This is a genomic window from Pauljensenia sp. 27098_8_83, from assembly GCF_041432695.1.
Classification (GTDB): Bacteria; Actinomycetota; Actinomycetes; order Actinomycetales; family Actinomycetaceae; genus Pauljensenia.
In genome coordinates, this window is record NZ_JAPWAD010000005.1 from 57,672 (window position 1) to 114,123 (window position 56,452).

General features: G+C 65.5%; 59 protein-coding genes (2 of these 59 only partly in view). 6 read left to right on the plus strand and 53 right to left on the minus strand.

Features of this window, described 5'->3' with window-relative positions:
• On the plus strand, positions 1-2,185 hold the 3' portion of the coding sequence (locus tag O3656_RS03335; RefSeq protein WP_500062631.1) for a bifunctional lysylphosphatidylglycerol flippase/synthetase MprF. 446 nt of this gene lie to the left of the window's left edge; the window shows 2,185 of its 2,631 coding nt (coding positions 447-2,631); its start codon lies off the left edge, out of view; it ends in the stop codon at positions 2,183-2,185.
• Positions 2,182-3,753 (plus strand): alpha/beta hydrolase, encoded by a 1,572-nt coding sequence (locus O3656_RS03340; RefSeq protein WP_500062632.1) that lies wholly within the window; start codon positions 2,182-2,184, stop codon positions 3,751-3,753. Before O3656_RS03335 ends, O3656_RS03340 begins: the two co-directional genes overlap by 4 nt.
• 13 nt (positions 3,754-3,766) lie before the next feature.
• On the opposite strand, the gene tsaD is transcribed toward O3656_RS03340, so the two are convergent.
• From tsaD to glmS, 12 genes are all read right to left on the minus strand, one after another.
• Positions 3,767-4,822, minus strand: a complete 1,056-nt coding sequence (gene tsaD / locus O3656_RS03345) for a tRNA (adenosine(37)-N6)-threonylcarbamoyltransferase complex transferase subunit TsaD (protein ID WP_500062633.1) — start codon at positions 4,820-4,822, stop codon at positions 3,767-3,769.
• Between the two features lie 63 nt (positions 4,823-4,885).
• Entirely contained in the window at positions 4,886-5,140 is a 255-nt protein-coding gene (locus O3656_RS03350) for a hypothetical protein (protein WP_500062634.1), read from the minus strand.
• Positions 5,141-5,328: 188 nt separating this feature from the next.
• Positions 5,329-6,072, minus strand: a complete 744-nt coding sequence (locus O3656_RS03355) for a succinate dehydrogenase/fumarate reductase iron-sulfur subunit (RefSeq protein WP_016460287.1) — start codon at positions 6,070-6,072, stop codon at positions 5,329-5,331.
• Positions 6,069-8,048 carry a fumarate reductase/succinate dehydrogenase flavoprotein subunit gene (locus O3656_RS03360; RefSeq protein ID WP_500062635.1) on the minus strand — a complete coding sequence of 660 codons (1,980 nt, stop codon included), beginning with the start codon at positions 8,046-8,048 and terminating at the stop codon, positions 6,069-6,071. The genes O3656_RS03355 and O3656_RS03360 overlap by 4 nt, the downstream gene beginning before the upstream one ends.
• Positions 8,049-8,064: 16 nt before the next feature.
• Positions 8,065-8,778, minus strand: a complete 714-nt coding sequence (locus O3656_RS03365; protein WP_034474786.1) for a succinate dehydrogenase cytochrome b subunit — start codon at positions 8,776-8,778, stop codon at positions 8,065-8,067.
• A 231-nt stretch (positions 8,779-9,009) separates the two neighbouring features.
• Positions 9,010-9,459, minus strand: a complete 450-nt coding sequence (gene rimI, locus O3656_RS03370; protein ID WP_500062636.1) for a ribosomal protein S18-alanine N-acetyltransferase — start codon at positions 9,457-9,459, stop codon at positions 9,010-9,012.
• Positions 9,456-10,151, minus strand: a complete 696-nt coding sequence (gene tsaB, locus O3656_RS03375; RefSeq protein ID WP_500062637.1) for a tRNA (adenosine(37)-N6)-threonylcarbamoyltransferase complex dimerization subunit type 1 TsaB — start codon at positions 10,149-10,151, stop codon at positions 9,456-9,458. Before tsaB ends, rimI begins: the two co-directional genes overlap by 4 nt.
• Positions 10,152-10,160: 9 nt before the next feature.
• Positions 10,161-10,736: a tRNA (adenosine(37)-N6)-threonylcarbamoyltransferase complex ATPase subunit type 1 TsaE gene (gene tsaE, locus O3656_RS03380; RefSeq protein WP_500062638.1), complete on the minus strand. Its 576-nt coding sequence runs from the start codon at positions 10,734-10,736 to the stop codon at positions 10,161-10,163.
• The gene (gene alr, locus O3656_RS03385) at positions 10,729-12,003 is read right to left on the minus strand and encodes an alanine racemase (RefSeq protein WP_500062639.1); all 1,275 of its coding nucleotides are present in this window, start codon (positions 12,001-12,003) and stop codon (positions 10,729-10,731) included. Before alr ends, tsaE begins: the two co-directional genes overlap by 8 nt.
• A 63-nt stretch (positions 12,004-12,066) precedes the next feature.
• Positions 12,067-13,839, minus strand: a complete 1,773-nt coding sequence (locus tag O3656_RS03390) for a bifunctional ADP-dependent NAD(P)H-hydrate dehydratase/NAD(P)H-hydrate epimerase (protein ID WP_500062640.1) — start codon at positions 13,837-13,839, stop codon at positions 12,067-12,069.
• Between the two features lie 121 nt (positions 13,840-13,960).
• Positions 13,961-14,860 carry a GRP family sugar transporter gene (locus O3656_RS03395; protein ID WP_500062641.1) on the minus strand — a complete coding sequence of 300 codons (900 nt, stop codon included), beginning with the start codon at positions 14,858-14,860 and terminating at the stop codon, positions 13,961-13,963.
• A gap of 316 nt (positions 14,861-15,176) precedes the next feature.
• Positions 15,177-17,090: a glutamine--fructose-6-phosphate transaminase (isomerizing) gene (gene glmS / locus O3656_RS03400; protein WP_500062642.1), complete on the minus strand. Its 1,914-nt coding sequence runs from the start codon at positions 17,088-17,090 to the stop codon at positions 15,177-15,179.
• A gap of 89 nt (positions 17,091-17,179) precedes the next feature.
• Between glmS and coaA the strand changes: the two genes are divergently transcribed.
• Complete coding sequence (gene coaA, locus O3656_RS03405) at positions 17,180-18,220, plus strand: type I pantothenate kinase (protein ID WP_500062643.1); 1,041 nt, start codon at positions 17,180-17,182, stop codon at positions 18,218-18,220.
• A gap of 82 nt (positions 18,221-18,302) precedes the next feature.
• Here coaA and O3656_RS03410 read toward each other — a convergent pair whose 3' ends face one another.
• The 5 genes from O3656_RS03410 to O3656_RS03430 form a co-directional block, all read right to left on the minus strand.
• Positions 18,303-22,019 carry a cadherin-like beta sandwich domain-containing protein gene (locus tag O3656_RS03410; RefSeq protein WP_500062644.1) on the minus strand — a complete coding sequence of 1,239 codons (3,717 nt, stop codon included), beginning with the start codon at positions 22,017-22,019 and terminating at the stop codon, positions 18,303-18,305.
• A gap of 159 nt (positions 22,020-22,178) precedes the next feature.
• A complete protein-coding gene (locus O3656_RS03415; protein ID WP_500062645.1) occupies positions 22,179-23,111 on the minus strand; it encodes a carbohydrate ABC transporter permease in 933 nt (310 codons plus the stop codon).
• A complete protein-coding gene (locus O3656_RS03420) occupies positions 23,108-24,019 on the minus strand; it encodes a carbohydrate ABC transporter permease (protein ID WP_285098260.1) in 912 nt (303 codons plus the stop codon). Before O3656_RS03420 ends, O3656_RS03415 begins: the two co-directional genes overlap by 4 nt.
• A 106-nt stretch (positions 24,020-24,125) precedes the next feature.
• On the minus strand, positions 24,126-25,538 hold the full coding sequence (locus O3656_RS03425; protein WP_500062646.1) for an extracellular solute-binding protein: 1,413 nt from the start codon (positions 25,536-25,538) through the stop codon (positions 24,126-24,128).
• 163 nt (positions 25,539-25,701) lie between these two features.
• Entirely contained in the window at positions 25,702-28,524 is a 2,823-nt protein-coding gene (locus tag O3656_RS03430; RefSeq protein WP_500062647.1) for a glycoside hydrolase family 2 TIM barrel-domain containing protein, read from the minus strand.
• Between the two features lie 111 nt (positions 28,525-28,635).
• On the opposite strand from O3656_RS03430, the gene O3656_RS03435 reads away from it, so the two are divergent.
• Complete coding sequence (locus tag O3656_RS03435; RefSeq protein ID WP_500062648.1) at positions 28,636-29,718, plus strand: LacI family DNA-binding transcriptional regulator; 1,083 nt, start codon at positions 28,636-28,638, stop codon at positions 29,716-29,718.
• Between the two features lie 74 nt (positions 29,719-29,792).
• Positions 29,793-30,821: a hypothetical protein gene (locus O3656_RS03440; RefSeq protein WP_500062649.1), complete on the plus strand. Its 1,029-nt coding sequence runs from the start codon at positions 29,793-29,795 to the stop codon at positions 30,819-30,821.
• Positions 30,822-30,936: 115 nt separating this feature from the next.
• Here the strand turns inward: O3656_RS03440 and O3656_RS03445 are convergent, their stop codons facing one another.
• Together O3656_RS03445 and O3656_RS03450 are read right to left on the minus strand one after the other, a co-directional pair.
• Positions 30,937-31,839 (minus strand): DUF4862 family protein, encoded by a 903-nt coding sequence (locus O3656_RS03445; RefSeq protein ID WP_500062650.1) that lies wholly within the window; start codon positions 31,837-31,839, stop codon positions 30,937-30,939.
• Between the two features lie 5 nt (positions 31,840-31,844).
• A complete protein-coding gene (locus O3656_RS03450) occupies positions 31,845-33,320 on the minus strand; it encodes an MFS transporter (RefSeq protein WP_500062651.1) in 1,476 nt (491 codons plus the stop codon).
• A 263-nt stretch (positions 33,321-33,583) separates the two neighbouring features.
• Between O3656_RS03450 and O3656_RS03455 the strand changes: the two genes are divergently transcribed.
• Entirely contained in the window at positions 33,584-35,821 is a 2,238-nt protein-coding gene (locus O3656_RS03455) for an exo-alpha-sialidase (RefSeq protein ID WP_500062652.1), read from the plus strand.
• A gap of 138 nt (positions 35,822-35,959) precedes the next feature.
• On the opposite strand, the gene glmM is transcribed toward O3656_RS03455, so the two are convergent.
• From glmM to rplC, 34 genes are all read right to left on the minus strand, one after another.
• Positions 35,960-37,312, minus strand: coding sequence for a phosphoglucosamine mutase (gene glmM, locus O3656_RS03460; protein ID WP_500062653.1), 1,353 nt, complete (start codon positions 37,310-37,312; stop codon positions 35,960-35,962).
• A 181-nt stretch (positions 37,313-37,493) separates the two neighbouring features.
• Complete coding sequence (gene rpsI, locus O3656_RS03465) at positions 37,494-37,985, minus strand: 30S ribosomal protein S9 (RefSeq protein WP_500062654.1); 492 nt, start codon at positions 37,983-37,985, stop codon at positions 37,494-37,496.
• A gap of 38 nt (positions 37,986-38,023) precedes the next feature.
• Positions 38,024-38,467, minus strand: coding sequence for a 50S ribosomal protein L13 (gene rplM / locus O3656_RS03470; protein ID WP_009057965.1), 444 nt, complete (start codon positions 38,465-38,467; stop codon positions 38,024-38,026).
• Between the two features lie 203 nt (positions 38,468-38,670).
• Complete coding sequence (locus O3656_RS03475; RefSeq protein WP_500062655.1) at positions 38,671-39,579, minus strand: tRNA pseudouridine synthase A; 909 nt, start codon at positions 39,577-39,579, stop codon at positions 38,671-38,673.
• A complete protein-coding gene (locus O3656_RS03480; RefSeq protein WP_500062656.1) occupies positions 39,576-40,325 on the minus strand; it encodes an ROK family protein in 750 nt (249 codons plus the stop codon). Before O3656_RS03480 ends, O3656_RS03475 begins: the two co-directional genes overlap by 4 nt.
• A gap of 83 nt (positions 40,326-40,408) precedes the next feature.
• The gene (gene rplQ, locus O3656_RS03485) at positions 40,409-40,993 is read right to left on the minus strand and encodes a 50S ribosomal protein L17 (protein WP_048676552.1); all 585 of its coding nucleotides are present in this window, start codon (positions 40,991-40,993) and stop codon (positions 40,409-40,411) included.
• A gap of 43 nt (positions 40,994-41,036) precedes the next feature.
• A complete protein-coding gene (locus O3656_RS03490; RefSeq protein ID WP_016460316.1) occupies positions 41,037-42,032 on the minus strand; it encodes a DNA-directed RNA polymerase subunit alpha in 996 nt (331 codons plus the stop codon).
• Positions 42,033-42,156: 124 nt separating this feature from the next.
• A complete protein-coding gene (gene rpsK, locus O3656_RS03495; protein WP_009057967.1) occupies positions 42,157-42,567 on the minus strand; it encodes a 30S ribosomal protein S11 in 411 nt (136 codons plus the stop codon).
• A gap of 61 nt (positions 42,568-42,628) precedes the next feature.
• A complete protein-coding gene (gene rpsM / locus O3656_RS03500) occupies positions 42,629-43,003 on the minus strand; it encodes a 30S ribosomal protein S13 (protein WP_016460317.1) in 375 nt (124 codons plus the stop codon).
• Positions 43,004-43,151: 148 nt separating this feature from the next.
• Complete coding sequence (gene rpmJ / locus O3656_RS03505; RefSeq protein ID WP_003790577.1) at positions 43,152-43,265, minus strand: 50S ribosomal protein L36; 114 nt, start codon at positions 43,263-43,265, stop codon at positions 43,152-43,154.
• A gap of 40 nt (positions 43,266-43,305) precedes the next feature.
• A complete protein-coding gene (gene infA / locus O3656_RS03510; RefSeq protein WP_003790580.1) occupies positions 43,306-43,527 on the minus strand; it encodes a translation initiation factor IF-1 in 222 nt (73 codons plus the stop codon).
• A 1,232-nt stretch (positions 43,528-44,759) separates the two neighbouring features.
• A complete protein-coding gene (locus O3656_RS03515; RefSeq protein WP_500062657.1) occupies positions 44,760-45,668 on the minus strand; it encodes a type I methionyl aminopeptidase in 909 nt (302 codons plus the stop codon).
• Between the two features lie 3 nt (positions 45,669-45,671).
• A complete protein-coding gene (locus tag O3656_RS03520; protein WP_048676548.1) occupies positions 45,672-46,250 on the minus strand; it encodes an adenylate kinase in 579 nt (192 codons plus the stop codon).
• Positions 46,247-47,539: a preprotein translocase subunit SecY gene (gene secY / locus O3656_RS03525; protein WP_500062658.1), complete on the minus strand. Its 1,293-nt coding sequence runs from the start codon at positions 47,537-47,539 to the stop codon at positions 46,247-46,249. Before secY ends, O3656_RS03520 begins: the two co-directional genes overlap by 4 nt.
• Positions 47,540-47,797: 258 nt before the next feature.
• Positions 47,798-48,262 carry a 50S ribosomal protein L15 gene (gene rplO, locus O3656_RS03530; protein ID WP_314735655.1) on the minus strand — a complete coding sequence of 155 codons (465 nt, stop codon included), beginning with the start codon at positions 48,260-48,262 and terminating at the stop codon, positions 47,798-47,800.
• A 2-nt stretch (positions 48,263-48,264) separates the two neighbouring features.
• Complete coding sequence (gene rpmD / locus O3656_RS03535) at positions 48,265-48,450, minus strand: 50S ribosomal protein L30 (protein ID WP_016460322.1); 186 nt, start codon at positions 48,448-48,450, stop codon at positions 48,265-48,267.
• Positions 48,450-49,139, minus strand: a complete 690-nt coding sequence (rpsE, locus tag O3656_RS03540; protein ID WP_009054680.1) for a 30S ribosomal protein S5 — start codon at positions 49,137-49,139, stop codon at positions 48,450-48,452. Before rpsE ends, rpmD begins: the two co-directional genes overlap by 1 nt.
• A gap of 28 nt (positions 49,140-49,167) precedes the next feature.
• Positions 49,168-49,539, minus strand: coding sequence for a 50S ribosomal protein L18 (gene rplR, locus O3656_RS03545; RefSeq protein ID WP_003790591.1), 372 nt, complete (start codon positions 49,537-49,539; stop codon positions 49,168-49,170).
• On the minus strand, positions 49,539-50,081 hold the full coding sequence (rplF, locus tag O3656_RS03550) for a 50S ribosomal protein L6 (protein ID WP_500062659.1): 543 nt from the start codon (positions 50,079-50,081) through the stop codon (positions 49,539-49,541). The genes rplR and rplF overlap by 1 nt, the downstream gene beginning before the upstream one ends.
• A gap of 15 nt (positions 50,082-50,096) precedes the next feature.
• The gene (rpsH, locus tag O3656_RS03555; protein WP_009054660.1) at positions 50,097-50,495 is read right to left on the minus strand and encodes a 30S ribosomal protein S8; all 399 of its coding nucleotides are present in this window, start codon (positions 50,493-50,495) and stop codon (positions 50,097-50,099) included.
• Between the two features lie 62 nt (positions 50,496-50,557).
• Positions 50,558-50,743: a type Z 30S ribosomal protein S14 gene (locus O3656_RS03560; RefSeq protein WP_003790603.1), complete on the minus strand. Its 186-nt coding sequence runs from the start codon at positions 50,741-50,743 to the stop codon at positions 50,558-50,560.
• 3 nt (positions 50,744-50,746) lie between these two features.
• Entirely contained in the window at positions 50,747-51,292 is a 546-nt protein-coding gene (gene rplE, locus O3656_RS03565) for a 50S ribosomal protein L5 (RefSeq protein ID WP_009058550.1), read from the minus strand.
• A gap of 2 nt (positions 51,293-51,294) precedes the next feature.
• A complete protein-coding gene (gene rplX, locus O3656_RS03570; RefSeq protein ID WP_009054686.1) occupies positions 51,295-51,726 on the minus strand; it encodes a 50S ribosomal protein L24 in 432 nt (143 codons plus the stop codon).
• A 3-nt stretch (positions 51,727-51,729) separates the two neighbouring features.
• Positions 51,730-52,098, minus strand: a complete 369-nt coding sequence (gene rplN, locus O3656_RS03575) for a 50S ribosomal protein L14 (protein WP_003790609.1) — start codon at positions 52,096-52,098, stop codon at positions 51,730-51,732.
• An 88-nt stretch (positions 52,099-52,186) separates the two neighbouring features.
• Complete coding sequence (gene rpsQ / locus O3656_RS03580; RefSeq protein WP_500062660.1) at positions 52,187-52,453, minus strand: 30S ribosomal protein S17; 267 nt, start codon at positions 52,451-52,453, stop codon at positions 52,187-52,189.
• 5 nt (positions 52,454-52,458) lie between these two features.
• Positions 52,459-52,692 carry a 50S ribosomal protein L29 gene (rpmC, locus tag O3656_RS03585; RefSeq protein WP_003790613.1) on the minus strand — a complete coding sequence of 78 codons (234 nt, stop codon included), beginning with the start codon at positions 52,690-52,692 and terminating at the stop codon, positions 52,459-52,461.
• A complete protein-coding gene (gene rplP / locus O3656_RS03590; RefSeq protein ID WP_016460326.1) occupies positions 52,692-53,111 on the minus strand; it encodes a 50S ribosomal protein L16 in 420 nt (139 codons plus the stop codon). Before rplP ends, rpmC begins: the two co-directional genes overlap by 1 nt.
• Before the next feature lie 5 nt (positions 53,112-53,116).
• Positions 53,117-53,926 (minus strand): 30S ribosomal protein S3, encoded by an 810-nt coding sequence (gene rpsC / locus O3656_RS03595; protein WP_500062661.1) that lies wholly within the window; start codon positions 53,924-53,926, stop codon positions 53,117-53,119.
• 1 nt (position 53,927) lies between these two features.
• Positions 53,928-54,299, minus strand: coding sequence for a 50S ribosomal protein L22 (gene rplV / locus O3656_RS03600; RefSeq protein ID WP_003790620.1), 372 nt, complete (start codon positions 54,297-54,299; stop codon positions 53,928-53,930).
• Positions 54,300-54,328: 29 nt separating this feature from the next.
• Complete coding sequence (gene rpsS, locus O3656_RS03605; protein ID WP_003790621.1) at positions 54,329-54,610, minus strand: 30S ribosomal protein S19; 282 nt, start codon at positions 54,608-54,610, stop codon at positions 54,329-54,331.
• A 16-nt stretch (positions 54,611-54,626) separates the two neighbouring features.
• The gene (gene rplB, locus O3656_RS03610) at positions 54,627-55,463 is read right to left on the minus strand and encodes a 50S ribosomal protein L2 (RefSeq protein ID WP_009054709.1); all 837 of its coding nucleotides are present in this window, start codon (positions 55,461-55,463) and stop codon (positions 54,627-54,629) included.
• A gap of 22 nt (positions 55,464-55,485) precedes the next feature.
• A complete protein-coding gene (gene rplW / locus O3656_RS03615) occupies positions 55,486-55,791 on the minus strand; it encodes a 50S ribosomal protein L23 (protein WP_003790626.1) in 306 nt (101 codons plus the stop codon).
• A complete protein-coding gene (rplD, locus tag O3656_RS03620; RefSeq protein WP_009054699.1) occupies positions 55,788-56,432 on the minus strand; it encodes a 50S ribosomal protein L4 in 645 nt (214 codons plus the stop codon). Before rplD ends, rplW begins: the two co-directional genes overlap by 4 nt.
• Positions 56,433-56,434: 2 nt before the next feature.
• Positions 56,435-56,452: the final stretch of a 50S ribosomal protein L3 gene (gene rplC, locus O3656_RS03625; protein WP_500062662.1), read on the minus strand. It continues 648 nt past the right edge of the window; 18 of the gene's 666 nt are visible here — the last part of the coding sequence; the start codon falls outside the window, past its right edge; its stop codon occupies positions 56,435-56,437.

A 56,452-nucleotide genomic window follows, 5' to 3' on the forward strand; every position in this document is an offset into this window, starting at 1 on the left:
CACCCGTTTCTTCTCCACCTGGGGACACACCATCGACGCGGGAAGCCTGTGGGGCACCAGCCTCGTCCTCGTCGCGCTCGTGGGTGCGGCCGCGCAATCGCTGGCCTCCCACTGGCGCTGGCGCGCCCGTTTCCTTCTCATCGGCATCCTCGTCCTGTCTGCCGCAATCCTCGGGTCCGCGATCTCCTACGCGCGCGTGTGGGCTCTCCTCGCGGGCATGGTGGCCGCACGGCTTGCTGGCGTGCGCGGAGAGCGCACCGACTCCCTCGACGACATCACGATCGGCCGCCAGCTGGCTTCCGTCGCCGCCCTGTGCTGGGCGTGCGCGGCTACCCTGACGGTCGTGGCCTCCTCCCCCGAGGGCCCTCTCGGGCAGATGCGTTGGTCGCTGGGACCCGCGTGGTGGCTCGAAGGACGCACAGGCATCATCGCCACCCTCCTGAGCCTGGCACCCATCACACTTCAGCTCATCTTCGCCTACGGCTTGCGTAAGGGTCGGCGCGCCGCCTACTACGGCACCCTCATCCTTCAGCTCGTTCTCGGTCTGTCGACCGTCGCGTCGACGGCTACTGCCCTCGCCCAGGGTACAGACGAGAACGGCATGGCCAGGCCCGAGCTCGTGACAACAGCGTCGCTCCTCCTCGTCCCCGTCATCCTCAACATCGCACTGTGCGCCATCACGTGGTCGGTGCGCCGCTCCTTCACCATCCACGCGGTACCCTCCACGACCTCGACCCTGCTGCGCCGCTGGCTGATCCTCATGGCGGCCTGCGCGGGCGCTGTCCTCGTCCTCGGTTTCCTCACGAGCGACTCGTTCGTCCCCCTCGATGCTCTGAACTCTGGCGATGATCTGACGGTCACCGACTACGCCTCACCGTTGCAGATCTTCCACGACTACCTGCTCGCACTTCTCCCCACGGCAACCGCCTCGATCTTCGAGCCGTCCCTCGTTCCGATGACCCGCTTCGCCGAGGCACCGGTCCAGTGGGTGCCCCTCGTCGCCTGGGTGGGCACGCTCGTGATCATCCTGAGCGCGCTGCTGGCCAGGCCTCGTATCCCGCAGTCCTCGCCGCTCGAGAGCCTCACGCCGCTCCTGCGCGCCCACGGCGCCGGCACGCTCGGATGGATGCAAACGTGGGCGGGCAACCAGGTGTGGGTGTCTGAGTCGGGCGAGGCGGGGGCCGCCTACCGCGGGTCGGGCGGCGTTGCGCTCACTGTCACCGACCTCGCGTACGAACCGGGCAAGGCCACCGCAGCCATCGCACAGTTCGCGTCCTTCGCGTCCTCCGCGGGCCTGACCCCCGCGCTCTACTCAGTCCACGAGGAACTCGCGCAGGCCGCGCGCGAGGAGGGCTGGACGATCATGCAGGTCGCCGAAGAATCCCTGCTCGACCTGCCCGATCTCGCCTTTAAGGGCAAGGCCTACCAGGACGTGCGCACCGCCATGAACCACGCGACCCGCGAGGGCGTGTCGGCTGTGTGGACCACCTGGGACGAGTGCCCGGCGGGGTGGCGCGACCAGATCACCGCCATTTCCGACACGTGGAGCGCCGATAAGGCCCTGCCCGAGATGAGCTTTACGCTCGGCAGCGTGCGCGAGCTCGCGGTCCCCGAGACGCGCATCCTGGTCGCCATCGACGAGGAGTCGACGATCCACGCGGTCACCTCGTGGCTGCCGATCTACCGCGACGGAGCGATCATCGGCCTGACCCTGGACGTCATGCGTCGCCGTGCGAGCGGGTGGCGCCCCGCAATCGAGTTCCTCATCGGCAAAGCGGCCCTGTCCGCGCAGGAGGAGGGCCTCGAGATCCTCTCCCTGTCGGGCGCTCCCCTGTCGCGCTCGGCCGACGACACCTCGGCGTTCGGGCCTCTCACCGACGCGCTCGCGGCCATCATGGAGCCGCTCTACGGCTTCACATCGCTGCACGCGTTCAAGCGCAAGTTTAAGCCCCGCACACAGTCCCTCTATCTAGCGGTGCCGGATCCAGCCTCACTCGCAACCGTCGGCCTGGCCATCTCGCACGCATACGTGCCCCACGTATCCCCCGCGCAGACCCTCACGCTTCTCGCTTCTGTCAGCGGCGGCCTCGCCAAACTCGCCGCGAAGGGCGTCGGCGATCTGCGGTCCACGCGCGCGGCCTCACGCGAGGGCGCGCAGGCCCAGGCCGGAAAGGACAAGCAATGAGCGTTATTGGAAACATCCCGCTGACCTCACTGACAACCCTCGTCATTGTCGGGGCGCTCGCCCTCGCCGCCCTGCTGGGAGGGTCAGCCCTGCTGGCGCGCTCTGAGCCCTCGCGCTGCCCGGGACGCGCGAGGCGATGGCTGGGTCGCACCGCTATCCTCCTCGTCCCCACGATCCTCCTCGCGTCGGCGGGTGGGCTGGTCTTCAATCGTTCGCTCGTCCTCGTGAAGACCAGCGGCGACCTGGGAAACCTCATCATGTCGACCGTCGTCGGCTCGACCACCCAGACCGGGGGCGAGGCCGACGTCGAGGCGCAGTCAGCTCCCGCATCCGAACTCGACGCAACCTTCACGACCGCCGACGACGGAATGCTGGAAACCACCTGGACCGGCCCATCGAGCGGGATCACCCAACCGGTCGACGTCATCACGCCGACCGGATATTCGACGACTGACGGCAAGACCTACGGCGTCATCGAGCTCCTGCACGGTTACCCGGGCGGCCCCGACGGAATCCTGCAAGGCCTCGGCATCCAACAGGAACTGGACAAGGCCATTGCCGCAGGCATCATCCCGCCGGCGATCGTCGTCGCCCCCGGTCTCAACGTCGATGAGGAAGCGCACGACTGCGCTGACATCGAAGGGCGCCCAGCCGTGTATACGTGGGTCTCCCACGATGTCCCCGAGATGATTCGGCACAACTTCCCCAACACGACGTCCAACCGCGATGGCTGGATGATCGGCGGCTTCTCCGCAGGCGCCTACTGCGCGATCTGGACCGCTCTGCGCACCCCGCAGACCTACGGGGCCGCCGCGTCGCTGTCCGGCTACGACACGCAGATCGAGGGACAGATGACCAACCAGGGGGACCAGTACCTCGCCGACAACACGCTGTCGACCATGCTGGCGAATCGTACGCCGGACGGGCTGCGCATCTACGCGATGGCCGCCGGGGACGACGCGGTCGGCGGTGCCTACACCGCTCTCAAGATGGCCTCGGCCGTCAAAGCTCCCGACTCGGTCACCACGGATGTCCCGCCGACCGGCGGACATACGGGCCCCCTCTGGAGCGAACACATCCCCAACCTGCTGGCCTGGTGGGGTTCTTCTGATCGCGTCGCCCGCGCCGTAGGTTCCACGCCGACGGCGGCTACCGCTCAGTCATCCGAGGCCTACGAATCCGTCGTTCCGGTCACCACCGTGACCCACGAAGTCCGGCCAACCGCTCCGAACGGCTACGTGACGCTCGGCATCCTCATCGTCGGGGTTCTGATCTCCCTCGTACTCGCCTGGCACTTCGCGCCGCGCTGGCAGCCGCAGCGCCACGACGAGGGGACCGACGAGGAGCACGGCGAGCACCACGCGCGTCACCGCGCGCAGCGCTCGGGTCGGTTCAACACGCTCCCACGCCCGGCGCTCAGCGCTCTCGCATACCTGGGACGGCTCACCGCACTGAGCGCCGCAGTCGGGAGCGCCGCGGCACTCATCGGCATTGCCTCCAACATGGTGGGTGGCTTCTACACCTCGTGGAGCTCGATCGCCGAAAGCTTCGTGGCCGGCCTGCGCTAACAGCGCGCCAGCTTCAGGCGCGGGGCGCCATGTAGGTCGTCGTCAGTTCCATGCCCGAGTCCGGAGAGAAATCCCAGTCCGAGGGCGGCAGGCCTGCCGCGACCAGCTCCGAGCCAATCGCAGCGATCTGAGCGCCATTGTCCGTGCAGAAGCGCAGCGGAGGCATACGCACGGCGACACCCGCGGCCTCCGCCCGCTCCGTCAGGAGGGCGCGCAGGCGCGAATTCGCGGAGAAACCACCGCCCACGACGATCGTCTTGCACCCGGTGTCCAAGGCCGCTCGCACGGCCTTCGCCGTCAGAGAGTCGTTAACTGCCTCGGAGAACGCCGCGCAGACGTTTTCCTTGCTGACGCTCTCCCCTCGTGTGGTCGCACCCTCGATGTAGCGGGCGACAGCCGTCTTCAGGCCGGAGAACGAGAAGTCGTACTTGTGGCGTTCCTTGTCCTTGCCTGCGGCCAGGCCGCGCGGGAAACGGATCGCCTCACGGTCCCCCTGCTGGGAGAGGCGGTCCACGTGCGGGCCGCCCGGGTAGGGCAGGTCGAGGAGACGCCCGACCTTGTCGAAGGCCTCACCGGCGGCATCGTCCAGGGTTCCGCCGAGCTCGACGACGTCCGTCGCGATGTTCCGGATCTCGAGGATGTTCGAGTGCCCACCCGAGACCACGAGGCCGATAAAGTGATCGGGCAGCGGCCCCTCGGCGAGCTTATCGACCGCGAGGTGACCGATCACGTGGTTGACGCCGTACAGGGGCTTGCCCAGGGACGAGGCCAGGGCCTTCGCCGCGCAAATGCCAACGGTCAGAGAGCCGACGAGGCCCGGTCCAGCGGCCACCGCGATCGCGTCGACGTCCGCAAGGGTGACGCCTGCCTCGTCGAGCGCGGCGTGCAGCGTCGGCAGGAAGGACTCAAGGTGCGCGCGCGACGCAATCTCGGGGATGATACCGCCGTAACGCGCGTACTCATCCATCGACGTCGCCGTACGGTCGACGAGCAGCTGCGTACCGCGTACGAGGCCGACGCCGGTCTCATCGCAGGTTGACTCAATACCAAGGACCAGGGGTTCACTCACGCCCCTAGTTTATGCCTCGCGTGCGACCGCCGCCGCACACGCGCTCCGCCTTGGTGCCGCGAGTCAGGAGTCGGCGTCGACCTGATCCCCAGAACGTGCGTTCGCAACGAACATCGCGACGCCCGCAACGGCAAAGACCAGCAGGCTCCACGGGAACAGCGAATCCGCGATCGGCTTGATCTGAGGCGACCCGAAGAGAACGCCCAGGAGCAGGAGGATCGACAGGATCGCAAAGACAATCATCGCCGTGATGCCGATGGTCGCGCTGACCCAGTAGCGCCGCGTGTGCGTGTTCGGGCCGTTTTCATCGAAGTGCATGGCAGGACTCCTCTCTGAGCCGATGATCCTTTCTTCATCATACGCCCCGCTCCGCCGCATGATTGCCACTTTGGATCAGGCTGCGCCAAGGCCCCACCGAGGAGGAGACTGCGGCAAGTTACGGGGGCATAACGCGGGAGGGCCCGGCGCATACGCGCCGGGCCCTCCGTGAGGCCACTCCAGATCGATCAGACGCCCTTGAAGGCAGCCTTGCCGAGCTGGCGGTTGAGGTTTGCGATCACGTCGAGCGGGATCTGCTTGGGGCACACCGCCGCGCACTCACCGATGTTCGAGCAGGAGCCGAAGCCCTCCTCGTCCATCTGGTTGAGCATGTTGACCACGCGCTTGTAGTTCTCGGGCTTGCCCTGCGGGAGCAGACCGAGGTGCGTGACCTTCGCGGAGGTGAACAGCATCGCGGACGCATTCGGGCAGGCAGCCACGCACGCACCACAGCCGATGCAGGCGGCAGCCTCGAACGCGCGATCCGCGTCCTGCTTCGGGACCGGGGTCGCGTGCGCGTCGGGGGCTGCACCCGTGTTCACGGAAATGTAGCCGCCGGCCTGGATGATGCGATCCAGCGCGGAGCGGTTGACCACGAGGTCCTTGATGATCGGGAAGCCCTCTGCACGCCACGGCTCAATCGTGATGACGTCACCGTCGTTGAAGGAACGCATGTGCAGCTGGCAGGTCGTGGTGACCTCCGGGCCGTGCGCGATACCGTTGATGACGATGCCACACTGACCGCAGATACCCTCGCGGCAGTCGGAGTCGAAGGCGATGGGTTCCTCGCCGCGCGCGAAGAGCTCTTCGTTCAGGACGTCGAGCATCTCCAGGAACGAGGACTCTTCCGAGATTCCCTTCACCTGGTATTCATGAATTGCGCCCTTGTCTTCGGGACCGTTTTGGCGCCAGATCCTCAGTGTCAGGTTCACTTGTAGCTCCGCTGCTTCAGCTCGATGTCGTTGTAAATCAGGTCTTCCTTGTGGAGGATCGGGGGCTCGCCGTCGCCGGCAAACTCCCAGGCCGCCACGTACAGGAACTTGTCGTCGTGACGCAGCGCCTCGCCCTCGGGAGTCTGGGACTCCGCGCGGAAGTGGCCGCCGCACGACTCTTCGCGGTGCAGGGCGTCGATGCACATGAGCTCGCCCAGCTCCATGAAGTCAGCCACGCGGCCGGCCTTCTCGAGGGACTGGTTGAGTTCGCCGATCGACTTGCCGGGAACGCGAACGTTCTTCCAGTAGTCGGCACGCAGCTCACGGATCAGACCGATGGCCTTCTTCAGGCCCGCCTCGGTGCGCTCCATGCCGCAGTACTCCCACATGATCTTGCCCAGCTCCTTGTGGAATGAATCCACGGAGCGAGTGCCATTGATCGACATGAGGGTGTCGATGCGTCCCTGAGCGGACTCGAGAGCTTCCTTGACGGAAGGCGAGTTCTCGTCCAGCTTGGGCAGGTGGAAGCAGTGCGCCAGGTAGTCGTTGATCGTGTTGGGCAGGACGAAGTAGCCGTCCGACAGGCCCTGCATGAGCGCCGAGGCACCCAGGCGGTTAGCGCCGTGGTCGGAGAAGTTCGCCTCGCCGGCCACGTACAGACCGGGCAGGTTCGACTCGAGGTCGTAGTCCACCCACAGGCCACCCATGGTGTAGTGGACGGCCGGGTAGATGCGCATGGGCACCTCGTAGGGGTTGTCGCCCGTGATGCGCTCGTACATGTCGAAGAGGTTGCCGTACTTCGCGGAGACGGCCGCCTTGCCCATGCGGGAGATGGCCTCGGAGAAGTCGAGGTAGACGCCGCGGGCGACACCGTCGATCTTCGGGCCGACGCCACGGCCCTCGTCGCACATGTTCTTGGCCTGACGCGACGCGATGTCGCGGGGCACGAGGTTACCGAAGGAGGGGTAGATGCGCTCCAGGTAGTAGTCGCGGTCCTCTTCGGGAATGTCGCGCGGGTCCTTCTCGCAGTCCTCGGCGCGCTTCGGCACCCAGATGCGGCCGTCGTTACGCAGCGACTCCGACATGAGGGTCAGCTTCGACTGCTGGTCGCCGTGCTGGGGGATGCACGTGGGGTGGATCTGCGTGAAGCAAGGGTTGCCGAAGTAGGCACCCTTGCGGTACGCACGCCAGATGGCGGTCCCGTTGCAGCCCATCGCGTTGGTGGACAGGAAGAACACGTTGCCGTAGCCGCCGGTGGCGAGGACAACCGCGTCGGCAATGAAGGTTTCGAGCTTGCCGGTGGACATGTCGCGGGCGATGATGCCGCGCGCCTTGCCCTCGTCGACAATGAGCTCAACCATCTCGTGACGCGAGTGCTCGGTGACGGTGCCCGCGGCGACCTGACGCTCGAGCGCCTGGTAGGCGCCGATCAGGAGCTGCTGGCCGGTCTGGCCACGCGCGTAGAATGTACGGGACACCTGCACGCCACCGAAGGAGCGGTTGTCGAGGAGGCCGCCGTACTCGCGGGCGAAGGGAACGCCCTGCGCGACGCACTGGTCGATGATGTTGGCGCTGACCTCGGCGAGGCGGTAGACGTTGTCCTCACGGGCGCGGTAGTCGCCGCCCTTGACCGTGTCGTAGAAGAGACGGTAGACGGAGTCGTTGTCGTTGCGGTAGTTCTTCGCGGCGTTGATACCACCCTGCGCGGCGATGGAGTGCGCGCGGCGGGCGGAGTCCTGGTAGAAGAACACGTCGACGTTGTAGCCCATTTCGCCGAGAGAGGCGGCGGCAGCGCCGCCCGCGAGGCCGGAGCCGACGATGATAACGCGCAGCTTGCGGCGGTTGGCGGGGTTGACCAGCGCGGCGGTGAACTTACGCTGCTCCCAGCGCTGCGCGATCGGGACGTCGTGGGGGGCCTTCGCGTCGGCGATCTTCTCGCCTTCACGGTAGAGGCCGTGGATGAGTGTATCGGTCATGATTGCGTGCCCTTCCTCAGTGGATCAAGCCGGTGACGATGGCGACGGGCGGGGCCATGAACATCACGAAGATGACCAGACCGACCAGGCCCGAGAGGACAACCAGAGGCTTGCGGGTGGCGGGACGCACCCAGCCGAGCGACTGGAACATGGACCAGAAGCCGTGGGAGACGTGGATGCACGCGCAGCCGACGAACACGGCGTAGAGGATCACAAGGACCGGCGACTGGAAGGACGCGATCATGCGGTCGTAGGGGGTGGTGACGTCAGCACCGAAGTTTGCGACCTTCGCGGGCAGGCTCACGGTGGTGAAGTGAGCGATATGGAAGATCAGGATCAGCAGGATGAGGACACCGCTCATGCGCATGGTGCGGGCCGCGTAAGAGTCCGTGACGGACTTCTTGACGACGTAGCGGGTGGAGCGAGCGCGGCGCGAGCGCTTCCACGTGTAGGCGGCGGCCCACAGGTGGATCACGAGCATGAGCACCATGGCGGCGCGGAAGACCCAGATGAATCCGCCGTGCGGGAAGATCGGCACGAAAGCCTCTTCATGCAGCCAGTGCGCGTAGTCGTTGTAGACCTGCGCGCCCAGGAACATCTTGAGGTTGCCGTAGGAGTGGAACAGCAAGAAGAAAACGAAAACGAAGCCCGAGACGGCCATCAGCTGCTTAATAAAGACGCTGGTGGTCCACGCGCGGCGCTTCTTCGTTGCGACATTTTGAGTGGCCATGGAATGAGCATATCGACGCTTTTCGTCCGCCTCGTAGGACCATGGCACGAGGACCCGCGCACCCCTTGTCGACACGCTGTCATTTTCCGCTATTTTCCGCGGTTATCTGGCGCTCGTTGCCCCGCGATTGCAAGGAAAACACCTAGGACCATCGGCCCCATAAACAGGGGTCGAAAGGCACGAATTTTGATACACCGACCGCACCTATTTGGTGGTGGTGATCGCATCTCCTCAGGTCAGGGGTGCCCTCATCTCGATGGCCTCTTCGACCGGATTGCGGAAGTAGCGGGGACGGCGCCCAATTTCGGCGAATCCACGCGATTCGTACAGGCCGATTGCCCCCTCGTTTGAGGGACGAACGTCGAGGAAGATCTCGCGCGCCCCCGCCTCGCGCGACCACGCCAGAAGGGTGTCCAGGATGGCCCCGCCGTAGCCTTGCCCGCGCGCGTGGGAACGCACGCCAATCGTCATGACATCGGCCTGGTCTCCCCCGACTTTGACACCGCCGTATCCGACGACGTCTCCGGAGGCATCCGTGGCAATCCAGTATCGTGAGGCCGGGGAGGAGAGCTCCTCGGCGATCATGTAGGGGGTCCAGGGGTCTTCGGCGAAGACCTCGGCCTCGAGAGCTGCGAACAGTTCGAGGTCGTCTGGCCCCGCGACGCGCAGCGCGGCGTTCACAGGCGCGCGGTGGGCTGGCCCTGAATGTCCGGGCGACGCAGGTAGAGGGGATCGGTGCGCAGGCGGTCCTCCTCGCCGCGCGACAGGCGCGTGGCGACGATACGGCTCATGACCGCGGGATCGAGGCTCACCTGGGGGCCGATGTCGGCGCGAGCGAGCGCGTCGGCGCTGTGCGCGGGGATCGGCGCTCCGGCGACGACGAGGCCGGGGGCGGAGCGCATGGCGCTCAGCAGCGTGGAAACGTCGCCCACCTCGAGGCGTCCCTTGAGGGTGACGTCGTCGGGTCCGGCGGCGACAAAGGCCCCCCAGTAGAGTTCGCGGCGGCGCGCGTCGGCGATCGCGTAGACGCGGGCGTCGGGGGCGAGCAGGTCGAGGCCCTGGCGGGCGATGACGTCGAGGGCGGACACGCCGTACGCGGGCACGCCCGCCACGGCGGCGAGGACGCGGGCGGAGACGAGGCCCGCGCGCAGGCCGGTGAAGGGAGCGGGGCCGGTGCCCACGAGGATGCGATCAATGCCGGCCTGCGTGAGCTGGGCGGGCAGTCCGGCGGCCTCAAGGGCCTCGCGCACGAGCGGGGTGATCGATTCGGCGTGGTGACGCCCGGAATCGTTGTGGGCGCGGGCGATGACGCTGCCATCGTCAACGATGGCGACGGTGGTGGCGGCTTGGGTGTCCAGGGCTATCTCTCGCACGATGTGATCCTACTCGTCGGTGTCGGGCTCGTCGATGCGACGACCGCCGTGGGCAGCGACAATGCCGTCGAGCACGCCGTCCCAGCGGTGGCCGTGGGCACGCAGGACGATGACGCGTGTGCCGTCGTCCATGTGCTCCAAGTCGATGATGTCGCCGTCGGTCTCAGCCTGCCCGCCGGACGCGCGGCCCACCTCGATGGAGAGGCGTTCGTCGCTCATGGCCTCGGTTTTGCCCTCGCCCCACTCGACGACGGTGACGGCCTCGTCGAGGGAGGAGTCGAGGTCGAGGGTCTCAAGGTCGCTGAGGTCCTTGATGCGGTAGGCGTCGGCGTGGATCAGGTCGGGGCCGCCACTCAGGGAGGGATGCACGCGCGCGACGATGAAGGTCGGCGAGGCGACGCGTCCGCGCACGCCCATACCGACGCCGATGCCCTGGGTCAGGGTGGTCTTGCCCGCGCCGAGGCCTCCCGAGAGCATGACGAGGTCTCCGGCAGCGAGAATGCGCCCGAGGTCTTCGCCAAGCGAGCGCGTCTGGTCGGCGTCGCTCGTTGACACCTGGAACGTGGCGGTGATTGTGTCACTCATGCGTGTTCTTCTCCTGCGTGTGCGCTGTGTCGTCCCGGTAGGCACGCGGAATGTGGGTGCCGAGGTTGGTGACGATCTCGTAGTTGATGGTAGAGGCAGCATCCGCCCATTCATCGGCCAGGGGTTCGCCGAGCGCGCCCGTGCCAAACAAGACGGCGATGTCCCCCACGGCCGCAGGGGCATCCCCGCTGCGCGCGGTCGGGGTCCCGGGATCCCCCTGCGCAGGACCGAGATCGACCATGAATTGGTCCATGCACACGCGTCCGACAAGCGGCGCATTGAGGAGGCCGGCCTCGGTGCGAACGACGACGCGGGCCCTATTGGAGGCCGCGCGGAAGATGCCGTCGCCGTAGCCGAGGGGCACGAGGCCGATCCAGCGGCGCGTGGGCGCGACCCAGGTTCCCCCGTACGAGGCGGGGGTGCCCTCTTCGATGACCTTGACGGAGGTCAGCGGGGCGCGCAGCTCGAGGGCGGGGATAAGACCGAGTTCGTCGGCCGTCGCGACCGCGGGGTCGGGGCTCAGGCCGTACAGGCCGATGCCGACGCGGACCATGTCGTAGTGGGCCTCGGGATGCCACAGGATGCCCGACGTCGCGGAGAGGTGGCGGATGCGCGGGGTAATGCCGGCGTCGGCGAGGATCGCCAGGCCCTCCTCGAAGATGCGCACGTGGCTCGCGGTCGAGGCGTTGCCCGCCTCGCTGGGATCGTCGGCGCGCGACATGTGGCTCCACGCGCCCACAATGTCGACGAGGCCGTCGTCTGCGGCCATACGCAGGGCCGAGGCCAGGGCGGGCAGGTCGGCCAGGGTGGAGCCGGCGCGGGACATGCCGGTGTCGATCTTGACGTGGACGCGGGCGGGGCGGCCGACCGCTCGGGCGGCGGCGCAGATGTCGGCGAGGACCCATGTCCACGACACGGACAGGTCGATGTCGGCCTCGATCGCGGCGGCGAAGTCGGAGGAGGAGGTGGAAATCCACGCGAGAACGGGCGCATCCGCGCGGGCGACGCCGGCCTCGTCGAGGCCTCGGCGCAGCGCGAAAGCCTCGGCCAGCTGAGCGACGCCCAGCCAGTCGGCGCCTCCCTCGAGGGCCGCGAGCGCGACGGTGACAAGCCCGTGCCCGTAGGCGTTCGCCTTGACGGTGGCGAGCTGGAGGGCGTCCGGGGCTGCAGCCCGCAGGACACTCAGGTTGTGCTTGATGGCGGCCAGGTCGACGACCGCGCTCGACGGGTATCCCCGTCCGTCGCTTTGAATGTCTGTGACAGTCACTCCCCTAGTATCTCACGCGAGAGCGACCGCGCAGCGCCACCGAAGCCAGCGGCGTCTGACGTGTTAAGGCCTGCGGTCGGCCAGGACGGAGGGAATCGCGGCCACAATATCGCTGGCCTGAATGGGGGCACCGCCGTCGTGTCGATTCGCGGCGCTGTCGGCCGCGCGGGCGTGCAGACACACGGCTGCCGATAGGCGCGCCGAGGTCACGCACTGCGAGCGAGAGCCAGCGCCTCCTCGCGCACTGGCGCGCGCCAGGATTCCCGCGATGAAACCTGCCAGGACGTCACCGTTGCCTGCGATGCCCGCCCAGGACGTGCTTGTCGCGCTGACCGTGGGTTCGTAGACGCGCGTGAGCTCGGGGCGCGCGTCCGCGCCGCTGTTGGTCCCCTCAACGCTGGTAGCGGAGTTTTCCTCCGCGTCGACATCAACGTATTCGAACGAATAGACGATCGTCACGGAGCCCTTGAGGACAATATGGCAGCCCGTGGCCTCGTGGAGGGCGCGAGCGTAGCGCAGGGGGGAGGCCGCGACCTCGCGCTTCGTGATCGGTGTTCCGAGCGCGCTCAGCAGGCGCGCTGCCTCGCCGTAGTGCGGGGTGAGCACAGTGGCATCGGGGGTGAGCGAGCCGAGAAGCTCGGGGACGAGGTCGAGCGCCCACGCGTCGATGACGAGGGGAAGGCCCGACGTCCCGCAGAACTGCGCGAGTTCGAGCGCATCCTCGCGGCGCTCCTCGTCCAGGCCTGGCCCGATAAGTGCCGCCTGAATGCGTCCGCCGACCATGACGACGCCCGGCTGGTCGGCCAGCACGAGATCCTGGACGCGCCGGGTCGAGTTGAGGCGCGCCATACCCACGCCCGCAGCGAGGGCCCCGCGCGTAGCGAGAATACCCGCGCCCGGATAGGTGTCGGAGCCGGCGACGAGGCCGACAACGCCGCGTGCGTACTTGTCGTCCGAGAATGCGGGAACCGGCACGGCGGAGTGGGCGCGATATTCATCGTCGTAGTAGTAGATGTCGCCCGCGCCGATCGTTCCGTCAGCGTCGGGACGCGTGCTCGTGGCCACCTCGCTCCAATACATTCGCATCAGCATCACCTCGCCGGAGTATTCGACGGCGGGCGGCAGGATCTGTGCGCGCTTGTAGGTGCCAACCGCGAGGGTGTGCGTGGCTCGCAGAATCGGACCGCGGACCGCGCCGTCGTCATCGGTGAGGCCCGACGGTACATCGATGGCAATCACTTTCTTCGGGTGCGCGCGCATCGCGTCGTTCAGGCACGTCACCGTATCCGCGAGCTCACCGGTGAGGGGCCCACGTGAACCGATGCCCACGATTCCGTCGATCCACAGGCGTGCCCCGCAGATAGTGCCCCACTCGGGTGTCCCTACGATGGAGCGCAGGGAGCGCCCGCCCAGTTCCACGATGCCGACGCCCGCCTCTCGGGCGGCAGCCAGGCCGCGCGCATGACAGGTGGGCTTGAGCAGAAATGCTGTGACAACCATCCCCTGCTCCGCCAGCAGCGCGCACGCGTACAGGGCATCACCCCCGTTGTCGCCTCCGCCAACGAAGGCGGCTACGCAGGTATCCAAGTCTTCGATGCGGGCCGCCGCCTCGTCAAGGCCGAGGTCGTCTCGCAGCCTGGAGATGGCGGCCGCCTCCGGTATGTCCCAGAGCCACGCAAGCGGATCGGACAGGTAGCGGACGCGATCGGCGACCTTCTCGGCGACCTGGCGCATGTAGCGGTCGGGGTCCCCTTCCGCCGCGGCGGCTTCCACGTGCTGACGTTCAATGTCTCGTGCCTGCGCGAAAGTCAGGGCGCGACCGTCCAGAATCAACATGGGGCAATTCTCCCACACGTGCCGGTCCACGCAGGGCAGCGGGTGAGGGGGAAGAGGCTAACAAACACGGCGGCGAGGCACACGCCCCGCCGCCGTGTTTGTCAGGTAGTCGCCGCGCCGCTCAGGCGACGTCGAGGGTCTTGGCGACCCCCGCGAGGACCGCGCCCACGATGACGAGGGCGACGCCGATGATGGTCCAGCGCAGTTCCTTGCGCGTGCGGGTCTCGTGGAGCCACAGGATGCCCAGCGGCGTGGAGATGAGGATTCCCAGCTGGGAGAGGGTGAAGCCGGTGCCCGCGCCCAGGTTGTTGGAGTTGAGCTGGAGGAGCAGGATGGCGGTGCCCCACAGGACGCCATTGAAAATCGAGGGAACCATGCGGCGGTGACGCAGCGAGTCCTCGGGGGCGACGCCGCCGCGGCCCTGGATCGCGAAGAAGATCGCGCAGTACACGGTGTAGCCGATCGCCTGGGGCAGGAGGAATTCAGCGGGTGCGATCCCGAACCACTTGATGATGAGCGGGAAGGCCACGAGGCCCAGCGTCGAGGTGGTCAGCAGGAAGGCGCCGCGCTTCCAGTCGAGGGAGGCCGCGTCGGAGCCGGACTCGGAGCGCGACAGGAACCAAATGCCGACGATGAGGACCACGATGGCGGCGATTCCGTAGGGCAACGCGCCGCCGTGGAGCCACTCGCCGAAGATCGCGATGCCCGCGAGCGACATGAGGACCAGCTGGCCGCCGGTGGACAGCGGCATCGTGCGGCTCATGCCCAGGACCGAGTAGGAGCGCAGCTGATCGCACACGCCGACGCCGAGGAGCAGGCCGGTCAGGAAGGAGACGCCCAGGTTCAGGGGCGTCCAGGCGGGGTGCAGGAAGGGGGTGGCGACGGCGGCCATGAGCAGGCCGCCGAGGACGGCGCCCATGACTCGCTGGCGGTCTGAGCCGCCGGTCTTTCCCATCAGCGTCGTAGCGACACCGAAGAAGACAGAGGGCAGGATCCCGATAAGGATCGTGGACAGGGTCATGTGCGCACCTCCCGGGGTGGTTGCGGCCGTCGCGACACGAGGCCGGGGTTGATTTGCGTTGTTGGGTGCGGCGCGGATGTCGCCGTGGTTTCCACGCTAGTCGCCCCCTCCCCCACCCTCGCAATCACATGAGCCGTTTTGGCTACTGTTTCACAGGGCTATCGTGAATGCCTTCACGCTTTGCGAGACATTCGATGACGCAGCGCACCCGGGTGGGAGTGTCTGCGGAGATAGGCCGCGAACGCGCCGCGGGCCTCGTCCCGGATGAGGAACGAGGCCCGCCGCGCTCACGAGGTGCTAGCCCCGCGCCGGTAGTTCACTCCACCGTCACGGACTTGGCCAGGTTGCGCGGCTGGTCGACGTCCAACCCCTTAACGGAGGCGAGCTCACAGGCGAAGATCTGCAGCGGCACGACGGTCAGGAGCGGGGCGTACAGGGTCGGCACGGGGGGCACGCGGAAAACGACCTCGGCGAACTCGTCGACGGAGGAGTCCCCCTCCTCGGCGACAACGATCGTGCGGGCACCGCGGGCGCGGACCTCGGCGATGTTGGCCAGGACTTTTCCGTGCAGCTCGGGGCGGCGCGGGGTCGGCACGATGACGATGACCGGCTGGCCCTCGTCCACGAGCGCAATCGGGCCGTGCTTGAGCTCGCCGGCGGCGAAGCCCTCGGCGTGGATGTAGCAGATTTCCTTGAGCTTCAGCGCCCCCTCGAGCGCGACGGGGAAGCCGACGTGGCGCCCCAGGTAGATGACCGAGGTCGCGTCCTGCATCGTGCGGGCAAACTGGCGGACCGTCTCTCCGTTTTCCAGGACCTTCGCGATGGCCTCGGGGACGCGCGCGAGCTTGTCCATGTAGTCGGCGATCTCGTCGGCGTACTTGTTGCCGCGCACCTGCGCCAGGTACAGGCCCAGGATGTAGCAGGCGGTGACCTGCGCGGTGAACGCCTTCGTGGAGGCGACCGCGATCTCGGGGCCGGCGTGGGTGAGGATCACGGCGTCGGATTCGCGGGAGATCGTCGATCCGGGCGTGTTCACGATGGCGACGACCTTCGCGCCCTGCTCGCGGGCGTGGCGGATCGCCTGGATGGTGTCCATGGTTTCGCCGCTCTGGGAGATGGCGACGACCAGCGTCTTTTCGCCCACCACCGGGTCGCGGTAGCGGAACTCGCTGGAGAGCTCGACCTCGCAGGGGATGCGGCACCAGTGCTCGATCGCGTAGCGGGCGACCTGTCCGGCGTAGGAGGCGGTGCCGCAGCCGATCATGATGACCTTGTCGACGGAGCGCAGGACGTGCTCGGGGATGCGTACCTCGTCCAGGGCCAGGTGGCCGTGAGAGTCGATGCGATCGGCCAGGGTCGCGCCCACGGCCTCGGGCTGCTCGTGGATTTCCTTCTCCATGAAGGTCGGCCAGCCGTTCTTGGTGGCGCGATCGGAGGAGAAGTCGACCTCGTATGGCTCGCGCTCGACGGGGTTTCCGCTGGGGTCGATGACGGTCACGCCGGTCGCGGAGACGACCGCGACCTCGTCCTGGCCGACCTCGAGCGCGCGGTTCGTGTGCTCGACGAAGGCCAGGACGTCGGAGCCGAGGAAGTTCTCACCCTCGCCCAGGCCGATGACCAGCGGGGAGGAGCGGCGGGCCGCGACGATGACGTTCGGAGACTCGGTACTCACCACCAGCAGCGTGAAGGTGCCGTGCAGCTGCGCCGTCACCGCGCGCATCGCGACGACGAGGCGACGCGCCACCTCCTCGTCCGCACCCGTCAGCCCGGCGACTCCGCCGGTGTACGAGGCCGCCTCGGCCTCGTCGTAGGCGCGCGCCAGCAGGTGGACGACCACCTCGGTGTCGGTCTCGGAAGCGAAGGTCTCGCCGTCGGCGACGAGGGCGGCGCGCAGGACGTCCGCGTTCTCAATGATGCCGTTGTGGACGAGGGCGAAGCGCCCGTCCGGGCTGGTATGGGGATGGGCGTTCGCGACCGTCGGGCGCCCGTGGGTGGCCCAACGGGTATGCCCGATGCCTGCCATGGCGTCGGCGGGGGCGTCCGCGTCAACTTCTTCGACGAGGTTGACGAGCTTGCCGACGGCGCGGCGCACGTAGAGGCCGTTGTTCGAGGTCAGGGCGATGCCCGCCGAGTCGTATCCGCGATATTCGAGGCGCGCCAGGCCACCGAGGACAACCTCGCGGCTACGCTGGGACGCCTTGCATGCAATATGTCCAACAATTCCGCACATACCACCCATTCCAACACACCCACCCCCTCCCCTGACAGGTAACGTGTGTCGCTTCACGCCGCGAACTGAGTGCGCGCCAGCATCAGCTTGTGGGGCACAATGGGGTCGTGAGCACCACCGAGAGCCCCTCGACCGTCCCATCTCCGGCCTCGCCGAACGCCTCGTCCAACGAGCACACGCAGGCCTCTAGGCGCGGCGCACCCAACCCCTACGCGCGTTTTGATCGCAGCGAGTGGGACAGCCTCGCTGATCGCACTCCCCTGCCGCTCACCCAGGAGGACATCGACCGCATCGCGTCGCTGGGCGATCCCATCGACATGACCGAGGTCGACACGATTTACCGTCCCCTGAGCGCGCTGCTGCAGCTCTACATCGACGGTCGCCGCCGCACCGCCGCCGAGCGCCACGCGTTCCTCGGCGAATCCGAGGCCCACTCGACCCCCTTCGTCATCGGCATCGCCGGCTCGGTCGCCGTCGGCAAGTCGACGGTCGCGCGCCTGCTCCAGCTGCTGCTCTCGCGCTGGGATTCCACCCCGCGCGTGGACCTCGTGACGACCGACGGGTTCCTCTACCCGAACCGGATCCTGCAGGAACGCTCCCTCATCGCCCGCAAGGGCTTCCCCGAGTCCTACGACCGCACGGCCCTCATCTCGTTCCTGGCATCGGTCAAGGCGGGCAACCCGCACGCCCAGGCACCCGTGTACTCCCACGTCACCTACGACATCGTGCCCGACGCCTTCATCGACGTGGATCGACCCGACATCCTCATCGTCGAGGGCCTCAACGTGCTCCAGCCGCCGCGCTCGGCGCCCGGCTCCGTGTCGGTGGCCGTCTCGGACTATTTCGACTTCTCCATCTACGTCGACGCCGACGAGACGTTCATCGAGCGGTGGTACGTCGACCGCTTCCTCAAGCTTCGTGCGACCGCGTTCTCGCGCGAGGACTCCTACTTCAAGACCTACGCATCCCTCACCGACGACGAGGCCGTCTCCACCGCGCACGTCGTGTGGAACGCGATCAACCTGCCGAACCTGCGTGAAAACATTCGCCCCACCCGCGAGCGCGCGACCCTCATCTTCACGAAGGGCACCGACCACCGCGTCGAATCGCTGTCGATCCGCAAGGACTGACGCTGCTCCTTTCCTAGCCATACGCGAACGAGGCCGCAGCCGGATAACCCGGCCACGGCCTCGTCTCGCGGAGAGCTAACGGTTAGCCGATCCACGCGCCCGAGGGGGCGAAGTGGTACCAGGACCAACCGATGAGTTCCCAACCGGTGGCCATGGAGCCATTACCGCGCAGGTAGAACCAGGTCGGGCCCTCCTGATACCAGCCGGTGGTCATCGCGCCGTTGGCGCCCAGGTGGTACCAGGTTCCGCCGAGGAGCTGCCAGCCGGTGACCATGGATCCGGAGGGCGACAGGTAGTACCAGGCGCCGCCGTCCTTGACCCAGCCGGTGCGCATGACGCCGGAGGAGGACAGGTAGAACCAGGTTCCGCTGATCTGGGTCCAGCCGGTGGCCATCTGCCCGGTCGCGGGGTCGAGGTAGTACCAGGAGCCGCGGTCCTGAATCCAGCCGGACTGCTGGGCGCCGCTGGGGCCGTGGTAGTACCAGTGTCCGCCGTCGTAGACCCAGCCCATCTTCAGGTAGCCGCTCGCGTCGAAGCGGTAGGTGAAGCCGTCGATGACCAGGGTTTCGTTGGCGGCGTAGGTGCCGTCAGAGTAGCTGTACCACCAGCCGAAGTATCCGGACTTCCACTGGCCGCTGCGAGGCTGGGGCGTGGGATCCGGGGTCGGAGCCGGGGTGGGGTCCACGGTGGGCTGCGGTGCCGGGGTGGGATCCACGGAAGGCTGCGGGTCCGGGGTCGGCTGCGGGTCCGGGGTCGGCTGCGGGTCCGGCGTGGGTGCCGGGTTCTCGATCGTCACCCAGTACAGGAAGCGCGAGTCGCCGCCACCAACGGCGTGAAGCACAACCTGCGAGGTCTCACCATCGCCGAGCTCGACTTCCTGCGTCGTCTTGTCGGCAGGGTTGACGAGCATCAGGTGCGCGTTCGCGCTCGGCTTCTTGACGGTCAGGGTGATGTCCTGAGCGGTCTCGGCCAGCGAGCCGTTATCGGTGCGCGGGTCGAGGAGGTAGGACGGGTAGTGCGTCTGGCCGGTCAGGGCGTTGACGACCATGAAGCCCTTGGGGGCCGTCGTCGAGTCGCCGAAGATCTCAGCGGACTTAGCGCTATCCAGGCCCTTCAGCTGCTCGAAGTAGCCGACGACGACGTCGCCGGGCAGACCGTCGTTGACGGAACCGACGTTGGTCACCGACATGTCGACCAGGCCGACGGCCGCGTTGGCAGCCGTGGCCTCGTCGCCGGAGGCGAAGTCACCGTACTTGTAGCCACTCAGCGAGGGGGTGGTTCCGCGAGCCGCGTACTGGCCGGGCTTGTAGGCGACGAACGTGGAGTTCATGGCCTTCGTGTAGTTACCGATGTAGCTGACGTTGCCGAAGATGTTGGAGAACTCGTAGAACGAGCGCGTCGGCGCGCCATCGTGGTCGATGATCGAGGAGCGGTCGTAGCCGTTGTACTCCATGCGGAACAGGCCGAACCACTTCTGGCCGGTCGCCAGGCCCAGGGAGGGGACGATCGACTTTTCGGAGGCCGACACGTTCGCGTCCCAGTTGTAGTCCAGGTACTGGCCGTACAGGATCGGGGCGGAGCCGTCACCGGTGGTGCCCTTGAGGCCGTATTCGCGCTGCTTCTTCCAGGTGTTGGTGTTCAGCAGGTCCATGACGACCCTGCTCGGAGCCGGGCCACCGTTGGCGCCCCAGTAGTACTTGTCCCAGCTGAGCAGGTCGGGCTTGGCGTTTTCGACGTAGTAGCTCAGGTTCGCGTCGCGGTACCAGGAGGGGTCATCCCAGGAGTTGGCGTGAACGACGGCGCCGGGGATGTTCTGCTTGGACCAGGAGAACCAGTTCTTGAAGCACTCCGATTCGACGCGGTTGAAGCCGCCCTCATCGCCGTACTGGATGTCGACGAGCGTGGAGGCGTAGGGCTTCATGTATTCGTTCATGAAGTCGTGGGGATCACCCGCGTTGCACATGCTGTTCTTGCCGGTGGGGGCCTTGGCGAGGGCCCACGGCGCGCCCTTGCCCAGGGACTCCATCATGGGGGTGTTGAACATGGGCAGGTCGTAGAACATGGGGAAGGCGCCGCCCGTCAGGTCACGCTCGTTGGCGTTAAAACCACCGCGGCCGTAGCCCTCGGAGGGAACCCACGCGGGCATCATGACGCCGTACTGCAGCGCGAGGGCCTGGGCGCGGTTCACGCCCCACTTGCCCTCTCCGGGGTCAAAGCCGGAGTAGCGCTCGTACATGGAGTTGTCGACCGCCGGAGTCACCGGGGTCTGACCGGCGGGCAGGCCCCACACCTCGACGTCGTTGAAGGTGACGGCGGTGGCGATATTGCGCGGAGTCTGGGGCTCGGTCTCGTCGTTCATCCAGATGCGGATGTTCTTGGCGAGGTGGTAGGCGTTGAAGTCCCAGTACCACAGGCCGCGCGCGTCGCGCGTGAGCGAGCCGTGGGTGACAATAGTCTTCCACGGCCCGCCGTCGGCCTCCTGAACCGCGATGGCGACGGAGTTACCGCCGTGCCAGGACGGCGCGCCAGCGGGCAGGGTCGGAGTGCCCCATCCGTTCACGCGGTGCACGTAGCGGGCCTCGCCCAGGTGCAGCTCGATGCCAGTAACGCTGCTCGACCACTCGTTCGCGCGGACGAGCGGGTCAGAGGTCCACGTGGTGGCGGGGTTGAGGTCGGTGAGGGCCGCGTTGTCGGCCTCGGTGCCGCCGTTAGCTGTGGCGGTCACGGGGACCATGACATTGCCGCGGAAGTCGGTGTCCACCTTGGTGATGTTGACGACGTAGGTGGCCTCCTTGCCGTCTTTGGACACGGTCGCGGTGATGACGTTCAGGCCGGTGGCCAGATCGAGGTTGGACACGCGTCCGTCCGCGTCGGGGGTCGCGCCGTTGATGGTGACGGTGGCGCCGTCGACCGTGCGGATGCGGGCCGAGACGCTGGTGGCGTGGTAGTAGCCGGTGGCCGTGTAGGTGTGGGTGTCGGGGGCGAAGTCGACGGGCTTGCCGGGCTCGCCGTAGGGCAGCTGGTCGATGACGAAGTCAACGACGAGGTCGGACGCGCCGGATCCCTGCTCGGGGGCCTCGGGGTGGGGCACAACGGGACGGGTCGCGGTGTTGTTGCCGCTGTTGTCGTCGCTGCCGTAGGAGGTGATGGCGTTGCCCTCGGCGTCGCAGGGCAGGAGCTTGATGTCGGACAGCGCCATGTCCTTCTTGCCGGGGGCGAGGGAGCGCAGGCCCGTCAGGGCAAAGACACGCTTCGTGGTCGCCGGGAAGGTGACGTACTGTTCCTTATTGCCGAACTGCAGGTCGCTGCCATGCGCGACCTCGGTCCCGCCGTCCCAGGTGCCCGCGGCGACCTTGGTCTTCCAGTCGGCGAAGGAGGCTTCTGCAGCCGGGTTTCCGGGGTCCTCATCGAAGGCGAAGACGCGGTATTCACCCGGGAACTGGTCGTTGCCGAGCGTCGAATCGTAGGTGGGGCGCGGGGTCAGGCCGAGGCCGCAGACCTGCGTGCCGGGGGTGGGGTTCTGGACGGCGACGGCGTGAGGATATTCGTCGAGGCCGCCCTTCCACTTGGTGGTCCAGAAGGTCTTGGTCGCGTCGGTGCGGGCCGTGTCGTCGTCGACGAGGGCGGCGATGGTGCCGTTGGGGGCGCTTTCGCCGACCGTCTCTTCGGAGGTCGCCCACAGGACGGTTGGGTGATACGGGGTGTCGGTGGCGGCAACGGCCGCGGTCGGCGCGAGGCCAAGCATGGTGGCCGCAAGAATCGGGGCTGAGAGCGCACCGATGATGGGTCTAGTCCCCATGAGTTTAACTCCTTCGTCAGTATGGGGGTGATGGCAGGGATAGGCCGTTAGACGGCCAATAATAAACAATCCCTAACACGTGTTAGTTTTTTGTGAAAGAACCTCCTTTTAGGTAGAGAAGATCCCCGCGGGTGCGAGGGGCACCCGCGGGGATGAGGATCAGAACTTCAGGCCGCCGTCTTCGATGCCACGGAAGAAGAACTTCTGGCTGAAGGCGAAGACCAGGACGACGGGGATCATCGCCACGACGGCACCGGCCAGCACGAGCTGATACGTGACGCCCTGGGGCGAGTTCTGGATGGCCGTCAGCGTCAGCATCAGGGTCTGCTTATTCGGGTCGGGAAGCATGAGCAGCGGGAAGATGAAGTCGGACCAGGCCCCGATGAACGAGGTTAGGCCGACGACCGTCAGGGTGCCGCGAACCTGGGGCAGGAAGATCGACCAGAAGCGACGTAGTTCGCCCGCGCCATCAATGAGGGCCGCATCTTCAATCTCGTCGGGAATACCCATGAAGGCTGCGCGCATCATGAGAATCTGGAACGGACCGATCATGGCGACCATCCACACGCCGGGAAGCGTGTTGTACAGGTCCAGCTGCACCATCATCTTGAACAGCGAGAGCATGATCGACTCGAAGGGGAAGATCATGGCGGACAGGACCACGAAGTACATGATGTTGCGCCCGGTCCACCCGCGCCTCGACAGCATGTAGCCGCCGATGCACGACAGGACGACGTTCGAGGTGACCGTCAGGGTCGCGAGAATCGCGGAGTTTTTGATGGACAGGAGGATGTTCGTGCGCTCGAAGAGCACGTAGAAGGAGTCCAGTGACCAGTGCTGGGGCAGCATCGTCGCCCCTTGGCCGAAGACGGATTCGCCGGGAGCCTTGAATGCAGCCATGAGGGGCAGGACGAGGGGGCCGACCAGGATGAGGGCGACGACGACGAGGAGGACGTAGCGGGCAAACAGGGCCCCGCCACGCATCTGACGCGATGCCGTGTTGCGCCCCTGGCGTTCGAGGCGGCGCTCCTTGCGCCACTGCGCGAAGCGCTCGCCGAAGGAGGCGGGAGTGGTAGGCGTTGCGGTGCTCATGATTCTTCAGCCTTCCTCTGCAGGCTCTGCGAAGCGATGATGAAGCCGAAGGTGATGAGGAAGAGGCACACCGAGGCGGCGTCGCCCTGTCCCAGCGATCCGAAGGTCGGGTCCACGATTCGGTCTCGGATGTACATCGTGAGGGTTTTCGTGGGTGATGCGGAGCCGCCCAGCAGGTACACCTCGGTGAAGATCTTCAGGCATCCGATCGTCGTCAGGGTGGCGACGAGGAACATCATGACCTTGACGCCGGGGACCGTGACGGTGAAGAAGCGACGGATGGGTCCGGCGCCGTCAAGTTCGGCAGCCTCGTACAGGGACTTATCCACGTTCGCGAGGGCCGACAAGTACAGGATCATGTAGTAGGGCAGGCCCTGCCACAGGGTGATGATCATGGCGCAGAAGAGGATCAACCACTGATTCGACAGGAATGGAATCGGGTCGAGGCCCCACGACGCCAGCAGGTTATTGATGGGGCCGCGCTGGTCGAGAAGGTAGCGCCAGGCCAGGGAGATGACGACCAACGAGGAGATGGCCGGCAGGTAGTAGAGGGCGCGGAAGAAGCCAATGCCGGGCACGTGCGACTTGACGAGGAGGGCCAGCAGCAGCGGCAGGAGCACCATCAGCGGGACGACGCAGACCGCGTAGATGAGGGAGTTCGTCAGCGACTGCCAGAACTCAGGATCTGACAGTACCGCGGTGAAGTTGTCGAGACCAACGAAGCGACCGATGCGCCCCATCGGCTTGGTCTTCGTGAATGACACGTAGACGGTCGTGATGAAGGGGTAGATGTAGAAGGAGATGACCGCGAGGACCGGGAGGGTCACCCACAGCCAGGGAACCCAGCCCGGGCGGAATCGGGCGGCGCCATTGAGGGAGCGCACCTGCGCGCTCTTACGTGTCGGCATACCAAAATCCTTAATGAGGGGTGCGTGGGGTCGTGAGCCGACGGCCCGACGCTGGGCGAGGAATGCGTCGGGGGCCGAGGCCTGGCCTCGGCCCCCGAGCGGTCAATCAGTCTCCGAGAGCCTTGAGCTTCTCGTTCATCTGATCCTGGGCGGTCTTGAGGGCGGTCTTGGGATCGACCTCACCGCGGATGGCCTTGTTGACGTTCTCGATGAGGGCGTCCTTCACAGCGCCGGTCGCGTAGAAGACGTCGGTGTAGGCCTCGGCGTCCTTGGCGGCCTTAGCGGCCTCCTCGTAGGCGGCCTTGAAGACCGGGTCGTCGGCGATCTCCGGCGGGTTGGCAACGAGCTTGTCGAGGGCGTCGGTGGCAGCCGGGAAGATGATGGCGCCGCCGTCGTGCGTCCAGGCGTACTCGTTCTCAGCGTTGGTGATCCACTCGGCGAACTTCATGGCCAGCGGGGCGTTCTGCGTGGTGACGGAGACGCCGATGTACTGGCCTTCGAAGACGGGCTTGATGCCGGGGTTGGTCGGGAACGGGCCGACGCCGGTGTTCTGGTAGACCGTCTCGTTGTTCTTCTTGACGGACTTGAGGAACGAGGCGTTGGGCGTACCGAAGGCGAGGTTGCCGTCGGTGTAGGCCTTGCCCGGGTCGGGCTCGCCGGTCAGGGAGTCCTTCGGGATGGCGCCGGAGGCGTAGAGCTCGGAGAGCTTGGTGACGTAGTTGATCGCAGCCTCGTTGTCGGCGAAGTCGAAGGCGGTCTTGTCGGCGTTGAGCAGGTTGACGCCCATGCCGTGCAGCTGAGCGATCATGTACCACTCGGGCGAGCCATAGATGCCGTAGTCACCCTGCCCGTCGGCACCGACCTTGGCGGCATCCTCGAACAGCTCATCCATGGTCTTGGGCGGCATGTTCTCATCGAGACCAGCGCGCTTGAAGACCTCCTTGTTGTAGGTGGTGATGTAGGGGCCGAAGTACCAGGGCAGAGCCGTGTGGTGGTCGTTCGCACCGAGGGCGGTGGAGTCCCAAATGGACTTCACGAACTTGTCGCCGATGCCGGGGGCCTTGACGTCGTAGTCCATGAGGAGGTTGGACTTGGACAGGGCGAGGATGGTGGAGGAGGGAACGTTGATGACGTCCGCCATCTTGCAGTTCGAGGCCTGAGCGGTGACGGTCTGGTCGAACTCGGCGCCGCCGCCCTGGTCGGTCCAGTTGATCGTCACGCCGGGGTTGGCGTCCTCGAATTCCTTGATCTTGGCCTTGAAGAAGTCGCCGAAGTCGTTCTGCAGACCCTGGGTCTGGAAGGTGATCTGGCCTTCGACCTTCGAGGTGTCGATCTTTGAGTCGTCAAGGTTGCCCGCGGGGATGTCGCACGCGACGTCGGGCTCAGGGATGGAACCGGCAGCGGTCGAACCGCCGCTCGAGGTGGTGGAGCCAGAGCCGCCGTCATTGCAGGCGGCCAGGCCGAGGGTGCTGAACATGGCGAGGGCGACGACGCCGGCAGCCATCTTCTTCTTCAACATGCGAAACCTCCGTTGGTCCGTTTTTGTTGGTCGATCGATGGGATCGAGTCACTAACTATCTCGTGTTAGTTGATGTCTGAATCATAGCGGCCTGTGACGCTTCGTGCATCATTTGCCAACAGCTTTGCGCATCGTTATCAAGCCGCAACATAACAGTGCTGGCTCAATCACCCCCAACCTGGGCAATCACGAATGTCATGTCAGTGCGGCGCATAGTGCCAGCACACTCGGGCCGAGAGTCGGGCCCGCATGACCGGGTACCAATACCGTCCTGGAAGGCATCGAGCCACAGGAACAGACGCTCACTGTCAGGCAGATCCTCCCAGTGCGCAGCCTGCGCCAGCTCGCGCTCGCTCCACGGCGACACGCTCCAACCGAGGGGCGAGGCGGGGAGGATGAGGAGCTCCCCAGCCTCGCCTCGCAGGGACAGCGCCTCCAGGTCGAGCCGCTGACCGCCTTCCTGCGGACGCACGCAGACGTCCCACAGGTCCGAGGCCTCGGCTCGCCCATACCCGCGAGCGCCGGGGACCCGCATGTCGGAGTAGCCGATGAGCGTGTCCCCCAGCCACGATGCCTCCCACGAGGACCCGCCCAGCTCGATGCGCACACCCAGTCGCGGCACCCGATCGGGCCACACGCCGTCGGGAACGACGCTCACAGACAGCGACAGGGCGGGGATGTCACCGACTCGCACCGACCGGTATTCCCAGGTGAGGGTCGCGCCGAATTGCGCGGCGGGAGGCGACCAACGCTCGACGACGCGCTGACAGCTCTCATCGCCCTCGACCGAGACGAGGCGGCGGCGCAGCAGGTGCAGGCGCGCGGCCGCCCAGCGCATGGCATGCGACGTGCCGTGCTCGCCGCGTCCGACACCCAGGGGGCCAAGGTCATCCGCGCTGATTCCCCAGTAGTCGACGGGGCCTCGGCCCCGGTCATTGTCGGTGGGGGCACGGAAGACGCTGAGTTCGACGGACACCGGGAGGCCGCCAACCCTCACGAGCCGCCCGCGCGAGTCGAGCTCGTAGGGACGGTCGGCCGCGCTGAGGGGACGGATGGACTCAACCGGCGCCGAGACGAGGGAACGCAGGCGCTCGTCGTCGCGACCGCTACCGGCATCCTTGAGGGCTTGAGCGAGGGCTGGCGCGTCGGGCGCCATGGCCGCAACCCACGCCCACGTGCCCGCGTAGGGGCGAGACAGCGCATCAACGAGGCCGTCGCACACGAAGTTGCCGTCGTGCACTTCCTCGCCGAAGTCGCCGCCGTAGGACAGGGCGCGGCGCCCATCCGGGAGGGCGCGCCACAGGGCATGATCGCGCCATTCCCACACGAAGCCGCCGGCGTGGCGCGGGTGGCTCATCTGCACGGCGTATCCGGCGGCGTTTCCGGGGCCGGTTCCCATCGCGTGCAGGTACTCACACATGAGGTAGGGGGCGCGGCGGATACGTTCGCGGGCTGCGTCGTCAACATGGGCGGCGACGTGGGTGGGAACCGCGACTTCGGCATGGAGATCGCTGTCGTCGAGGACGGCCGCGACCTCCTCGAGCGTGGGGTACATGCGCGAATAGATGTCCGTGTATTCGAGGCCATGGTCGCCCTCGTAGTGAACGATGGCTCTGTTTCCCGTGCGCTCGTGGACCCAACGCGCGCAGGCGGCCAGGTTTGCGCCGGTTCCCGACTCGTTGCCCAGGCTCCAGATCATGATCGAGGGGTGGTTCTTGTCGCGCTCGAATGCGCGCGCGGTGCGATCCAGGTAGGCGTCGGCCCAACGCGGGTCGTCGGAGGGGTTGTCGATCCACTCCCCCGTTCCCTCGAACCCATGCGTTTCAATGTCGCCTTCAAGCATGACCCACAGTCCGATCTCGTCGGCCAGGTCGAGCACGCGGGGGTGCGGCGGGTAGTGGGAGGTGCGAATCGCGTTGACGCCCATGGATTTCATGAGAGCGAGGTCCTCGCGCACCCAACCCTCGTCGAAGACGCGTCCCTCGTCGGCACGCACCTCGTGACGGTTGACGCCGTTGAGCGTGAGGGGCTGCCCGTTCGCCATCAGGACGCCGTTCTCGATGCTCACTCGGCGGAATCCAATGCGCAGGGAGCGCGTGCCATTGACGAGGCCGTCCTCGCCTTCGACGCGCACGCGAGCATCGTAGAGGGCGGGGTCGGCGGCACTCCACGGGCGCACGCTGCCGACCTCGATACGGTCGCTGCGGTAGCGCCCCTCGCCCACTCGCTCGAGGAAGTATGCGAAGGACCAGAGGCCGTCGATCTCCAGGTGACCGCGGAGGCGGGGCTCATCGGTACCACGCACCCGAGCCTCGATGGTCGCGTAGCCGACCCCGGCCTCGTAGTCGGTGTCGATCCACAGATCCTCGATCGCCCCGGATGCGAGGTGACGCAGGCTCACCGAGCGGAAGATGCCGGGCAGCCACCACTGATCCTGATCCTCGAGGTAGGAACCCGGGCTGAACTGGTGGACGCGCACGGTGACCCGGTTAACGCCGGGGCACACGGCCTCGGTCACGTCGAATTCGTGGGCCAGACGGGAGCCGCGGGCCATGCCAATCCACGTGCCGTTGACCCACACGCTGGCCTGACTCTCGACGCCGTCGAAGCGCAGGGCGATGACACCACCCTCCCAGTCTGCCGGAAGCTCGAAGGTACGACTGTAGTCGCCAACCGGGTTATCCTCGGGCGGGAAGGGCGGATCGACGGGGAATGGGAAGTCGACGTTGGTGTAGGCGGGGTGACCCCAGGCGCCTTCGCCGCGCAGGACCCAGTGACTGGGCACGTCGATCGTGTCCGCGTCGTCGCCGACAGTTGGTTCATCCCAGGGTTCTTCAACGCTGACCCAGGGGGTCGGATCGGTGCGGTGATGGACGAAGGACCAGGTACCGTCGAGGCTGACAACGCCGGGATCATCGACCAGATGCGCGCGCGGCGGCAGGAGCGCTCCCGCGTCGGGAGCATAGGAAGGTAGTATCGATATCACGTCTGTGTGCCTTTCGGATGTCATCGTCGAAACTCCGATCGTCAGAGATAAGACTAACACGTTATAGTTGTTGTGTTTCAACGAAACGCAACCGAGCATTGGGAGCCATGCATGGAGCGCGCAACTCGGGCCGACGTCGCCCGCGCGGCAGGCGTTGCACCGTCAACCGTCTCGCTCGTCCTCAACGGACGAGGCCGGGACGTGAAGATCGCACCCGCCACGATCGAGCGCGTCAAGCAGGCCGCACGCGCACTCAACTACATCCCCAACGCGGCCGCCCGCTCGCTGCGCCGCGGCAAGTCACACCTCATCGCCCTCCTCATGGCCGAGCTGCCGGATGACCCGTTCGTGCCCGTCGTCCACACGGTCCTCACGACCGCGATGATCGACATCCAACGCCGCGGCTACCTCCTCCTTCCCCTCTTCCAGTCCGGCGACGGTGCCTCCGACGCCGAGGTCATCCGCGGCGTCCTGGGCGACACCCAGCTCGCCGGGATCATCCGCGAGACCACGTCGGCCGAGGCCTTCACCTCGCGCCTGCTCGCGAACCTCGGCATTCCCGTCGTCGCCATGTCCATGATCGAGGCCGACCCGACCGGATCGGAATCGTCTCTCATTCGCATCGACGAGGGTGCCGGCGTGCAGGAGGTGTTGTCCGACTGCGCGCTCATCGACCCATCGACCGGGTCGGGCAGCGGTCGCGCCGTCTTCCTGGCGGGGCCGAACACTAACCACGCGCGCCAGAACCCGATCGCGAGCGCATTTTCCACGCACTTCACCCTCTATTCGCTGCCGGACTGGGAGGCATCGACGGCGTACCAGGCCGCCCTGCGCCTCCTCGACGAGGATCCGTCTATCTCCCTCATCGCCCTGGCCGACGACTCGCAGGCCCCCGGCGTCTTCCAGGCGGCCGCGGATCTCGATCTGTCGGTGCCCGGCGACCTGTCGATCCTCGGTTTCGGCAACCAGGACCGCCACAGCGCCGAGGCGCTCGGGCTGACGACGGTCGAATGGCCACTCAAGGACATGACCGAGGCCGCCGTCGCCTCGATCATCAACGTCATCGAGGGCTGCTCCCCCATGGCCGACGTTCACCCCAACGCCTCTCTCGAGGACGAGGCCCCCAACGAAACCCCCATCGCAACAATCCCGACGCGCCCTGTGTGGCGCTCATCGGTCGCCAGGCGCGGCTAAAGAGCGTATCGTGGCACGGTATGCGCTCTGCGCGCAAAGCTGAGCCAATCACCCACAACAATGACACTAGCGCTATGTACCCCTCAAACTTCATGTTTCCAATGAGCACGTCAAACCTCATGTATCCAATGGGCACGATGTTTCCAGGGTACGTCGACTCCGCTCTCATTCCCCTCCTCGTACGCCAGCTGAAGAAAAAGGGACTCCACGTCGACGTGGTAATCGACCGCAACAACGCGCTGATGTATCTAGTCGTCAACAACGTATTGACTTGCAACCTGGTAGCGATTTTCTACGACCTGCTCAACGCGCCTCCAATTTCTCACAGGGGCATCCTCAACAATTGGGCCGATCGGATCTTCGATCAGATTCGCGTGGAGGCCGCAGAACTCTCCATCCCCGACGTGCTGCGTCGGCGCGTACGCACCGAGCTCGTCCCCACTTGCACAGTCCAACACCCCGACTTCTCCTATGCGCGTCCTTTCCCCGGTGGACTCTCAATGATCCTGAGTATCGTCCATGCAGCCGGCACAACCAGGTGCACCACCGAGGGACTCCGTTTTCGCCCTCTCGGCGTCGATGAGCTTTTCCACTACGGACAGTTGAACACTGACGCCATCACGATCACCATCACACAGAAATCCGGCCCGACAACATGCTTGTCCGGTCCGTCGCCTTTCATCGCAGCCAAAGCAGCAAACATGCCTGCGGTGATCAAGCAGCACGCGATCGAAGCACCACACGGCCTCTTCGCAATTATCCCACAGCAGCATCTTCTCTTTGTTGCACCCGCAACCCCCAACGACCTCTATGGTCAGCTGCAAACACTGGTAGATTTCGCCCGATTCGCGATCATCGACGCACAGCGGAACAACCCGCGTCACGCCGTTAGCCGCGATATTTTCTACTTCTCCCCAGAGGGCGCCTGTGAGACCGTGACTTGCTCGAACGACCCCGCCGTTCAGGAGCTGCTGAGCAACCCTCAGATCAGCCCAGCCAACTACCACTTCAGCGCGCAGAAATACCTGTCTTTGCCCCCCGCTTTCGAGCAGCGGTTTTCTCGCGCTGGCCACGCCTCACCTGCAGAACAGAACGCGCAATAACACGAGGAAGGGGCGGATGCCGGTTGGTATCCGCCCCTTCCTCACGTGTGGGTCTCGTGCCGGGCGCTTCCCGCACGCTCACAAAATGCGGGAGGGACGCCCGGCGGCAACGCCGTTAGTCGCCGAGGCCGCAGGCCCGGTAGATGTTGGTCAGCATCTCCAGACGCTTCTCAAGGGACGCGTCCTTGGGCACGCACACCTTGGCACCGAGGTAGTTGGCACCGCCCTCGATGGCAGCCTTGGCGCAGCGAGCGATCTCGGCCTCGTTCATGAGCGAGGTCGCCTCGTCCGCCTGCGCGGGCAGGTGACCGTCGATCCAGGAGTAGCCGTACTGGGTTTCCTCCGGACCTGCACCCGAGAAGATGATGCCGTCCAGGACGCCGCGCTTACCGGCCTCGAGCACGTGCTCGTAGGCGGTATCCGCGCTGCGGCCTTCCACGGCGCAGCGGCCCCAGTTGAGGTGGATGCCGATGCCGGCCTCGGAGACGACGTCGATCTCGGATTCGAGGGAGAGGAAGCCCTTTTCGGGGTTCTGCTCGGGGATGTACTTGTCGCAGTGCTCGATGACGAGCGTGGCCCCGCACCAGTCCCATGTGGCCACCTCGGCGAGCGAACGCTTGAAGGCGTCCGCCTGCGCCAGGCGCGTCGGCGCCGAATGCAGCTGCACGCGGGCGACCAGCTGCCGTCCCGCGCGATCGCACAGGGCGGCGAGGTCGTCGCGCAGCGCGCGGGTGAAGTCGAGCGCGGCGGCGCGTCCGGCCTCGTCGGGCGAGGCCAGGCCGAAGTTCTCGTTCTTCCACACGTTCTGCATTGTGCCGGGGATCGCGGTGATCGTGTTGAAGTCCCAGTGGGAGGCCAGGTGGCTGGCCAGGACCTCGCCCTGGGTGGCGAGCTGGCCCGGGTAGGGCATCTCGACGCCGCTGACCCACGGCTGGTCCGCGAGGAGACGGTAGTAGTCAGCCTCCAGCTCCGGCGCCGGATGCGACGCATACGCGCCGATAACGAAAGGAAGTGTCATGGTGATCATCCCTCTTTGATGATGTCGTCGTTTCCATCTTCAGGACGAACATACTCCGGCCCCACGGCCTTCTGCAGCAGACGCGGGATATTCGCACCGATGGACACCATGACGATCGCGGCGAACCCGAAGGACAGGATCGCCAGGGCCATACCCAGACCCAGCTGATCGGCAATCGCAGCGCCGAGGACGGGGCCGACCGCACCACCGAGGGCACCGACGTTGTAGCAGAAGCCGAGGCCAGCAGCGCGCTTGTCGACCGGGAAGTAGGAGGACACCCACTTGGGCAGCAGGCCCGAGACGCCCTGGCCGAACATCTGCTGGAAGAAGAGCAGACCCGCCACGAGGGCGACGTACTTGCCGTCCTGCATGAACAGCGGGAAGACAATGACCTGCGAGAGCAGCAGCGAGATCGCGTACCAGCGACGCATACCAAACTTGTCGCCCGCAAAGCCGGCGATGATGTAGCCCGCTGCGTTGCCGAGGCCCGCGAAGGACACGACGTTCGCAACGACCTTCTGGTCCATACCAACACCGTGCAGGTAGGTCGGCAGAAGGCCCTGGATCGGCCAGGTGTACATGAAGGACGCGAAGATCGTCAGCATGATCGCGATGCCAATGATCCAGCGATTGGAGTCGAACTGGATGATCAGGTAGATGAAGACAACCGCGCAGACGAGGCCGACCAGGCTCACCGCAACAATGCCGCCCACCTGCTGAGTGAAGATGAGAAGCAGGCCGATAAATGCGATCACAACGACGATGTAGTTGAGGACCTTGCGCTGCCCGCCGAAGAGGACGGCGAGCATGTCATTCTTCTCATCGCCACCCTTCTCCTTGGCCTCGCTCCAGTCCGCGGCCTCGGGCAGGGTGCGCCGCATGTAGATGGCGACGACGATCGGGACGATGCCGGTGAGGAACAGGGCTCGCCAGCCCCAGCCGGGGTGCATCGAATCGACCCAGGTCACGAAGTACTTGTCGACCTGAGCGGCGGCAATAACGCCGAAGGCGTAGCCGGAGAGAAGGAAGCCCGAAGCCTTGTTGCGCATGTGCTTGGGCCACGACTCGATGACGTACGCGGCGGATGCGGAGTACTCGCCTGCCATTGCGAAGCCAATGATGAGGCGCAGGACGAACAGGATCCAGAAGTTCGGAGCGAGCGCACAGGCGATCGACCCGAAAGCGAACATGAAGATCGACAGGATCATCGCCGGCTTGCGCCCGTAGCGGTCACCGATTGCGCCGAGCACGAGGCCACCGATCCAGCGGCTGATGAAGGCCGCCGAAATCAGGGATGCGCTCTGGACGAGCGTCAGGCTGAATGCTTCCTTGATCGCGGGGAGTGCAAAGGAGATGAGGACGAAGTCGTAGCCATCAAGCAGGACGCCGATCCATGCGGCGAAGAAGGCCTTGCGATCTTCTTTGGTGAGGTATTGATACCAGGGCTTTTTCGGAAGCGCCTGTGTGGGGGACATACTCATGATGAGTGCCTTCCTGAAATTTCATCGTCGAATAACGAGGGGCTTTGAGTCCAGATGTCTAACTAGCAAGTTGTCAGACAACTTGCGATTATGTTAGCTCTCTCTCACTCTAGAGTCAAGGGGAAATTTTGGCTCAATCTGTATATTGCCAACGAAATGTCGTAGTGATAATCTGTCTGACAACTTCACTATTGTGACTGAACACACCCTCCGCTTTGTAATGATGCGAGGCGGAATGAGCAACTAACAGAAAGGTGTCAAACATGAGTATTGACGCAGGTCACCCGGGAATTTCCTGGACCTTACAGTTCCGCGCACGCATCGACGGAGCACTAATCGCCCTCCACGGCACGGATGACACGGGGTGGAAGCTGTTCATCCGCTCCAGCGCCCTCTTCCTCGAAGGCTCAACAAAAGCGATGACCTTCGCCCTGGACATGGAGGACACTGCCTCCGTCACGGACGGCACCTGGCATTCGCTCGCTCTCACTGCGACCGCTGCGGGTTCAAAGATCTTCCTCGACGGCTACCAGTGCTTCTCAACCTGCGCTGACCTTTCTCCCGCCGGTAGCGGCCCCGACGCGCAGCTCTCCCTCACCCCGGGAGCCGGCATTGAGATCCGTTCTTTCGCAGAGCACGACTCCGTCCTCTCCGCGGAAGAGATCCTTGCCCTCTCCCCCGCCCCCACCCCTCTCATTGAGTTCGCCGCCGCCCACCTGTCGGATTACGACGTCGCCGAGCTGTCCGAGCTGACCGCCGGCACGATCTTCGCCCGCTATCGAGTGCGCGGCCCCGGCCAGCACGGAACTATCCTCGCAGCCGGAGGTGCGGGCACTGAACAGCTCAACCTGTCGGTGACCGCAGACGGCATCGAGTACAAGGTTCTGGGACGCAGGGGCGAGTGGCGCACGTTTACGGCCCACGGCCACTGGGATCAGGGACACTGGCACGACGTCGTCGTACGCGTCGGACACGGCGCGGTACAGATCTACGTCGACGGCTACCTCGAGGCCCACCTGCCCGGGCAGGCGTTCTTCGCTGCCGTCGATTCCCTCGACGAGGTCGTGATCGGCCAGGACACCTCCGGATCCCGACTCTTCGGCGAGGTCCGCAACGCCGCCCTCTTCTCCTCGGTTCTCAACGACTCGCAGATCAAGAAGCTCTCGTCCGTCGCCCCACTCGACACGCAGTGCCTCTTCGATGCCGGGTTTCACGACTCCATCAGCTACCGCATTCCCTCGCTGATCACTCTGAAGTCCGGGGTCGTTGTCGCCGGTGCCGACCAGCGTGAGACCATCGCGAACGACTCCCCCAACTCGATCAACTTCACGGTCCGCCGCTCCTTCGACGGAGGACACACCTGGGGCGACCTCCAGACGGTACTCTCCTACCCCGGTCACGGGGCGAAGGGCGCGTCGGTCATCGATTCCTGCGTCGTCCAGGACCGCCGCAACGGGCGCCTGGTCGTCCTCATCGATCACTTCCCCGGAGGGATCGGTCAGCCCAACGCCGAGGCCGGCCTCGGCGTCGACGAGAAGGGACGCTACATCCTGCATGACAGCCAGGGGGCCACCTACACCTGGAACGAGGACGGCAGTGTCACGGACGCCGACGGCAACACCACCCCCTTCAGAATCTCCGAGCGCGGCGACGTTACCGTCACCGAGGATGGACAGGAATCACCCGGTGGCAACGTGTTCCTCGCTGATGGGGAAGACCCCCACCAGACGCTGCTCACGGCCCGCACCTGCTTCCTGCAGATGATCTACTCCGACGACGACGGCGAGACCTGGTCCGGTCCCGTCAACCTCAACCAGGACGTGAAGGAAGAGTGGATGTCCTTCTGCGGCACCTCCCCGGGCACGGGCGTGCAGCTGCGCAGCGGACGCCTCGTCATCCCGATCTACTACAACGGGGACCACAAGCGCCACTTCTCCGCTTCCGTCGTCTACTCCGACGATGGCGGTGCCACGTGGAAGCGCGGCAAGTCCCCCAACGACGGGCGCATCTTCGAGGGCCGCGAGATCGATTCGCGCACGCTCGACACCGAAGCAGCCGCGACGCACGAGGCCACGCTCATCGAGCGCGCCGACGGTTCCCTGCTCATGCTCATGCGCAACCAGCACCCGAGCGGCAAGGTTGCCACAACCGTCAGCACCGACGGAGGCGAGACCTGGAGCGACGTCTCCTTCGCGCAAGAGATCACCGAGATCTTCTGCCAGCCCAACGCTGTGCCGTGGCCGAAGGAGGATTGCCCCGAGCGCGTCGTCTTCGCGAACGCCTCGCAGATGCGCCCCTACCGCGGTCGTGGTGTCCTTCGCCTCTCCGAAGACGGAGGTCGCACGTGGATCGCGTCGCGCACCTTCAACCCGGCGCACTACGTCTACCAGTGCATGACGATCCTGCCTGACGGGACCCTCGGCCTCCTGTGGGAGCGTGAGATGCAGGGCCTGTACTTCACCCGCATCCCGCTTGAGTGGATCGAGGCCGCGAAGATCTGACGATTGGTCCCACGCTGACACGAGGCCGCCTGCCGCACTCTCCACGCAGGAGAGCGCCAGGCGGCCTCGTCTATCAGCAACACACACGCGAGGGCGGGCACCCACCGGTGCCCGCCCTCAGCTATGACCGGAGTGCGCTCAGAGAGCCAGGTTCTCCTTAACGATGTCTGCCAGCGACGCAGCGACGGCGTCGGCCTCGTCCTGGGTCGCGGCCTCGACCATGACGCGCACGAGCGGCTCGGTACCCGAGGGACGCAGGAGCACGCGACCGGTGTCGCCCAGGCGAGCCTCAGCGGCCGCCACGGCCTCGGCGACGGCCTCATTCGTCGACGCGGCCGCGCGGTCCACGCCGCCCACGTTGATGAGGGTCTGCGGCAGGCGCTGGATGAAGGAGGTCAGATCAGCCAGGGAGCGGCCGGATTCCTTCACCATGCGCGAGACCAGGAGCGAGGACAGAATGCCGTCGCCGGTGGTCGCGTGATCGCGGGCGATGATGTGGCCGGACTGCTCGCCGCCGAGGCAGTAGCCGGACGCCAGCATCTCCTCGAGCACGTAGCGGTCGCCCACGCCGGTCTGCACGGTGTTGATGCCAGCCTCGCGCATGGCGATCAGCAGGCCCAGGTTGCTCATGACGGTGACGACGAGCGTGTCCTTGGCGAGGGCCCCGCGCGCCTTGGCGTTGACGGCCAGCGCACCCATGATCTTGTCGCCGTCAATGAGGTTGCCCTCGTGGTCGACGGCCAGGCAGCGGTCCGCATCGCCGTCGTAAGCGACGCCGAAATCGCAGCCGGACTGGGTGACGGCGGCCTGCAGGGCCTCGGGGTGCGTCGAGCCCGCGTTCAGGTTGATGTTGCGCCCATCCGGGGACGCGTTGATGACGGTGATGTCGGCCCCGAGCTCACGGAAGACCGCCGGGCCGAGCTCGGAGGCCGCGCCGTTCGCGCAGTCGATCGCGATCTTCATGCCGCGCAGGTCGGTGCCGATAGCATCGATAAGATGCGCGATGTAGGAATCCTTGGCCCAGGCATGATCGGCGTTGATCTCGCCGACGCCGTCACCGGTGGGGCGATCCCACTCGGTGTCCAGGAGGGCCTCGATCTCATCCTCGACGCAATCCGCGAGCTTGTAGCCGCCGTGCGCGAAGAACTTAATGCCGTTATCGGGCATCGGGTTATGCGACGCGGAAATCATGACGCCGAGGTCCACGGTGTCCTCGGTAGCGGTCAAATGCGCGACCGTCGGCGTGGTGACGACGCCGATACGGGTCACGTCCATGCCGGCGCTGGCCAGGCCCGCCGCGAGGGCGTGATCAAGGAACTCGCCCGAAATACGCGTATCGCGTCCGATGATCGCGCGAGGCTTCGAACCGTCCGCGCGTCGGGATCCGCCGAACTGGCGGGCGGCCGCCTCGCCGAGCTGCAGCGCAAGGTCCGCAGTGATATCAACGTTCGCCAGTCCTCGCACGCCATCCGTGCCGAACATCCTGGGCATAGTCTCTCCGTTCAGTGGGTCGTATGACTGCACTAAGCCTACCGCGCTCGCGCCCGCTCATTGGCACGAGGCCGGGGCACGGACAGCGGCGACGCTCACATCCTGGCACACACGCGTCGGTAAACGAAGGTCGCGCCCCGCAGGAGCGGGGCGCGACCAACAGAAAATGTGCTGAATGAAATCAGCGCTTCGAGAACTGCGAAGCCTTGCGGGCCTTCTTGAGGCCTGCCTTCTTACGCTCGGTGGCGCGGGCGTCGCGGGTCAGGAAGCCAGCCTTCTTGAGGGCCGGACGGTTCGCGTCGCGGTCGATCTCGTTGAGGGCGCGCGACACGCCGAGGCGCAGGGCACCGGCCTGGCCGGAAATGCCGCCGCCGTTGATGCGGGCGATAACGTCGAAGCGGCCGTCAATGTCGAGCAGCACGAAGGGGGACTTCACCAGCTGCTGGTGCAGCTTGTTGGGGAAGTAGTCCTCAAGGGCGCGACCGTTGATGGTCCACTTGCCGGAGCCGGGGACCAGGCGAACGCGGGCGACGGCCTCCTTGCGGCGGCCCAGGCCCGCGCCGGGCGCGGTGATGGACTGACCGGCGCCGGCGGGAGCCGACTCGGTCTCGGACGTGTAGGAGCTGGGGACGACTTCCTCGTCCAGCTCAGCGGAAACGATGGTCTCAGCCACGGTTCTCCTCAGGGTCAAAGGCGTTCAGCGACCGGAGGTCACTGAGCCACCTGGGTCAGTTCGTAGGGAACCGGCGACTGGCCGGCGTGGGGGTGCTCCGGGCCAGCGTAAACGTGCAGCTTCTTGAACTGCGCGCGGCCGAGGGAGTTGTGAGGAAGCATGCCCTTAACGGCCTTCTCGACGGCGCGCTCGGGCGCCGCAGCGAGGAGGTCACGGTAAGCGGTCGCGGTCAGGCCGCCGGGACGACCGGAGTGACGGTAGGCCATCTTCTGGTCGAGCTTCTTGCCGGTCAGAGCGACCTTGTCCGCGTTGATGATGATGACGTTGTCGCCCATGTCCATGTGAGGGGCGAACGTCGGCTTGTGCTTCCCACGGAGGAGGGCAGCGGTCTGGGCTGCCAGACGACCGAGGACGACGTCGGTGGCGTCAATGACGTACCACTTCTTGTCCGCGTCCCCGGGCTTGGGTGAATAGGTGCGCACGGGCGTAACCTTCAATTCTTGTTGGTCATGGGACGCCGCGCCGGTTTTTCCGGGGGCATCCGCGATGAAACGGTTCGCGCGAGGCGTCGGCGAGCGCTCCTAGCGAGTGGGAGACACTAGGTACTCTGCTGACGCACAGCACTAGCCATATTATCGGGGTGCGGCCCGGCGGTCAAAGCGCGGCGAATACTGTGTCACATTCCTCAGCCGTCGTCGCCGCAGCAGCTATCTCGCCTGGCCCGGGCCTGCTGCGCCCTCGCACCCCACTGGGACGGGTCGGGGTAGTCGACGCCCTCGAGGGTGAGCCCGTGGGCGGGGGCGATCGGTGCGGCTCCAGCGCGCGAGCGGGCGCTCAGTATCTGTGCCGGGTAGTCCGTATCGCGCGCGCCCGAGCCCACCAGGAGCAGCGCCCCGACCAGCGAGCGGACCATCGAATGACAAAACGCGTCCGCCTCGACGGAGAAGACGAGAGTCCCTTCGCTGTCGCGCTGCGCGTGCAACGTCCGCAGCGTCCGAATCGTCGTGGCCCCCTCGCGCGGGCGACAGAACCCGAGAAAGTCGTGCTCCCCGAGCAGGGAGGCCCCGGCCTCGTTCATGGCTGCCTCGTCGAGCGGGTCTTCCACCCACAGGCGGTCCCATCGGCCCAGCGGCCAGGGACGATCCGAGACCCGGTAGGCGTAGGAGCGGCCGAGGGCGGAAAAGCGCGCGTCGAAGCTGGGGTCAACGACGGCGGCCGAGTAGATGCGCACATCGCAGGTCCCGCGCGCGGCGGGCAGGTCGCGTCCACGCGCGCGCTCACCGTAGCGCCCGGAGAGGATCTTGTTCAGCCTGCGCACGATCGACGAGGCCGTGGCCTCCTGGGAGGACTCCCCTCCCCTGGGCGTCAGCCGCGCCCAGGCCTCGTCGCTCAGGTCGACATGACAGACCTGGTGGCGCGCATGCACCCCGGCGTCGGTGCGCCCAGCGACGGTCGTCGTCACTTCCTCGCGCGAGGCCATCGCGAGGGCCGCTTCGACCTCACCCTGGACGGTGCGCAGGCCGGGCTGGGCGGCCCAGCCTCGAAAATCTGTGCCGTCATAGCCCAGCTCCAGGCGCAGGCGACGCGTGCTCACAGCTCCCACGCCCGCACGCCGCCGATAATCCCCGCATCGTTGGGCACGACGATCACGTCGTCGCCCATGAGACGCAGGTTCGAGGCCGTGATGCGCTTCGAGTTACCGCCCCCCAGGTAGAGGCGGTCCCACATGTACATCGGGCGTAGGCCGTCCACCACGCGGCGGATGCGACGCGACCAGTGCACGTCGCCGAGGCGCAGGCGCTCATGCTCGCCAATGTAGTCGTCGTAGGTGAGGCCCCAGCGAACCGGCCCCTGCGAGACCTCGACGTGGGGTGCCAGCTGGCCGCCGTCAAAGACCGCGTTACCCAGGCCAGTCCCCAGGGTGATGATCATTTCGAGGCCGCGGCCGGTGATCGCACCCGCGCCCGCAACCTCCGCGTCGTTCAGGACCTTCGTGGGCAGGCCGAGCGCCTGCTCAATCGCGTGCCCCATGTCGAAGTGATCCCAGCTTTCCACCAGCTCAGGCAGCACGCGCGAACGGGGCCCGTCGCGGGTGATGTAGTGAGGCGTAGCAATGACGACACCGTGCCGAATCATGCCCGGCATGCCCATCGTCACGCGCGTCGCCGCGGGAAGCTCGCGGGCGAGGCCGACAACGGTCTCCACGAGGAGTTCCGGAGGCAGCGGGTACGGAGTAGGCACCCGGCGAGGCGGGGCCATCATCGTCCCACGCTCATCAACGACAGATCCCTTGATGCCACCGCCGCCGCAGTCAATCGCCAACGTCATCTCACGAGTCATGACATCAGGCTACCGGATACGGCAAGGGCCGGACACCCCGGAGGGTGCCCGGCCCAATGCTCGAGCGAATCAGTGACCTTGCGTCACTTCTCCTCAGCGGCCTGCTCGGCGGCGTCTTCAGCCTTGCCGGCCTCCTCGGCGATCTCCTCGGCCTCGTTGGCCTTGGCGAGATCGCCTTCCTCGCGAGCCTCTTCGGCGCGCTCGGCTGCAGCCTCAGCGGCTTCCTCGGCCTCGGCAGCAACGGCCTTGGCCTCGGCGGCCTTCTCAGCCGTCTTCTCGGCAGCCTTCACGACGGCCTTCTTCTCGACCTTCTCCATGACGAGCTCGATGCGCATCAGGGGAGCGTTGTCGCCCTTGCGGTTGCCGACGCGGATGAGGCGGGTGTAGCCGCCAGCGCGCTCGGAATCCATCGCGGGAACGAGCTCCTCGAAGAGGATCGCGACGATGCCCTTGTTGGGGATCTTCTTCAGGACCGTGCGGCGGGCGTGCTGGTCGCCACGCTTGGCCTTAGTGATCAGCTTCTCGATGTAGGGGCGCAGGGCCTTGGCCTTCGCCTCCGTGGTCGTGAGGCCGCGGTGTTCGATGAGCTGAGCTGCCAGGTTCGACAGGATCAGCTTCTGGTGTGCCGGGCTACCGCCCAGACGAGCACCCTTCTTGGGGGTGGGCATTTGTTTCTCCTACGGATTCAATGCGTCCATCGGACGCACGGGGTCAGATGGACTGGTCGTCCGAAAAGATCGCGGCGGACTCCGAGTCGCCGAAGCTCGGCATGACCGAGTCCTTCAGCGTCATACCAAGGGCCGCCAGGGACTCCTTGATCTCTTCGATCGACTTGGTGCCGAAGTTGCGGATGTCGAGCAGATCGGCCTCCGAGTGAGCAACCAGCTCGCCGACGGTCAGAATGCCGCGGCGACGCAGCGCGTTGTAGGAACGCGACTGCAGGTTCAGGTTCTCGATCGGGAGCGCCAGATCGGCGGCGAGGGTGGCGTCGGTGGTGGACGGACCCACCTCGATGCCTTCCGCTTCCTCGTTCAGTTCACGCATGAGGCCGAACAGCTCCACCAGCGTCTTGCCGGCCGAGGCCAGGGCATCGCGCGGGGTGATCGCCGGCTTGGTCTCCACGTCGATGACGAGGCGATCAAAGTCGGTGCGCTGCTCGACACGCGTCGCCTCGACCTTGTAGGTCACCTTGACGACGGGCGAGTAGATCGAATCAATCGGAATGCGAGAGATTTCGGCCTGCGGATCCTTGTTCTGAGCGGCCGACACGTAGCCGCGGCCACGCTCGACGGTCAGCTCGATCTCCAGCTTGCCCTTCTCGTTGAGGGTGGCAAGGTGCAGATCGGGGTTGTGGATCTCCACGCCGGCGGGAGGCGTGATGTCTCCGGCGACAACCTCGCCGGGGCCAGCCTTCCGCAGGTACATGACGACAGGCTCGTCGTTCTCGCTGGACAGGACGATCTGCTTGATGTTCAGGATGATCTCAGCGACATCTTCCTTCACACCTTCGATCGTGCGGAACTCGTGGGGGACGCCATCGATACGGATGGACGTCACCGCTGCACCCGGGATCGAGGACAGGAGGGTACGACGCAGGGAGTTACCCAGCGTGTAGCCGAACCCGGGCTCGAGGGGCTCCAGGGTGAAACGGGAGCGCAGGTCGCTGACCTTTTCTTCGGTCAGGATGGGTCGCTCTGCAATGAGCACGTCTATTCCTTTCTGGCCGGTGCCCGCTATATGACACCGGATATGGGAACCTGCTGAAGCAGGCTAAGGGAGTAAGAACCCGAAGGTTCAGACGTGGGGAGGGCAGGGCCCTCCCGTCCGCAAGTCAGCCGCGGCGGCGCTTCGGCGGGCGGGTGCCGTTGAAGGCCTGAGGCGTGACGTCCTGGATCGAACCGATCTCGAGGCCGGCGGCCTGGAGGGAACGGATCGCGGTCTCGCGGCCGGAGCCGGGACCCTTCACGAAAACGTCAACCTTCTTCATGCCGTGCTCCTGGGCGCGACGAGCCGCAGCCTCGGCCGCGAGCTGCGCGGCGAAGGGGGTGGACTTACGCGAACCCTTGAAGCCAACCTGGCCGGAGGACGCCCAGGCGACAACCGCGCCCGTGGGGTCCGTGAGGGAAACGATGGTGTTGTTGAACGTCGACTTGATGTAGGCGTGGCCGTTGGTGACGTTCTTCGAAATCTTGCGACGCGGCTTGCGGGCACCGCCCGTGCGCGAGGTCTTTGCTGCTGCCATTTCTGGTTCAGTTCCTTCTTGTCGCGGAAAGCTACCCCGAGGGGCTGGGCTTCCCTAGGCCTTACTTGGCCTTCTTCTTGCCTGCAACGGTGCGCTTGGGGCCCTTGCGGGTACGCGCGTTGGTCTTGGTGCGCTGACCGTGGACCGGCAGGCCACGACGGTGGCGAAGGCCCTGGTACGAACCGATTTCGATCTTGCGACGAATGTCGGCCTGAACCTCACGGCGGAGGTCACCCTCAACCTTGAAGTTTGCCTCAATGTAGTCACGAAGCTTGACGAGATCCTCTTCCGTCGCGTCCTTCACGCGGACGTCCGGGCTGACGCCGGTGGCGGCGAGGGTCTCTGCCGCGCGGGTGCGGCCGACTCCGTAGATGTATGTGAGCGCGATCTCGAGCCGCTTCTCGCGGGGGAGGTCGACGCCGGCAATACGTGCCATGGTGATGTTGCTCCAGTTGTTCATCGGAGGTCGTCATCGCTCAGTCCGGGCGAGCAGCCCGGCCTCGGCCTCCGAACCGAGGGTCACCCATGTGTGGGCGCTTAGAGTGATGCTGTGGGGCTTGTTGCCCCGCGGGTCGCAGCGGGACTCAGCCCTGGCGCTGCTTGTGCCTGGGGTTGTCGCAGATGACCATGACGTTGCCGTGGCGACGAATCACCTTGCACTTGTCACAGATCTTCTTGACACTCGGCTTGACCTTCATGGTTGTTACCTCCACTGCCCGTCGGGCAGTTTGTGTCGGGTCACTTGTAGCGGTAGACGATACGGCCTCGAGAGAGGTCGTAGGGGCTCAGCTCGACGACAACTCGATCCTCGGGCAGGATGCGGATGTAGTGCTGACGCATCTTTCCCGCAATGTGGCCGAGAACCACGTGGCCATTCTTCAGTTCCACACGGAACATTGCGTTAGGCAGGGCCTCAACGACCGTGCCTTCCATCTCGATGACGCCGTCTTTCTTCGCCATATCCTCCGTTTATCCTCTACATGTCTCGGATAGGTTGCGGCGGATGCCGCCAGGCATAGTGCACCGACGAGTGCCGGATGCAGATACGCCCAAGTAACTACTCTACGGCATCGATGTCCCTCGGCGGTAGTCAGGGTCCCTGTCGGTTCGCTCACGTTTAATGCGTCACATTTCATCGAATCGCCGTTAGCGGTCGCCTCATATCCACCGGGCCCAGGCCTCGTCCCCGATCTCAATCTGCCCCACACTCTATGCTCTCCGTATGCACGAGGCCTGGGCACCTCACGTCCGGCGGCTTCCCTCGGCGACACTCGGCTGATGATCGCTTCACTGCGCCCCAGCCTCGTTCATGAACGAGCCGAACCCTACGGCCCCAGCAGATACGGTACCCGTGCCACCAAAATGCGCCACACACGAGGACAGCTATGCGACAGCAGCCGACAGGAGTCGCCAGCCTTACGCGTCATCCCAGCCCTGCGCGACTTTTCGAGCGGAGTTGCGACCAGGGGCTGGCACCCACAGTCTCCAACACACATCCGGATAGGAAACGAACATCCGGATAGCTTAATAACCTATCCGGATGCGCATAACCTATCCGGATGCGCGCAACCTATCCGGATAAGTCCCACACAGTGGGAACCACGGGCCTCACGACGCAAAAGCGCTACGGCGCAGCCGTACAGACTGACTGAGCAGAGTGCAGGTACTCGCAGGTTATGGTCTCTCGGCAGACCACAGGGCCCGACCCCACAAATCTCGCATGCAATTCGATTGGGCGAAGATTCAACAAAGCCTCAAAACGTTGCAATTCCAACGCCGCAATTTCATGGTTTGAAATAGTCGCGGGGGAATTGCATGCGACATTGATTGCGGGCGCGGCGATTAGGCAGCGCAAAGGCTGAGGGCGAAGTGGGCCTGGCCGAGTAACGTGCAACGCACACCACGCGCCACCTGTGAGGAGAGCGCCGGCTGGGCAGCGGCCTGGTCGGGCTTCGAGCCGACCCGCCGAGCAAAGCTCGCGGCGCAGACAACAGCCGGACCCGACGGCACTCGGAACACCGGTGGCAACGCCGACAGACACACCTGACACGAAGAGCCCAGTGCATTTCAGCGTCGCCCAGTACCCAGCCGGGAACACGAGCAACCCGGCGCAAAACCAGCCACGGCCTCGTCGATAGAAGACTCGGGCCCGGCACCTTCGTGAGGTACCGGGCCCGAAACCGTTCGAGACGTCAGTCGAGCGAGACAGGAGTGACACCGTAGGGTGCCAGGCCAGCCACTCCCCCATCGCGCGCCGTCAGGACGGAGACTCCGTCCTCGGTGATCGCGATCGAGTGCTCCCAGTGGGCAGCATCGCGGCCGTCGACCGTGCGCACCGTCCACTCGTCGTCATCCGTGCTCGACGCGATATCACCACGGGTGAGCATCGGCTCAACCGCCAGGACCATACCGGGCTTGAGTCGCGCCTGGATGCCGCGGACGTTGTAGTTGAGGACGTCCGGAGGCATGTGCATCTTCGTGCCGATGCCGTGACCCACGAACTCTTCGATGATGCCGGCCTCCCAGCCGTTGATGAGAGCGTTCTCCGCTACGACATCCTCAACCGCGTGGCCAACCGCGCTGATGCGCTTCCCGTTGGCGAGGCCTGCGAGCGCGGCCCACAGGGACTCGCGCGTCACCGCGTCCAGCTGGCGGCGCTCACGCAGCAGTTCCTCGTCCACTCCGGCGATCGGTCCGCTGGCACGCTCGCCAGCGGCGAAGTCCGCGTCGGACACAAAGGCTTCGCAGACGATGATGCTGAAAGCCGCGTCGCCGTGCCACTGGCGGCCGCCACGTTCGACGTACGCACCGCAGTCAAAGGACACGAGGTCTCCGGGGGCCAGCTCGTAGTCATCGGGAATCCCATGGACAATGACGTCGTTCACGGAGATGCACACCGTGGCCGGGTAGCCGTAGTAGCCCTTGAAGTTCGAGGTCGCTCCCCCGTCGGCAATCGCCTGGGCGCTCACCTCGTCAAGCTCGCGCGTGGTAATGCCGGGGCGGACAGCGCCGCGCAGGGCCTCGTGGATCGACGCGACGACCAGACCGGCCTCGCGCATCCATCGAAGCTCCTGCGCGGACTTCAGTTCAATGCGTGGCATCGTTTAGTTCTTCGCCACCGAGTCGAGGATCGCGAAGATGCGAGCCGTGACCTCGTCGATCGTGCCACTGCCATCGACGACCTCAAGGAGGTCCTGATCGACGTAGTAGGTGGCGACGGGTTCCGTCTGCTGGTGGTAGACCTCCAGGCGGTGACGCATGACCGGCTCGGTGTCGTCCGTGCGATGCTGCTCCTGAGCGCGCTTGAGCATGCGCTCCACGACCTCGTCCTCATCCACCTGGATCTCGAGGACGACGTCGATGGACTTACCCAGGTCGAGGAGCATGTCGCGCAGCACGTGCGCCTGTTCCACGGAACGCGGGTAGCCGTCAAGGAGGAAACCGTCGGCAGCGTCGGGGGCGGCCAGGCGAGCCTTCACCATGGCGTTCGTGACAGAGTCCGGGACAAACTCGCCGCGGTCCATGTAGGCCTGCGCCTGCTTGCCGATCTCCGTGCCCTCCGCCATGTTCGCGCGGAAGATGTCGCCCGTCGAAATGGCCGGAATACCGAGGCGCTCAGCGATGCGCGAGGCCTGGGTGCCCTTGCCAGCTCCGGGAGGGCCGAGGAGGATAACGACTGTCATTTCAGGAATCCTTCGTAGTGATGCTGCTGCAGCTGCGTGTTGATTTCCTTCACCGTCTGCAGGCCGACGCCGATGATGATGAGCAGCGTGGTGCCACCGAAGGGCATCTGCGAGCTCGACAGTTTCAGCGGGATGATCGCGAGCGACGGCAGGAGGGCGATGATCACCAGGTAGAGGGCGCCCGCAGAGGTGATTCGGTTGATCACGTAGCGCAGGTACTCAGCCGTGGGGCGACCCGCACGGTAACCGGGGATGAAGCCTCCATACTTCTTCATGTTGTCAGCGACCTCGTCCGGGTTGAACGTAATGGCCGTGTAGAAGAAGGTGAAGAACAGAGTCATGAGGGCGTAGATCGTCAGGTAGAACGAGCTGCCCTGCGTGAAGTGCGCCGAGATCCACTGGACCCATGCGTCGTCAGGCTTACCGAACTGCGCCGCCATCGGAGGCAGGGCAAGAATCGACGACGCGAAGATGACGGGGATAACGCCCGACATGTTGATCTTCAGCGGAATGTAAGTGGTGGTGCCGCCGTACTGGCGGCGTCCAATCATGCGCTTGGCGTATTGGACGGGGATTCGGCGCTGCGCCTGCTCGACGTAAACAACGGCAATAGCGACGAGGAGCAAAAGGGCGACGATAGCCGCAACGGAGCCCCACTTACCGGCCTGGCCGATCGACAGGAGCTGCTCGGGCAGACGGGCGGCAATAGAGGTGAAGATCAGAAGGGACATGCCGTTGCCGATGCCGCGCTCCGTGATGAGCTCGCCCAGCCACATGATGACGCCCGTACCGGCCATCATGACGATGATCATCATGATGAACGTGAGAATCGAACGATCCTTAATAACGTCCTGGTTGCAGGACTGGAAGAGCTGTCCGCTGCGTGCCAGAGAAATGGTGGTGGTGGCCTGCAAAATACCCAGGAAGATCGTGAGATAACGCGTGTACTGCGTCAGCTTCGCCTGGCCCGTCTGGCCCTCCTTGTGGAGGTCATCGAAACGAGGAATCACGACCCGCAGCAGCTGGATGATGATCGACGCGGTGATGTAGGGCATGATGCCCAGCGCAAAGATCGACAGCTGAAGGAGCGCTCCACCCGAGAACAGGTTGACGAGGTCGAGCAGCGACGCCTGCGACTCCTGCGCCATGCACTTCTGGACGGCCTGCGAGTCCACGCCGGGCGTCGGAATGAACGAGCCCAGCCGGAATGCGGCCATGATGAACAGGGTAAAGAGCAGCTTCCGACGCAAGTCGGGGGTACGGAACGCCTGGGCGAATGCACCGAGCAAGGCTTCCTCCTACGAATGATGGGCAAGCGGGGCGAAGCCCCTAGACTGATCCAGCTTACCCGACACGGGTAGTGGTTGGCGATATCCAATCATTAAAAAAGCGCTTTGCCGCGTATTTAACGAGACGCGGAGCGCTGGTGCCCCGTGCGGCGGGGCGAGCCGCTTTCGCGGGTGAAAAGCTATTTGACAGCTTCTCACCCACGATAACGGCAGACACGTAACGGGGGTGGTCCCTGGCGGGACCACCCCCGTTCACTGTCAGCGAGCCGAGATGGACCCGCCGGCAGCCGTGATCTTTGCCTCGGCGGAGGACGACCAGGAGTCGACCTCAACCTCGAGCTTCACGTTCAGTTCGCCGGTACCGAGCACCTTGACGGGCGCGGAGTCGCGAACGGCGTGCTTAGCGATGAGGTCCTCAACCGTGACCTTGCCGCCCTCGGGGAACAGTTCCCCGAGCTTGCCAACGTTCACGACCTGGTACTCAACGCGGAAGGGGTTCTTGAAGCCGCGAAGCTTCGGCAGACGCATGTGGATCGGCATCTGGCCACCCTCGAAGCCAGCAGCAACCTGGTAACGGGCCTTGGTGCCCTTGGTGCCACGGCCAGCGGTCTTACCCTTCGAACCCTCACCGCGACCCACGCGGGTCTTCGCGGTCTTGGCTCCGGGGGCAGGACGCAGGTGATGCAGCTTAACGATCTGCGTCTTGTTCGTGGAGTCCGCCATTGTCAGTCGACCTCCTCAGCGGTCACCAGGTGACGCACGGTGCGGACGGCGCCGAGGACGGCATCCGTCTGCTCACGCACGACGCTCTGGCCGATCTTGCGCAGCCCGAGGGTGCGCAGCGTGTCCTTCATGTTCTGCTTCGCGTGAGCGGAGGACTTGACCTGGGTGATCTTGATGTTCTTCGCCATCACTTAGCCTCCCCTGCAGCGGCCTTGTCGGCCTCGGCGGCCTCGGCAGCCGCGCGCTTCTCAGCCTCGCCCTCTGCGCGAGCGCGCAGCATGGACGCGGGAGCAACGCGCTCGAGGGGCAGGCCGCGACGAGCGGCGACAGCCTCGGGCTGCTCGAGCTGCTTGAGTGCGTCAACCGTCGCGTGGACGATGTTGATCGCGTTGGACGAGCCCAGCGACTTGGTGAGCACGTCGTGGACGCCCGCGGCCTCCAGGACGGCGCGCACCGGACCACCGGCGATAACACCGGTACCGGGAGCGGCCGGACGGAGCAGGACGATACCGGCGGTATCGCGGCCCTGCACCACGTGCGTGATCGTGCGGCGGATCATCGGGACGCGGAAGAAGTTCTTCTTCGCCTCCTCGACGCCCTTGGAAATGGCCTGGGGAACTTCCTTGGCCTTTCCGTAGCCGACACCCACCGTGCCTTCGCCGTCACCCACGACAACCAGGGCGGTGAAGGAGAAACGACGTCCACCCTTCACGACCTTGGAGACGCGGTTGATCGTAACGACGCGCTCGATGTACTCGTTCTTGTTCTCGTTGTTCCGGCGGTTATCGCGATCGTTGCCGCGGCCGGAGCGGCGCTCACGGCGATCGTTGTTCTCGCCCGCGCCCGAACCGTTCCTGTCTCGCTGCTGTGCAGCCATCAGATGATCTCTCTTTCTTTCGGCTCGTTCACAGCTCGAGTCCGCCCTCACGGGCGGCCTCGGCAACGGCCGCAACGCGACCTGCGTACTTGTTACCACCACGGTCGAAGACGACAGCGGAGATACCGGCAGCCTTCGCACGCTCGGCGATCAGTGCGCCGACCTTGCGAGCCTTGTCGGTCTTCGTGCCCTCCGAACCGGCGACCTCGGTCTCGATGTCGGAAGCCGACACCAGGGTGTGGCCGACCGTATCGTCGATGACCTGAGCCACCATGTGGCGGTTCGAACGGGTAACGACCAGACGGGGACGCTCGGGCGTGCCGTTGATCTTCTTGCGGAGGCGGAGGTGACGGCGCTTGCGAGCGACGAACTTGCCCTTGCCCTTGATCGAGTAAGCCATCACTTACCAGCCTTTCCGACCTTGCGACGGATGGTCTCGCCCACGTAGTGGATGCCCTTGCCCTTGTAGGGCTCCGGCTTCTTCAGCTTGCGGATGCGAGCAGCGGTCTCGCCGACGAGCTGCTTGTCGATTCCGGAGACCGTGAACAGCGTCTGGGACTTCGGAGCGATCGTGAACTCGATGCCCTCAGGCGGGGTAACGGTGATCGTGTGGGAGAAGCCGAGGGAGAACTCGAGGTCCTTGCCCTTGGCGACCACGCGGTAACCGGTACCCGTGATTTCGAGATCCTTCTTGTAGCCCTCGGTCACGCCGACGATCATGTTGGCGATCAGGGTGCGGGACAGTCCGTGGAGCGAACGCGAGGTGCGCTCGTCGTTCGGACGCTCGACGACAACCTGGCCATCCTCGATCTTCGCGGTGATCGGCTCGGCGACAACGTGGGAGAGGGTGCCCTTGGGGCCCTTCACGGTCACGTTCTGGCCGTCGATCGCAACGTCGACACCGGCGGGGATAGCGATGGGATTCTTACCAATTCGCGACATTGTTCAGCCTCCTCATCACCAGATGTAGGCGAGGACTTCCCCACCCACACCCTTCTCGGCTGCCTGACGGTCGGTGAGCAGGCCGGAGGACGTGGACAGGATCGCCACGCCGAGGCCGCCACGGACCTTGGGCAGGTTGGTGGACTTGGCGTACACGCGCAGACCGGGCTTGGACACGCGCTTGAGCCCCTGGATGGCGGCTTCGCGGTGCGAGCCGTACTTCAGGTTGATCGTCAGGGTCTTGCCCACGCGGGCATCCTCGACGGAGGTCGAGGCGATGTAGCCTTCCTCGACCAGGATGTTCGCAATCGCGTTCTTGAGCTTCGAGTACGGCATGGAGACCGCATCGTGGTGCGCACGATTCGCGTTGCGCAGACGCGTCAGCATATCTGCAATCGGGTCTGTCATTGTCATGGGGGTTTATTCCCCTTCCTCGTCGCGGTTTCTCCGGTTACCCGGGACCTGCGACGTTCGTTTTACCAGCTGCTCTTGGTGACACCGGGGAGCTCGCCACGGTGGGCAAGCTCGCGCAGGCACACGCGGCACAGTCCGAACTTGCGGTACACCGAGTGCGGACGACCGCAACGGTTGCACCGGGTGTAGGCACGCACGCCGAACTTCGGCTTGCGGGCAGCCTTGACCTTCAGGGATGTCTTGGCCATGGGTCAGTCCTCCTTGAACGGGAAGCCGAGGTGACGGAGAAGGGCGCGACCCTCTTCGTCGGTGGTGGCCGAGGTGACAACCGTGATGTCCATGCCGCGCACTCGGTCGATCGAGTCCTGGTCGATCTCGTGGAACATCGACTGTTCCGTGAGACCGAAGGTGTAGTTACCGTGACCGTCGAACTGCTTGGAGGACAGTCCGCGGAAGTCACGGATACGGGGAAGCGCCGTCGAGAGGAGGCGGTCCAGGAACTCCCACATACGGTCGCCGCGAAGCGTCACGTGCGCACCGATCGCCTGGCCCTCACGCAGCTTGAACTGCGCGATGGACTTCTTGGCGCGGGTGGTCACGGGCTTCTGGCCGGTGATCGCGGTGAGGTCGCGGATAGCGCCCTCGAGTGCCTTCGAGTCGCGAGCGGCCTCGCCGACACCCATGTTGACGACAATCTTCGTCAGTCCGCCGACCTGCATGACGTTCTCGTGCTTGAACTCAGCACGGAGCGCCTCGCGGATCTCGGAGACGTACTTTTCCTTCAGACGCGGGGCCATGCTCAGATCTCCTTGCCCTGCTCAACGCCGCGCTGCGCGCCGCCGCGAGTCACGCGGACTCGGACGGTGCGGGTGCGGCCGCCGCGTTCGACGGTGTCCTCGCGGAAACCGACGCGAACGCGCTTCTTGGTCTCGGGGTCGACCAGAGCGACCTTCGACAGGGCGATGGGGGCTTCGATGGTCTCGATGCCGCCGGCGCTGCCCTGCTGGCCCTGGCGCACGTGGCGCGTCTTCAGGTTGATGCCCTCGACAAGGACCTTGCCCTCGGCCGGGAACACCTGGATGACGCGGCCCTGCTTGCCCTTGTCGCCGGGCTTGAGGGGCTCGAGGCCCTCCTCAGCGCGACGGGCGTTGCGCTTGGCCAGCGCCTTCTCGTCGGACGTGCGTCCGCGAACGACCTCCACGAGGTCATTCTTACGAATCTTGGCTGCCATGGATCAGATCACCTCCGGAGCGAGGGAGACGATACGCATGAACTTCTTGTCGCGCAGCTCGCGGCCCACGGGGCCGAAGATACGCGTGCCACGCGGCTCGCCATTGTTGTTGATGATGACGGCCGCATTCTCGTCGAAACGAATGTAGGAACCGTCGGGGCGGCGGGTTTCCTTACGCGTGCGAACGATCACTGCCTTGACGACTTCGCCCTTCTTGACGTTGCCGCCGGGGATGGCGTCCTTCACGGTAGCGACAATGGTGTCGCCGATACCCGCGTAGCGCCGACCCGAGCCACCGAGAACACGGATGGTCAGGATCTCCTTGGCCCCTGTGTTATCGGCGACCTTCAGTCGCGACTCCTGCTGGATCATTTTCTATTGACTCCTGTCGTCGTGCCGGTTCTCTTCCGGATTGTACCGGTCGAGCCTTGCCGAACGGATTTCGGTCTGTGAGCGAAGGTCACTTCGCCTTTTCGAGGATCTCCACAACGCGCCAGCGCTTGGTGGCCGACAGCGGGCGGGTCTCCATGATGAGGACGAGATCGCCGACACCGCACTCGTTGTGCTCGTCGTGAACCTTGACCTTCTTGTTCTTGCGCATGACCTTGCCGTAGAGGGCGTGCTTGACGCGGTCCTCGATCTGGACGACAACGGTCTTGTCCATCTTGTCGCTGACGACGTAGCCGCGACGGACCTTACGCTCGTTACGAGCGGTGCTTTCTGCCATCAGGCTCACTCCTCAGTGCTCGGGGCGGTGCGGTAGCCAAGCTCCCGCTCACGCGCGATGGTGTAGATCCGGGCAATGTCGCGACGCACGGTCTTCATACGACCGTGATCCTCGAGGTTGCCAACGGCCTGCGCGAAACGCAGGTTGAACAGCTCGGCCTTGGCCTTCTCGAGCTCCTTGGACAGCTGGGAGTTGTCCATGGCGTCGAGCTGCTCGGTGGTCAGACCCTTATCTGCCATCAGATGTCACCACCCTCTCGGACCACGAAGCGGGTCTTGATAGGAAGCTTGTGCTGGGCACGGCTGAGGGCCTCGCGAGCGAGCTCCTCGGGGACGCCTGCCAGCTCGAACATGACGCGTCCGGGCTTGACGGGGGCAACCCACCACTCCGGAGCACCCTTACCGGAACCCATTCGGGTTTCGGCGGGCTTCTTCGTCAGCGGACGGTCCGGGAAGATGTTGATCCAGACCTTACCGCCACGCTTGATGTGACGGGTCACGGCGATACGAGCCGCCTCAATCTGACGGTTGGTGATGTAGGCGGGCTCGAGAGCCTGAATGCCGTAATCGCCGAATGCCAGTTCGGTGCCACCGGAGGCAAAGCCAGTGCGGTGAGGACGGTGCTGCTTGCGGTACTTAGTCCGACGGGGAATGAGCATGGGGCTCAGGCCTCCGATCCGGTCGTGGGCGCAGCGGCCTCGGAGGACGAAGCCTCACGGGGTGCCTGCTGCGCGGCGGTCTCCTGGTTGGGGCGTCCACCGCGGCGGGGGCCACGACGGCCATCGCGACGTCCGCCGCGCTGGGCCTGCTCGGCCTGCTGGCGAGCGAACTCGCGCTCGGTGATGTCGCCCTTGTAGATCCACACCTTGACGCCGATGCGACCAAAGGTCGTACGGGCCTCGTGGAATCCGTAGTCGATGTTCGCGCGGAGGGTGTGCAGCGGCACGCGGCCCTCACGGTAGAACTCGGAGCGGGACATTTCAGCGCCACCCAGACGGCCAGACACCTGGACACGAATGCCCTTGGCGCCAGCGCGCTGTGCGGACTGGATGCCCTTACGCATCGCACGACGGAAGGACACGCGGGCAGCGAGCTGCTCGGCGATGCCCTGCGCAACGAGCTGCGCTTCGAGATCGGGGTTCTTCACCTCGAGGATGTTCAGCTGAACCTGCTTGCCCGTCAGCTTCTCGAGCTGCACGCGCAGGCGATCGGCCTCGGCGCCGCGGCGGCCGATGACGATGCCGGGGCGAGCGGTGTGCAGGTCGACGCGAACGCGGTCACGCGTACGCTCGATGTCGACCTCGGCGATACCAGCGCGCTCGAGGTTGTCGGTCAGGAACTTGCGGATCGCGACGTCTTCCGCCACGTAGTCCGCGTAGCGCTGTCCCTTGGTGGTGGAGTCGGAGAACCAGCGAGACCGGTGGTCAGTGGTGATTCCCAGACGGAACCCGCGGGGGTTGACCTTCTGACCCATATCAGCGGTCTCCCTTCTTCTTGTCTTCCTTGGTCCCCACCACGATGGTGATGTGGGAGGTGCGCTTCAGGATACGACCGGCGCGCCCCTGTGCACGGGGACGAATACGCTTCATGGTCGGACCCTCGTCCACGTATGCCTCCAGGACGAGCAGGTCGGCCTCGTTGAAGGTCTCTCCGGCGTTCTCAGCCTTGACCTTCGAGTTGGCGACGGCGCTCAGGAGCACCTTGCGGACATCGGTGGCGACGGCCTGCGGGGCGAACCGCAGAATGTCGGCGGCCTCCAGAACACGCTTGCCGCGAACCTCGTTCACAACACGGCGGGACTTCTGGGGCGTGACGCGGATGAATCGCGCCTGCGCCTTGGCTTCCATGTATCTGCCTCTTCTTCCGTGGGGCCGGCTCAGCGCCGACGTCCCTTACGATCGTCCTTGTCGTGGCTACGGAAAGTACGCGTGGGAGCGAACTCGCCGAGCTTGTGGCCCACCATCGACTCGGTGACGAAAACGGGCACATGCTTACGGCCGTCGTGGACGGCGATGGTCAGACCCAGGAAATCCGGGGTGATGACCGAGCGACGCGACCAGGTCTTGATGACGTTCTTCGAGCCGGATTCGTTCGCGGCGTCGACCTTCTTGAGCAGGTGGTCGTCGACGAACGGGCCCTTCTTCAAACTACGCGGCATTTCAATCGACTCCTACTCAGCGGTTCTTGCCGGTCTTGCGACGGCGGACGATCAGACGATCGGACGCCTTCTTCGGACGACGCGTACGGCCCTCGGGCTTGCCCCAAGGCGACACGGGGTGACGACCACCGGACGTGCGGCCTTCACCACCGCCGTGCGGGTGATCAACCGGGTTCATGACGACACCACGGACGTGCGGGCGCTTGCCCTTCCAGCGCATGCGGCCGGCCTTGCCCCAGTTGATGTTCGACTGCTCGGCGTTACCGACCTCGCCGATGGTGGCGCGGCAGGTGGCCTCAACGTTGCGGATCTCGCCGGAGGGCATACGCAGCTGGGCGAAGCGGCCTTCCTTAGCGACGAGCTGCACGGAGGTGCCAGCGGAACGAGCGATCTTGGCACCGCCACCCGGGTAGAGCTCGACGGCGTGCACAACGGTACCCAGGGGGATGTTGCGCAGCTGCAGCGAGTTGCCGGGCTTGATGTCAGCGCCGACGCCAGCCTCGATCTGATCGCCCTGCTTGAGGCCGGTCGGAGCGAGGATGTAGCGCTTCTCGCCATCCGCGTAGTGCAGGAGGGCAATGCGGGCGGTGCGGTTGGGGTCGTACTCGATGTGAGCGACCGTCGCCGGGACGCCGTCCTTATCGTGACGACGGAAGTCGATCACACGGTACTGACGCTTGTGGCCGCCGCCGCGGTGGCGGGAGGTCACGCGGCCGTTGTTGTTACGGCCACCGGTCTTGTGCAGCGGGCGCAGCAGCGACTTCTCGGGGGTGTCGCGGGTAATCTCGACGAAGTCAGAGACGGACGAGAAGCGACGGCCCGGAGTCGTGGGCTTGTACTTGCGAATTCCCATTGTTCAAATGTCCCTTCGGTCCTCAGGCCTGATCGCCGAAGATGTCGATGGTGCCCTCACGCACGGTGACGATGGCACGCTTGACGTCCTTGCGCTTACCGATCCCGTTGCGGGTGCGGTAGGTCTTGCCCTTGCGGTTCTGGGTCGCGATGGAACCGATCTTGACGCCGAAGATACGCTCCAGGGCAATCTTGATCTCGGTCTTGTTCGCGCGGGGGTCAACCTCGAAGGTGTACTTGCCCAGGTCCATGAGGGCGAGCGACTTCTCGGTGGTGACCGGCTTCAGGATGATGTCGCGGGGGTTCTTACCCGCTTCGATCGTGCTCACTTGGTCTCCTCCTTGGTGCCGAGGAAGGACTCAAGGGCGGCCTGCGTGAAGACGATGTCATCGGCGTCCAGGACGTCGTACGTGTTCAGCTGGTCGGCCCACAGAACGTGAACCTCGGGAACGTTGCGCAGGGACAGCGCGGTCAGTTCGTTGCCACGCTCGAGGACGACGAGAGCCTGACGGTCCTCGACGATCGCGCGCAGAGCGGCGAGAGCAGCCTTGGTCGAGGGCTTGTCGCCTTCGAACAGGGCGGTGACAACGTGGATGCGGTCGGCGCGCGCACGATCGGACAGAGCGGAGCGCAGAGCGCCCTGCTTCATCTTCTTGGGGGTGCGCTGGTCGTAGTCACGCGGCTGGGGGCCGTGGACGATGCCGCCACCGGTGAAGTGAGGCGCACGGATGGAGCCCTGACGGGCGTTACCGGTGCCCTTCTGGCGGAACGGCTTCTTGCCGCCACCAGCGACCTCACCGCGGGTCTTCGTCGCGTGCGTGCCCTGTCGGGCGGCCGCAAGCTGAGCGACGACAACCTGGTGCATCAGCGGAATGTTGGTGGGGACGTCAAAGATGGACCCGGGGAGAACGACGGAACCCGCCTTCTTGCCCTTGAGGTCGATGACGTCAACGTTACGATCGTCAGCCATGATCACGCACCCTTCACGGA

Excerpts from the sequence above, each read along its gene's own strand:
- rpsK (WP_009057967.1), bottom strand. The coding sequence starts at position 42,567 with ATGGCAGCAGCAAAGACCTCGCGCACGGGCGGTGCCCGCAAGCCGCGT.
- rpmD (WP_016460322.1), bottom strand. The coding sequence starts at position 48,450 with ATGGCGAAGAACATCAAGATCACCCAGGTCAAGTCCTCCGCTCACGCG.
- rplR (WP_003790591.1), bottom strand. The coding sequence starts at position 49,539 with ATGGCTTACTCGATCAAGGGCAAGGGCAAGTTCGTCGCTCGCAAGCGC.
- rplP (WP_016460326.1), bottom strand. The coding sequence starts at position 53,111 with ATGCTCATTCCCCGTCGGACTAAGTACCGCAAGCAGCACCGTCCTCAC.
- O3656_RS03340 (WP_500062632.1), top strand. The coding sequence starts at position 2,182 with ATGAGCGTTATTGGAAACATCCCGCTGACCTCACTGACAACCCTCGTC.
- O3656_RS03420 (WP_285098260.1), bottom strand. The coding sequence starts at position 24,019 with ATGCCGACACGTAAGAGCGCGCAGGTGCGCTCCCTCAATGGCGCCGCC.
- O3656_RS03365 (WP_034474786.1), bottom strand. The coding sequence starts at position 8,778 with ATGGCCACTCAAAATGTCGCAACGAAGAAGCGCCGCGCGTGGACCACC.
- rplD (WP_009054699.1), bottom strand. The coding sequence starts at position 56,432 with ATGGCTGACGATCGTAACGTTGACGTCATCGACCTCAAGGGCAAGAAG.
- O3656_RS03415 (WP_500062645.1), bottom strand. The coding sequence starts at position 23,111 with ATGAGCACCGCAACGCCTACCACTCCCGCCTCCTTCGGCGAGCGCTTC.
- O3656_RS03560 (WP_003790603.1), bottom strand. The coding sequence starts at position 50,743 with ATGGCCAAGACATCCCTGAAGGTCAAGGCTGCCCGCAAGCCGAAGTTC.
- O3656_RS03515 (WP_500062657.1), bottom strand. The coding sequence starts at position 45,668 with ATGCCACGCATTGAACTGAAGTCCGCGCAGGAGCTTCGATGGATGCGC.
- rpsS (WP_003790621.1), bottom strand. The coding sequence starts at position 54,610 with ATGCCGCGTAGTTTGAAGAAGGGCCCGTTCGTCGACGACCACCTGCTC.
- rplO (WP_314735655.1), bottom strand. The coding sequence starts at position 48,262 with ATGGCGGACTCCACGAACAAGACGCAGATCGTTAAGCTGCATCACCTG.
- rplB (WP_009054709.1), bottom strand. The coding sequence starts at position 55,463 with ATGGGAATTCGCAAGTACAAGCCCACGACTCCGGGCCGTCGCTTCTCG.
- O3656_RS03520 (WP_048676548.1), bottom strand. The coding sequence starts at position 46,250 with ATGACAGTCGTTATCCTCCTCGGCCCTCCCGGAGCTGGCAAGGGCACC.
- rpsM (WP_016460317.1), bottom strand. The coding sequence starts at position 43,003 with ATGGCACGTATTGCCGGCGTCGACCTCCCCCGCGAGAAGCGGCTCGAG.
- rplE (WP_009058550.1), bottom strand. The coding sequence starts at position 51,292 with ATGGCCCCGCGTCTGAAGGAAAAGTACGTCTCCGAGATCCGCGAGGCG.
- O3656_RS03360 (WP_500062635.1), bottom strand. The coding sequence starts at position 8,048 with ATGACCGATACACTCATCCACGGCCTCTACCGTGAAGGCGAGAAGATC.
- rpsE (WP_009054680.1), bottom strand. The coding sequence starts at position 49,139 with ATGGCTGCACAGCAGCGAGACAGGAACGGTTCGGGCGCGGGCGAGAAC.
- rplQ (WP_048676552.1), bottom strand. The coding sequence starts at position 40,993 with ATGCCCACCCCCAAGAAGGGTGCTCGTCTGGGCGGTAGCCCGGCACAC.
- glmM (WP_500062653.1), bottom strand. The coding sequence starts at position 37,312 with ATGCCCAGGATGTTCGGCACGGATGGCGTGCGAGGACTGGCGAACGTT.
- O3656_RS03395 (WP_500062641.1), bottom strand. The coding sequence starts at position 14,860 with ATGACCCTGTCCACGATCCTTATCGGGATCCTGCCCTCTGTCTTCTTC.
- O3656_RS03410 (WP_500062644.1), bottom strand. The coding sequence starts at position 22,019 with ATGGGGACTAGACCCATCATCGGTGCGCTCTCAGCCCCGATTCTTGCG.
- rplX (WP_009054686.1), bottom strand. The coding sequence starts at position 51,726 with ATGGCAGCCAAGATTCGTAAGAATGACCTCGTGGAGGTCGTTCGCGGA.
- O3656_RS03480 (WP_500062656.1), bottom strand. The coding sequence starts at position 40,325 with ATGACTCGTGAGATGACGTTGGCGATTGACTGCGGCGGCGGTGGCATC.
- rpsQ (WP_500062660.1), bottom strand. The coding sequence starts at position 52,453 with ATGGCAGAAAGCACCGCTCGTAACGAGCGTAAGGTCCGTCGCGGCTAC.
- O3656_RS03350 (WP_500062634.1), bottom strand. The coding sequence starts at position 5,140 with ATGCACTTCGATGAAAACGGCCCGAACACGCACACGCGGCGCTACTGG.
- O3656_RS03455 (WP_500062652.1), top strand. The coding sequence starts at position 33,584 with ATGAGTATTGACGCAGGTCACCCGGGAATTTCCTGGACCTTACAGTTC.
- O3656_RS03450 (WP_500062651.1), bottom strand. The coding sequence starts at position 33,320 with ATGAGTATGTCCCCCACACAGGCGCTTCCGAAAAAGCCCTGGTATCAA.
- O3656_RS03425 (WP_500062646.1), bottom strand. The coding sequence starts at position 25,538 with ATGTTGAAGAAGAAGATGGCTGCCGGCGTCGTCGCCCTCGCCATGTTC.
- O3656_RS03435 (WP_500062648.1), top strand. The coding sequence starts at position 28,636 with ATGGAGCGCGCAACTCGGGCCGACGTCGCCCGCGCGGCAGGCGTTGCA.
- O3656_RS03445 (WP_500062650.1), bottom strand. The coding sequence starts at position 31,839 with ATGACACTTCCTTTCGTTATCGGCGCGTATGCGTCGCATCCGGCGCCG.
- rplV (WP_003790620.1), bottom strand. The coding sequence starts at position 54,299 with ATGGAAGCCAAGGCGCAGGCGCGATTCATCCGCGTCACGCCCCAGAAG.
- rplF (WP_500062659.1), bottom strand. The coding sequence starts at position 50,081 with ATGTCGCGAATTGGTAAGAATCCCATCGCTATCCCCGCCGGTGTCGAC.
- O3656_RS03440 (WP_500062649.1), top strand. The coding sequence starts at position 29,793 with ATGTACCCCTCAAACTTCATGTTTCCAATGAGCACGTCAAACCTCATG.
- rplN (WP_003790609.1), bottom strand. The coding sequence starts at position 52,098 with ATGATCCAGCAGGAGTCGCGACTGAAGGTCGCCGATAACACAGGGGCC.
- tsaE (WP_500062638.1), bottom strand. The coding sequence starts at position 10,736 with ATGAGTGACACAATCACCGCCACGTTCCAGGTGTCAACGAGCGACGCC.
- glmS (WP_500062642.1), bottom strand. The coding sequence starts at position 17,090 with ATGTGCGGAATTGTTGGACATATTGCATGCAAGGCGTCCCAGCGTAGC.
- rpsC (WP_500062661.1), bottom strand. The coding sequence starts at position 53,926 with ATGGGTCAGAAGGTCAACCCCCGCGGGTTCCGTCTGGGAATCACCACT.
- rpmC (WP_003790613.1), bottom strand. The coding sequence starts at position 52,692 with ATGGCAGATAAGGGTCTGACCACCGAGCAGCTCGACGCCATGGACAAC.
- rpmJ (WP_003790577.1), bottom strand. The coding sequence starts at position 43,265 with ATGAAGGTCAAGCCGAGTGTCAAGAAGATCTGTGACAAGTGCAAGGTG.
- rpsH (WP_009054660.1), bottom strand. The coding sequence starts at position 50,495 with ATGACAATGACAGACCCGATTGCAGATATGCTGACGCGTCTGCGCAAC.
- infA (WP_003790580.1), bottom strand. The coding sequence starts at position 43,527 with ATGGCGAAGAAAGACGGCGTCATCGAGATGGAAGGCACGGTCGTTGAG.
- O3656_RS03390 (WP_500062640.1), bottom strand. The coding sequence starts at position 13,839 with ATGTTGATTCTGGACGGTCGCGCCCTGACTTTCGCGCAGGCACGAGAC.